We start from the raw sequence: 57,671 nt of genomic DNA, 5'->3' as shown, positions 1-57,671 counted from the left end.
ATTGAGCAATTCAATAAATTGGTAATAACAGAATCCTTCAATCGTGCAGTAATTAAAGATTTAGTTCAAAGATTAGATCCTGAGGGCGATGAAAAAACATTAATTTTTGCTGTTCGTGATAGCCATGCTGATTTAATTGTACAATTGCTTTTTGAAGAATTTGAAGCTATCGGAGTAGAAGTCCCTCAGGACGCCATACAAAAGCTTACAGGCAAAGTATACGACGTAGAAAACTTAACCAAACGTTTTAAAAACGAAAAGTTCCCAAACATAGTCGTTACTGTAGATTTACTAACTACAGGTATTGACGTGCCTCAAATAGTCAATTTAGTATTTATACGTAGAGTACGCTCGCGTATTTTATTTGAACAAATGTTAGGCAGAGCTACGAGATTATGCCCTGAAATAGACAAACAATTCTTTAAAATTTATGATGCTGTCAGAGTTTACGAAGCTTTGGAAAATTACACTCAGATGAAAACAGTTTCAAATCCTTCTATTTCTTTTCAAAAATTGATTGAAGAATTAGAATATATTGATACACCTGAACGTGCTAAAAAGCAATTGGAACAAATTGTAGCTAAGCTACAGCGCAAAAAGAAACAAATTAATCAAGGTCAACTTGAACAGTTCATGTATTTGGCAAAAGGCGATTCTCCTGAAGAATTTATTGAAAATCTATTAGAAATTGAAGATGATAATATCAAAAAGGTATTAGCCAATTATGTCAGCCTTTGGGATTTTCTGGATAAGAAAATATACCAGCCAAAGATGCAATTAGTGTCAGAGCATTTAGATGAAGTTACCGGAATAGAACGGGGTTATGGAAAAGCTGAAAAACCAGAAGATTACATACAAGGATTTAAAAAATTCATTGAAGAAAATCGCAATCAAATAGTAGCTTTAAAAACCATTTGTACAAAACCAGCTGAACTGGATCGCAAATCACTAAAAGAACTAAAACTACTGTTAGATCAAAAAGGTTACAACGAAATTACCTTGACCACAGCCTGGAAAACGGTTAAAAATGAAGATCTGGCAGCCGATATTATTTCTTTTATTAGAACGCTGGCATTAGATACCAATTTGATAAGTCATGAAGATCGTATTAAAAACGCTGTAAATAAAGTAAAAAATAGTCGTTCCTGGAATGTTACTCAAATCAAATGGCTTGATCGTTTTGAAAAACAATTGTTGGTAGAAACAGTACTTACAAAAGCAGATTTAGATACCAAACCTTTTAGTGATGAAGGTGGATTTACCCGTTTAAATAAAATATTTGAAAATGACTTAGAAAACATATTAGTTGTTTTAAATGAAAATTTATATACTGCATAAAATTATTCTCTGTCTAAAAGAAAAACAAAAACAATAATACCATAATAAATAATTTGAGGAATCTCCTCGCAATAAATAAACAATGAGCGCACAAGAAATAGCCAACAAACTCTGGAATCTTTGTAATGTATTACGTGATGATGGTGTAACCTATCACGAATACTTAAATGAGTTGACCTATATTCTTTTTTTAAAATTAAGTGAAGTAAAAGGTTTTGATGACAAAATTCCAGAAGAATATAAATGGCAATATTTTGTAAAAGAACATGATAACAACGAAGCTTTTGCACGTTACCGTGAATTTTTAGCTACTGTAAGTACAAAAACCGAAAGCAACAGCATAAAAGAAATATACAGCAACGCCTCAACAAGTTTACGTAAACCTGTAAATTTTCGTTCACTAATTACTGCTATCGATAAGTTAGATTGGTACGAAGAAGACGATCGTGATGTCATGGGAGACATTTACGAAAGTCTTTTAGAAAAAAATGCAGGTGAAAAGAAAAGCGGCGCCGGACAATACTTCACTCCTCGCCCATTAATTAATATAATGGTAGACTTAATGGCACCTAAATTAGGTGAACGCTGGACAGATCCTGCAGCTGGAACTTTTGGTTTTATGATTTCTGCCGATCACTATTTACGAAGTAAAACAGATAGTTATTTTCATTTGTCTGAAAAAGACAGACATTTCCAGACAACTCAGGCTTTTTCAGGTGTGGAGTTAGTTCCTGATGCGCATAGATTAGCATTAATGAATGCTCGTTTGCATGGAATGGAAAGTACCATTTATCTAAACGACACCTTAACTGAATTTGGTAAAAATTTAAAAGATTTTGATGGGGTTCTAGCAAACCCTCCATTCGGTACAAAGCAAGGAGGTGAACGACCTACCCGTGACGATTTTACATTCCCCACTAGTAATAAACAACTCAACTTTTTACAACACATTTACCGTAGCCTAAAAAAAGATGGAAAAGCTAGAGCCGCTGTTGTATTACCGGATAATGTTTTATTTGAAGATGGCGATGGGCAAAAGATACGTCGTGACTTAATGGATAAATGTAATTTGCATACCATTTTACGTCTACCAACGGGAATTTTTTATGCAGCGGGCGTAAAAACAAATGTTTTATTTTTTACCAGAGAAAAAACAGAAACCAACAATACCCAAAATGTTTGGTTTTATGACATGCGTACCAATGCTCCCAATTATGGTAAACGTACCCCATTTACCGAAAAAGCTTTTGAAGATTTTGTTTTCGCATATACTGGCGGAATACCATTTAATAAAGTAGAAAAAGAATATGATGGTTTAGTCTCTGATGAAAAAAGAAAAACCATAAAAGACGAAAGATGGCAAAGTATTTCTCGTGCCGAAATCGAAAAAAAGAAGTATAGCTTAGATTTAGGTTTAATTGCTGACAGTTCTTTGACTAATTCTGATGAGTTAGGCGAACCTATTGATATTGTTAGAGAAGCTTTATTAGAATTACAAAGCATTACAGAGCAATTGAATGCCATGATAAAAGAATTGCAGTAATGGCAAGTAGAGGAGATATAAACATAGATGAAGTACAGCCAAAATTATTTGATGGCTGGAAAAAACTGCGCATTGAAGAAACATTGGAAAAATCAGGATCATTTACAAAATTAAAATCGAAAGATTATTTTGATGAAGGTCAATTTCCAGTAGTTGATCAAGGAGACAAATTTATTTCAGGATTTGTAAATGATGAAAACTTACTTTACAAAGGAGAATTGCCAATAATTATTTTTGGTGATCACACTCGTAATGTTAAATATATTGATTTTCCTTTTGCTACTGGAGCTGATGGAACAAAGATTTTAAAACCAAAAGCATTTTACAATTCTAAATTTTACCATTATTATTTTAAAAGTTTAAAAGTTCCAAATCTTGGATATAGTAGACATTTTTCAATATTAAAAGAAATAGAGTTTCCACTCCCACAACTTGCAGAACAAAATCGCATTGTAGTAAAGTTAGATAGACTTTTTGCCCAACTGGAAGCTATAAAAACCAGTCTGAAAACTATTCCTTTATTGCTTAAGGATTTTCGTCAAAAAGTGCTTACGGAGGCGGTTACTGGGAAATTGACTGAAGAATGGAGGAAAGCGAAAAAGTTGGACGAATGGAAAAATGAATTTTTAAATAATATTTGCAATTCGATAACAGATGGTGACCATCAAGCCCCTCCACAAGTTAGTGAAGGAGTGCCTTTTTTAGTAATATCAAATGTTAGTAAGGGATACTTTGAATTTGAAAAAGTATCAAGATTTGTTCCTAAAGAATATTTTAATTCTTTGAAAGACAGTAGAAAACCTAAAACTGGCGACATATTATATACTGTAACAGGATCTTACGGAATTCCTTTACTTGTAGATTTTGAAAAAGAATTTTGTTTTCAAAGACATATCGCAATATTAAGACCTGATAATAATAAAATTTTATCAAGTTTTCTGAAATTTTCACTTCAATCAGATTTGATGTTAAGTCAAGCACATAACGTAGCAACTGGTACTGCACAATTAACAGTTCCATTAGGTGGAATTAAAAGATTTGAAATTAATTTGCCTTCATTAGCAGAACAACAAGAAATAGTTCGTCGAGTAGAAAGTGTATTTACTAAAGCCGACACTATTGAAGAACAATACAAAAGTTTAAAAGCTCAAATAGATACTTTGCCACAGTCAATCTTGCACAAAGCGTTCAAAGGCGAGCTTACGGAGCAATTAGATAGTGACGGTGATGCAAGGGAGTTGTTAGAAGAAATTAAAACACTAAAATCAGAAATTAAAAAGAAATCAAAATGAAGATTAAAAAGCTTTGGGTTTCAAAATACAAAAACATAGATAATCAATTATTCTTGTTTGAAGATAGTCCTCTCATAACTCTTCTTGTTGGTCAAAATGGACTTGGAAAATCTAATCTACTAGAAGTAATAACTTGTATTATGAGAGAGTTGGATTTAGCCAATAATGAAGAACAACTTACCACTAAAACAGATAAATTTTTCTTTGATTTCGAGATAATATATACAAGTAATGATAATGAAGTAGAAATAATAGCTAGAGATCAATCTTTAAATATTTATGTTAAAGAACCTGGTGGTGAAAAATTAGAAATCTCATTTAGTTTATTTAAGAAAAATAAAGGATATTTTCCTGAAAACATAATAGCTTATTATTCTGGAGAAAATAAACGAATAAAGGAGCTTTTTGAAGTTCACAAAGAAAAAAGAGAAAATACTTTAAAAAGAAAAGCAACTTCAACTGAGGTGCCTATTTTAGGAAAGCTCTTTTATGTCGAAGAAAACTACGGACAAATCCTTTTTCTAGTATTATGGATTATAAAAGAACTGGCAGATTATAAAGTTTATGTCGACCAGCTTTTTGCTGAATTTTCAGGAATAGAAAGAGAAAGCTTAGTCCAAGTAACTCTTTGCAATCCTATTTTTTATACTTATGGAAAACAGAAAGGAGTCGAAGATTTAGAAACAAATGGCTATACTTATGAAACCATATGGAATTTAAATGGAGAAGTAGAGCAATTAGTTAAAATACTCTATAATAATCAAATGGGAAAAGCTGCCCCTACCATGTATAGAGATTCAGAAGAAATAACGGAAAAAAAAATAGATGAATTTATTATACTTGACAAACTTAATTTTGACGAATTAGCTATCTCCTTATTAGAATATTTTGGATCGGTTCTAAAAATATTTGATGTTTTAGAAGCAGCATATAGAATAGGTATTATTTATAAAATTGGTTCGTCACTAAATAAAAATGGAGCCTCTATCCAACATGATTTCTCAGAATTAAGTGAAGGTGAACAACAGCTGCTTACTATTATGGGGCTATTACTTATTACGGGAAAATCAAATACTCTTTATCTCTTAGACGAACCAGATACTCACTTAAATCCTCAATGGCAAAGAGATTATACTTATTTATTAAAAAAATTTGATATTCAAAATGCTAACAGTCAAATAATAGTTTCAACTCATAGTCCTCTTATTGTTCAATCTGCTGAAGAGGCAGATTTGTTTCTATTTAAAAAACAAGGTAATTCAGTTGTGATTGATAAGAACCTACATAAAATACATAACTGGAGAATTGACCAAGTTTTGCAAAGTGAATATTTTAATTTACCCAATGCTCGTCCCAAATACTTAGATGAATTTATGTTTAAGCGTTTAGAGATAATTGAAAAAAGAGAAGTCACCGAAGAGGATAAAGTTGAATTAAAGAAATATGAAAATGCTTTTAATGTATTACCAACAGGAGAAACATTAACTGATATAAAAACTTTAATAGCTATAAATAAAATTACTGATCGATTTGAAATATGATACAGTTAAAAAGATTTAGAAAAATTCCACGAGTAGAAGATAGATATGGTGTTTGTAAAATTACAGAGGCTAATTTTGAACTAAGTAAGCTTTACAATCTATTTCCAAAATTATATGATCTAGGACTAATCAAGTTCGAATTCGATAGAGATATCTACTCTCATGAAAACATAAAAGATCAATTAATAAAGCAGCAGCATGGAAAGTGTGCATTCTGCGAACAGCATATACTTTCATTAGATTATGGTGATGTTGAACATTTCAGACCAAAAGGAGGATATGTGCAAAAAAATGAAAGTATTAAATACCCTGGTTATTTCAGACTAGCCTATGATTTTAAAAATCTGATGTTGTGCTGTAAAATTTGTAATCAAAGGAATAAGAAAAATTATTTCCCAATCAAGAATATAACAGAAAGAGCCAATATAAATAGCAGTAAACTTCCTAAGGAAAAACCATTTTATATTAATCCTTATCAAGAAAACCCAACAAATCTTATTTGGTTTGATAAAAATGTTGCAACAGGAAAAGACCGAAATGGAAGAGGAAAAAAAACTATAGATTCTATTGGACTAAATAGAAAATCAGATGGAACTTTTAGTGATTTATTTGAAAAGAGATTAGAAAAATTAAAACCAATTGAATCAGTATATAAAATTGCAAATCTTCCTTTAAATAACGGAATAATTAGTAATGAAGAGATTTTAGAAAATGTTGAACTTTTAAAGGAACACAAAATGAAAGAAAAAGAATTTTCCGCAATGATTAATGATAATTTTCCTTTATAAAAGATGATTTTATGACTGAATTTAAAAATGTAAATTTATATGATTGGGTTGATTTTTTTAAATCAATAACCGTAGCTATTGACTTAATCGGTCAAAACAAAAAAAATAGAAACACTAATTTAAAAGAAATGGCAAAAAATGTGTTTGGTGAAACACATGCTATTTACACATACCCTGAAATAGATCCTTTTTCATTTATTTATACGCTAGCTCAAAGAAACACTACCAATCAAAAAAATAGTGTTTTCCAATTATGTATTGACGTTTTTGAGCTAAAAATTAAACTACCGACGGATTGGTACTTTCCGACACCTACACCGCAAACAAAAAGTCTATTTTATAACAAAGGAAAATACGCTGATAATAATGGAAATGCTTTTTCCGTTGATATTCTTTGGGATTTATTTTCAGATATTGTAAATGATAAAAATCTTAACGAAAATAATTTTAAAGATATTTTGTCGATAGTAAATGTAGGAGTGGTAAAATTTACTCAAACACTTTTTCTTATAAATGCTAAAAAGTTTCTACCCATTGACGAGAGAACTACAGCAATATTACCAAACTCAAGTAATCCAACAAAAGAAATAAATAAATTAGGTCTCGCTAAATATCAAGAATTTCTTATGTTCTACAATAAAACATTTCCGGAATGTTACCCATATGAAATTAATCTGTTCTTAAGTCAATTTACAGGAAATGGAAAACAAATTGCTCTGAAAAAAAACTTCTGTCAGGTAAGCACTATGGTAGATGGTCAGAATAAAAGGGATTATTACGATGATTTTATTCGAAATAATGCAGTTCGCGCAGGTAGTTCAGGGGAACATAAAACAAGAGGTGGTGAATATCCCTTAGAAAAAGTTTTTGATGGTGACATAGTTTTAGTTAGAAGAGGAACTAAAAATATGGCTGGTATAGGAGTTATTATAGATAATGAATACTTAGAAAATGGCTATGACGATGATAAAGCAATTAAAATTGTTTGGATTAATAAGTCGCAAAGAAAATTAAATAATGCGCTAGGTGACTGGACAGGATTTAATATTGCTACACCAAATACAATTCAAAAAGTTAAAGAAGTTTATAGTGATACTTTTGAGCTAATAGATTCATTAACAAAATCAAATAGTAATACAATATCAGATAAAAACACTCCAAATAATATGGCCAACGATAATTTAAATCAGATTTTATACGGTCCTCCAGGCACTGGAAAAACACATAAACTTCAAAATGAGTTTTTTGAAAAATTTACTCTTAAAGCTTCATCATTATCCAGAGATCAATTTCTTGAAAATTTAGTTTCAGAATTAAGCTGGTGGCAAGTTATAAGTATTGCTTTGTTTGATTTAGAAACTGCAAAAGTTAATGAGATCTATGATCATGAATTAATCAGAATTAAAGAAAAATTATCTGCTTCAAAGACAGTAAGACCTACAATATGGGGACAATTACAAAGACATACCATTTTAGATTGCCCGTATGTTAATGTAAAAGACAGATCAGAGCCACTATATTTTAGTAAAGACAAAGATTCAAATTGGACTATAGATACTGAATTATTAAACCAATATTATCCAGAAGCACTAGACATTTTAGAATCTATTCAAAACTTTACAGGAAATGAAGGAATAATTGTAAAAAACTATGACTTTGTTACGTTTCATCAATCATTTAGCTATGAAGATTTTATAGAAGGAATTAAGCCTAAGTTAGAAGATGGAGAAACTGAATTAAACTTTGAAATTAAAGATGGGATATTCAAAAAACTATGCTTAAAAGCAGAAGCTGATCCAGATAGTAATTATGCCATTTTTATTGATGAAATCAATAGAGGGAATGTTTCTGCAATTTTTGGTGAATTGATTACCTTAATTGAGGATGATAAAAGACTTGGAGCAAAAAATGAACTCAAAATAAAATTACCTTATTCCAAGAGAGAATTTGGAGTTCCTTCTAATCTTTATATAGTAGGAACGATGAACACCGCAGACAGAAGTGTAGAAGCCTTAGATACCGCTCTAAGAAGACGTTTTTGTTTTATTGAAATGATGCCTGATCCAGAAGTTGTCTCAAGGAAAAATTTTACTGATTATGATAGAGTTCAAATAATGAAAAAAATTAATCAGCGAATAGAATTATTGTTGGATCGTAATTACACTTTAGGGCATTCTTATTTTATTAAAGAAGATTTTGAAAATTCTTTTAAAAATGAGATTATCCCGCTACTCCAAGAGTATTTCTATAATGATTGCGGCAAAATAGGTTTGGTCTTGGGAAAAGGATTTGTGAGAGAAAAAGAAATTTCAAAAAACAAGGATAAATCGATATTTGCAGATTTTGATACTAAAAATGATATTGATCTAATTAAATCATATGAATTAATTCCTTTTAACGAGATTGATTTTAAAAATGCAATAGAAACATTATTAGCTTAAAAATGCTAAAAGAAAATACCATACAAGTTTTTGAACACAGTTTTCTTCCTGTAAAAGGAAAGTTCGAACAACGTCATTTTGTGGCTCTTTCAAATCTAAATGCATTGCATAATTATCAGTATTTTGATCTAAAACACAATGGTGTAGTATTTAAACAATTTGTGGGTGTTATTCAGGTTGATGGCCTAACAATCGAGATCCTCCCTAAAATAGACAACCACAATGAAGATGAAGCCATATGGCAAAAAGCTTTAATAGAAATGCTTCGTGTTACAAAAAAACTGAAAGTACAAAAAGTCGATCAGGCAAATGTCAACAGACAAAACATTCATTTGCTAGACCTTTATTTTGAATGGTTTTTGAATGAAGTTCAAACCTTAATTCATCAGGGATTAATCAAGCAATATTATAAAGAAACCAGTAACGTAAAAGCATTAAAAGGCAAACTGGAGTTTTCGGGACATCTAAGTAAAAATTTAGTTCATAAGGAACGTTTTTATACCACACATCAGGTTTACAATAAAGATCATCTGGTACATCAAATTCTGTTTAAAGCATTAGCTATTGTAGAAAAATGCACCAAAGGCAATTATTTATATTCCAAATGCAAAACCGTTCAACTGGATTTTCCGGAGGTAAAAAATATTTCGGTTACTGAAGCCACTTTTTCTAAAATTCCTAAAACCAGAAAAACGGCTCCTTATGAAACTGCGTTAGCAATTTCAAAATTCATTATCTTAAATTTTGCACCCAATATTTCAAGTGGTTCAGAAAATATGCTGGCTTTATTATTCGATATGAATAATTTGTGGGAAGAATATATTTTGGCCAGACTAAAACAATCTGATAGAGATGTAAACGTTTACGGTCAGCTATCAAATCCTTTTTGGAATGGTATTTCAATACGACCTGATATTGTTATCGAACATCAATCAGAAAAATTCATCATCGATACAAAATGGAAAAACATTTCTTATAGCAAACCTTCAACACATGACTTACGCCAAATGTATGTATATAATGATTATTGGAAGTCTACAAAAGCAATGTTACTCTATCCGGCAAAAAAAAGTCATTTTGATGGTTTTGTAAAATTTCAGGATCACCATATTCACGAATATGTCATGCATAACGAAGAAAAAATCAAGCAACATGAATGTGGCCTGGGAAAAATTTCTATTTTCAAAGAAAACACAACTGATTTAAATGACAAAATTGGAAATGAAATTATTAAGTGGTTTACAGCGGAAAAGTAAAACGCTCATGATTTCAACTAAACTTGTATGAAAAATTGTACTTTTGTTTCAAGAACAGAAAAGTGAAGCACATCACTAAATGATGTATTTTACCAAAACTATATTTTTTTTATTCGTAATTATTATCTTTGAGCTATGAGCACACAAACAAAACCAAATCACATCGGGCGAAAAATAAGCCGTATTCGCGAACTAAAAGACATGAAACAGGAAGCATTGGCGCAGGCTATGGGAACCAATCAGCAGGCGGTTTCGATTATAGAAAACAGCGAGACGATTGACGAAGAAAAGTTAATTGAAGTAGCAAAAGCTTTGGGTGTGACTGTGGAGGCCATTAAGAACTTTTCGGAAGAGGCAGTTTTAAATATTATTGGCAATACGTATCACGACAATGGTATCGTTAATGCCGGAACTAATTATAATTGCACTTTCAATCCCTTAGATAAATTAATGGAATCAGTAGCCGAAATCAAAAGCCTGTACGAACGTTTATTACAAGCCGAAAAAGATAAAATCGAATATCTGGAAAAATTATTAAAAGGAAAATAAACTTTTACAAGCTACAATAATAACAAAAAGAGAGACCCTTGAGTCTCTCTTTTTGTTATTATTATATATTTAGCATCTTTAGCTTCTTCTCTGTTCCAATTATTTTTTCTCAAAATAAAGATAACTCGTCCCACTACCCACATTACGTAATCGTACCAACGAATTGTTGAACTCAAACAATTTCCAGTTCGTATTCAATTTGGAAAGTTCTGTCGAACTAAACGTCAACTGTACTTCCCGCAAGCCATATTGTACGGTGCTTTGCCACTGCCCTGTTTCGGTCGCTGCTCCTTTCGTAGCGACTACCGAATAGTCATTTTTAAAGACAAACGAATACCCGCTATAAGAGGCTGTTTTATCGGAATCGGCAAAATAATACGGAATTTCCCAGGAACCACTGGTCAGGGTTGCGGTGAAATCGAGTGGTGTAATGTTGTTTTCGGGGCAGTAATCGATCGCGTATTTGATCGCGTTTTCGAAGTCGGAATTGTTCGTAATCGCTTTTGTCTGATTCTTGTAATCGGTAACCGAGATCGGATATTGCAGGGCGATGTACTGACTGGCGTTCAGGTTTTTGATAAAATTGAAAAAGGCCTGATCGCTCGCAATCGACACCGAACCGGCGATCTGATTCGCGCTGTTATAGGTGTTGATTGTAATCGGATAATTGATGTTGAGTCCGTTGATTTTAGACAACAGGTCCGGGTACATGTTCCAGTAATCGATTAGGTCTTTAAATTCCGTTTCGTTCGGAATCACTTTCTGAATGTAGTTGTAGTACACCATCGTGACCGGAAAAGTGATTTTGACAATATCATCATCGTAGTTGTTCGCGTTGATATTGTCGACTACTTTTTGATAATCGGCCGTGGTGTTAACCGCAATGGTAGCACTATTGACCGTCACGGTATACGGGAGTTTTATGGTACAGTACGTAGAGCCGTCGATGACATTGTCCTGCACGGTGGGTACCATGGCCACCCTTTGCAGATAGGTTGTAAGCGGAGACGTATTGGTAACGGTTCCCTGTACATAATCGTTCTGCTCTTCTGAATCGCTCTGACAGCCAGACAAGAACAGTACAAGGATAATGGATAGATATTTTTGGAAAGGCAACATAGTGATATTTTTACAAATGTAATAAAATTTAAGAAACTGTTTTTTAATAAATTCGTCCTCAAAGGTTTCTGTCCCCTGGTATGTACTAATTTATCAAAAGGGAATAGTATTTATACTCCTATAGAACAATCTTATTTGCTTTTACCCTACTTATACTAAAAACAAATACTTTTGCAGCATACCAATTGAAAATTGAAATGCCAGATCAAAACCAATCCAACACTTGTGATGAAATCGTTTTTTCGACTTTTTTTAAAAGTCACGTCAAAGCGCTTCGGAATTTTCTTTTTTATAAATTTGGCAATAGCGACCAGGCCGAAGATGTCGCCCAGGAAGCTTTTGTAAAGCTCTGGCAAAACTGTGCCTCGGTACCTCTCGAAAAGGCGAAGTCGTATCTGTACACCATTGCCAACAACAGCAGCCTGAATGCCATTGCCCATCAGAAAGTGGTTTTGAAATATGAAAAAGACTTTACCGGCCTCGATAAAACCAATGAAAACCCCGAATACCTGCTGGAGGAAAAACAGTTTCAGGCCAAACTCCTGAAAGCGATTGAAAACCTGAACGAAAAACAGCGCGTTGCTTTTCTGATGCACCGGATTGACGGAAAAAAATACAGTGAAATTGCCCTGGAGCTCGACATCAGCGTCAAGGCCGTAGAAAAACGCATTCATCTGGCTTTGTTAAGCCTGCGTAAAGAAATAGATTTATAAAAGTAGGGTAAATGGAATCCCGATTGTTTTACTAACATAATACGAGTACAATGAAAGAAAATCGCTTATTGGCAAAATGGCTCAGCAATGATTTGACTGAAGAAGAGCTGGCCGAATTTAAGGCAAGTCCCGATTTTGAAAGATACGAGAAGATAAAAAGGTATACCGAGCATCTGGAGGTGGGTGAACTGGACGAAAATGCGATGTTGTCGAACATTTTGAGTCAGAAAAAAGCAACACCAAAAGTGGTTCCACTCTATAAAAAATGGGCGTTTCGTGCCGCAGCGATCTTTGTACTGGCGCTTGGGATTACCCTGGTGATGCAATTTGTACTGCCACAGACGCAAACGGCTGGTTTGGGAGAAAAAACCACCTTTTCGTTACCGGATCACTCGGAAGTAGTCCTGAATTCCGGTTCCGAAATACACTATAAAAAATGGAACTGGGACCACCACAGGCACCTCGAACTACAGGGCGAAGCGTATTTCAGGGTAGCGAAAGGCCGCCGTTTTGAAGTGCAGACCAATCTCGGAAAAGTAACGGTACTCGGAACACAGTTTAATGTGAAAGCCCGAAAAAACAGGTTTGATGTGGTGTGTTACGAAGGACGCGTAAAGGTCAATTATGCCAACACCCAAATCCTGCTGACGCACGGACAAAGCGTGAGTTTTGAAAACGGGAAACAAGTCAACAGAAACATTGTTGCCAGTCAGCCGGAATGGATGAACCATCAGATTTGTTTTTATAAGGAAAACATCAAAAGCCTCCTGGAAGAAGTCGAAAGACAATACAACATTAAAATAGAATTGCATACCAAAGATACGACCGCTTTGTTTACCGGAAAATTACCGGCCAATGACCTGACCGTAGCTTTGCAGATTATTAGTACGACGTATTATTTAGAAGCCAGAAAAGGCGCTGACGCTAAAATAATTTTTGACGAAAAATAAATGTTGCTCCCCAAACAAGTTCATTTTTTGTTTCTCCCCTTTTTCCTTGTCCTGAATCTTTTTGCTCAGGACAAAGGAAAAGTCATGCCTTTTCAGAAAATCATCATTGCTATCGAGCAACAGCATCAGGTGAGTTTTAATTATACCGAAGATCTTATTGCCGGACTGCAATGCCTTCCGCCCAAAAAATCACTTTCGTTAGACCAGAAACTACACTATCTGGCGCAAAGAACGCATTTGTCTTTTGAAAATATCGGCAACCGCTTTATTAATATTTATAAAAAAGAAAATGCAGCTCTGTTGCTCTGTGGTTACGTTTTTGACGCTGCGGATCATAAACCGATTGAAAATGCGAATATCAGCTTACCGAATGGTACGCAGATAGCCACGGATGTTAACGGGTATTTTGAGTTTGAACAAGGTGACGTTACTGCTTTTCTGATCAGTCATGTCGGATTTATGACCCAAAAAATAACGGCGGATGATGCCAACGCCGATAATTGTCTTCAAATCGTACTGGAACCTGAAATTACGGAACTCGAAGAAATCAGGGCCAGTGCGGTGTTGGCCTCGGGCATTTCCAAAAATACCGATGGTTCCTTTGAAATCAAACCCAAGAAATTTGGAATCCTGCCGGGGCTTATCGAACCCGATGCCTTGCAGACCATGCAGCAGATTCCGGGCGTCAACAGTCTGGACGAAAGTGTGTCGAGCATCAACGTGCGAGGTGGTACGCACGACCAGAATTTGTTTTTGTGGAACGGCATACGCATGTTTCAAACCGGACATTTTTTTGGTTTAATCTCGGTTTTCAATCCGAATCTGGCACACACCATTTCGATCTATAAAAACGGAAGTTCGGCTTTTTACGGCGAAAGTGTTTCGAGTGTGGTCGCGATTTCCTCCACTCCGGAAACCGCAGAAAAAAATAGTTTCAGCGCCGGAATCAATATGATCAATGCCGATGTATACGGCAAGTACAATCTTTCGAAAAAAAGTTACATCGAAATTTCGGCCCGTAAATCGATTACTGATTTTTTAGAGACACCAACCTACAAGGAATATTTTAATAAAGTATTTCAAAACACTACCATTACCGATTTTGCCCAAAACCACGATGTGGATTATCACAGTGACAAGAAATTCGGTTTTTATGATGCTACGCTGAAATACGCCCAAAAAATAGGCTCCAAAGACCAGATTGTACTGGACTTAATTACGATAAAAGACAATCTGGAAGTTTTTCAGAGTGCCACCTTCTATGCCATCAACCGATCGGAAAACAATGTGCTACGCCAGCAGAACTATGGCGGTAATCTGTCCTGGAAAAGAAACTGGAACCCTTTTAATACGACTAAAATTAATATCTACAACTCGTCGTACGAACTGCTGGGCAACCAGAAAACAACCAATGCCAACCAGACCCTGATTCAGGAAAATACCGTAAACAATAATGGGTTTAATGTAGAAAACAATCATACGCTTACTCCTAAATTTAGTTTTAACAATGGGTATCAGTACAATGAAATAGGCATTACCAACTTAGAACAGGTGACCAATCCGGATTTCTACCGCAGGGTCAAAGACGTCCTGAGAACCCATGCCCTGATCCTGGAAGGAAAATACAACGACACCCTCTCCCGACTCTCCCTGAAGGCCGGAGCGCGGATTAATTATATTGAAAAATTTAAAAAATACAGCGTAGAACCGCGCCTGCAATTGCGCTACGGCATCAGTAAAAGTGTCAGTATGGAACTGCTGGGCGAACTGAAAAGCCAGAATTCACAACAGATTATTGATCTGCAAAAAGATTATTTCGGTATTGAAAAAAGGCGCTGGATCATCTCCAATAATACCACTGTCCCAATTCAGCGAAGCAGGCAGGTCTCGGTAAATGTATGTTACAAAGAAAACGACTGGCTGCTGGATATCGAAAATTTTTATAAAAAGGTCAACGGCATCATTACTTCGAGCCAGGGGTTCCAGAATCAATTGGAGTTTGTGCGTACCACAGGCGATTATGAGGTTTTGGGCACCGAATTCCTGATTCAGAAAAAAATCAACCACTTCCTGACCTGGTTCAGTTATACCTACAATAAAAACAATTACCATTTTCCGGATTATGAATACCCCACTTTTCCGAACAATTTTGAGCTGACGCATACTTTGTCGTGGGCTGCTATTTATGAGAAAAACAATTTTAAGATTGCCCTAGGCACGAAATGGTCTTCCGGCAGGCCCAAAACTTCTGCCGATGTTTCGCAAATAGATCCTTCTGCTCCTGTACTGGTGTACAACAAACCCAACAATACCAACCTGCACATCTTTTCGCAGGTGAACCTTTCCGCTACCTACAAGTGGGAAACTGCGAATGGCATTCAGTACAAAGCAGGCCTCTCGATCCTGAATATCCTGAACCGCAAAAACGAAATCAGCGAATATTACCGCATCAGTTCGCTAACCAATTCCATTGAGGAAGTGGAAACTTTCGCACTGCAAAGAACTCCGAATGTGAGTTTTAGAATTTCTTTATAAAGCTGTATTTCAGTCTTTTGTAAAGCTTTACTTCCCTTTTTTTACTTTTTTTTAATAAAATATCGATTCTTTGGTAGGGTAACCTGCTAGGAGGCTGTTTTATTATCAGTTATGGGTTATGAGTTTTGAGTTAGAAGTGAAAGGTCTATAGTTTATAATCGTGAAAAGTGAGAATAAAGAATATAGAACAAAGATCTGAGACTGAAAACTGAGACTGAGACTGAGACTAAAAACTCATAACTCTTAAAAATCAATTAAAAATTTAAAAACCATGAAATTAAAACAAACTACATTCGCATTCGTTGCTCTTATGGCAACTACCTTTTTTGTAAGCTGCAGCAGTGACAGTGATGGGGACACGCCGCCTCCTGTTACGCCGCCGACAGTTGTTAAAAAAGAAATCTCCCTTTCTACCAGTGCTACTTTAGGTTCTTACCTTTCGGATAAGGATGGAAGATCATTGTACTTTTTTGCCACGGACGCCAACGGACAGGCTTCTTGTACCGGAGGATGTGAAGCGGTATGGCCTCTTTTTAACGTCGATAATCTGACGGCTGATAAATTAGGTGACGGACTAAACTTAGCTGATTTTGGAACGATCACTACGGCTTCTGCCAAAAAACAAGTGACTTATAAAGGCTGGCCATTGTACTACTATGCACCGCTTTCTTCGGGTGACGGGTATGGCGGTGCCGGAACGAATGTACCGGAAGCGGCAGGTAAAACAACCGGTGACGGTGTGGGCGGTGTCTGGTTTATTGCCAAACCCGATTATTCGATCCTGGTGGTAAGAAGCCAGCTGGTGGGCCATGATGGTAAAAACTACAAATCCGATTATACGGTGGGAGATGGTGTAACGACTTATTTTACAGATGCAAAAGGAATCACACTGTATACGTTTAAAAACGATAATTTCAAGAAAAACAATTTTACAAAAGCTGATTTCTCCAACAATGCGGTTTGGCCGATCTATGAAACCGATAAAATTGTAGTGCCTTCCGTTCTGGACAAAACTAAATTTTCTGTGATTACCGTATTTGGTAAATCGCAACTAGTGTACAACGGCTGGCCTTTGTATTATTTCGGACAGGATGCCAACGTAAGAGGCGCCAATAAAGGAATCAGTTTCCCTGCTCCTGGCGTTTGGCCGGTACCGGTGAAAGATTCGCCGCTTGCGATCTAAGCAGTAGCATTTTCTACTGATTAACAGCAACATTCTATCTCAAAGGAGTCCGGTTTTTACCGGGCTCGTTTGAAATAAAAGAGCCTTACTTCTACCTGAAAATTAAAGCATCATTATGAAAAGAAAAAGAATCCTATTTATCATCGCGGCCGTACTGATCGTGGCTTCGGCGGGTATTTATTTTTATTACGGATTTCTGTTTAAGGAAGCCCGCAATATAGCTGCAGAAAGTCCTGATTTTAGTATTACAGCCGGAAAATTACTGGAAGAATACAACGCTGATCCGAAAAAAGCGGATGCCCTGTATCTCAATAAAACCATTGCCATCACGGGTACCGTCACCAAAGAAACGGATTCGGTAATCACGCTCGAAAATACTGTTTTCTGCCTGTTTACCCGAAAAATAAAAGAAAAACAGCTCGATCATAAAGTAACCGTTAAAGGCAAATGTATCGGTTATGATGAACTTTTTCAGGAAGTGAAACTCGACCAGTGTACCCTTAATTAACCCCCACAATTATTGTAATTATGAAGAAATATTTAGTCCCAATCTGCCTTTTTCTGGCTACCATGGCCTATTCGCAGGATGATCTGCTAAAGGATCTCGATTCGACTCAGGTAGAACCTACCTATTCGACAGCCACTTTTAAGGCTTTACAGCTGGTTACTTTGCAAACGACCAAAATGGCGGCAAAAAAAGAATTTTATTTTGTAGTCTCTCACCGTTTTGGTACCGTTAAAGACGGTTTTGACAGTTTTTTTGGTCTTGATAACGCAACCACAAAACTGGGTGGTATTTATGGTGTGACCGACTGGTTATCGGTAAGTCTCTCCAGGCATACCCTTAACAAAATGTACGAAACCGGCGTGAAATACCGAATGGCACGACAAGATGCTAATTTCCCCGTAGATATTGTCGGATACAGTGTGGCCGATATCAATACTTTTTTGGAAAAGGATCAGTATCCGGGACTGGAATTCAAACATCGTATGACGTATGTACAGCAATTGCTGGTTTCCAGAAAAGTAAGTGAAAAACTTTCGTTAGAGTTAGTGCCGTCCTTCATTCATAAAAACCTGTATAATCCGGCCATCGAAAACGACAATCAGTTTTCTTTTGGCGGCGGAGGACGTTATAAAATCACCAAAAGATTATCGGTGAACTTAGAGTACATGCACAACTTTGACACCCCTGACTTTTACAAAAACCCATTGTCAGTTGGTCTGGATGTAGAAACCGGCGGGCATGTCTTTCAGCTGATCTTCACCAATTCACAAGCAATGAGCGAGAGCGGTTACCTGACCAATGCCTCCGGCGACTGGGGCAAAGGGGATTTCTTTTTCGGATTTAACCTGTATAGGGTGTTTTAAGAATTGGATAATTTGATAATTTGATAATGGGATGATTGGATGATTGGAGAATTTGATAATGGGAGAATTTGATAATTGGATAATTGGATAATTGGATGATTGGACGATTGGAGAATTAGATAATTTGATAATGGGAGAATTTGATAATTGGATGATTGGATGATTTGATAATGTTACAATGAGAGATTTTACAAACGCCTAACACTTAAAATCTACCCTCAAACTCATAACTCATAACTCATAACCCTTAACCACAAATAAAAACAACAACTATGAAAAAACTAATAGCCCTTACTCTGCTGCTGGCAGCTTTTACGAGCTGCAGCAGTTCTGATACCTATGAAGATATCGCTACGCCACCCCCAACCGGAACACCTAATCCGGATCCTACAGTTGCTTTTAGCTATAGTAAAAATGCAAAAGCGATTATAGATGCGAATTGTGTCAGCTGTCACCAAAGCGGAAGATCGGCTTCTTTCAGGCCTCTGACTACGTATGCAGAGGTGAAAGCTGCGGTTGAAAATGCCGGTTTGTTAAACCGAATTCAGCTGCAGAATGGCCAGCAGGGCATTATGCCTCAGGGTGGAAGAATGTCTCAGGCCAATATCGATGTGATTGTGAAATGGAATACGGACGGACTTAAAGAAAATTAATCATCATGAAAAAAACAGTTCTTTTTTTCTTCCTTTTACTGGTGATTACTGTTGTACCTGCAACTGCGCTGGCACAAAAGCTGATCACCAAAACAGGAAGTATCAAATTTCAGGCTTCCACGCCTTCCAATGAAGAAGTGGCTGCCGAAAACAAAAGTGTCTCTGCGGTTTTAGAGACTTCTACCGGGGATTTCGCGGCTTTGGTCCTTATCAAAGGGTTTCGTTTTAAGGTGGCCTTAATGGAGGAACATTTCAACGAAAATTACATGGAATCAGAAAAATTTTCAAAAGCTACCTTAAAAGGTAAAATAGAGGATTTTGACCTTTCGAAGGTGACCGGTACTGATAAAAATTTTACGCTAAAAGGAGATCTGACCATTCACGGAAAAACAAAACCGATAGCGGTGACCGTGAAAATTTCGAAAGCCGCCAACGGTGTTATTGCGATGGGTTCTTTTGACGTGAAACCGGAAGATTACGGTATCGAAATACCAAGCCTGGTGCGTAAAAAAATTGCGGACAAAATAAAAGTTTCTTACAATTTTTTATTGGTTAAATAAATATTGCCCTGAGGCCAGTCGTCAGGCTGGCCTCTTTTTTTTTCAACCCCTAAACTACTTTTATATGATCTGTAAAAATTATGTTGTTTCCGGAGAAGATGTCAATGACAGCATGGTCATGGAAAGTACGGCTTACATTTCGTACACGCTCCGTTTACTGGATCATTTTTTGTTTGCCAACGGATTTTCGAAAGAGCGGCTCAAGGCGCTGCAGCTGGGTTTGCAGGAAGGCCATCATCAGCTGGTTCCTTACAAAGACCTGATGTTTACCGAGTCCTTTTTCGTGGAAATGAAACAGTGTTACATCGCCGACAAAATCCTGATGGAAAGCTGCTTTTTCAATTCCAAAAACGAATGCTGTGCAATAGTGACCAAAGAAGTCAGGTGGTTTGACCCTGTCCGCAGTCAGGTGATCGCGGCACCGAAACAAATCCTGCGGCATTTCAATACGGGAAACAGGGCCTAAGACGCAACAAACATTCCTACGCTTTCCGTTTTTTCACTTTTTTTCCTTTAGATTTCTTTCCTTTTTTCCACCAGATGATAAATCCTGTTACCGGAAGGGAGGCACCAATCAGGCTGACCAGGCTCCACAGTATTTTACCCGCCAGTCCGAAGAAACTGCCGGTATGCAGATCATGATTGCTCGCCTCGTATACATCTGCGGCATTGTTGTCTTTGTACAATTTGGTTCGTAATAACGCTCCTGTTTTTCCGTCGAAAAAAATACTGTTCTGCTTTCTGGCACTTGCCCATTGGTTGGGATAGGTCATTCGCACCCGGAGTTCACCCGTTTTCCGAACTGAAAAACTAATGGAAGAGGCTCCCGGATATTGGGCGTTCACCGTTTCATAAATTTTGTTGTATCGGACCGGAATGGTCGTCGAATCTGTTTTTGCCGGAGGTACGGCTGCTGTTCCTTTACTTAGAGTGGTTCGGGTCATGACATTCACCGCTTTTTTGGCCGTCTCAAATTTAAAATAGAGTCCTGAAAACGCAATGAGCAACAACACAACAGCAGCATAAAAGCCCAACACCTGGTGCAGGTCGTAGTTGACCCTTTTAAAGGAGCCGCTCCATTTTATCTGAAGCGACTGCCTGACCAGACGCATTTGATTCGGAAACCATAAAATAAGTCCCGTAATCAGCATGAGAAGGAAAATCACCACCGACCAGCCCTGAATGAATTCCCCCGCCTCGCCTAATAAAAGCGTACGGTGTATTTCCAAAACCGTATTGAGCCAGTCTGCGCCTTTTTCATTGACCAGACTTCCATCGTACGGATTAAAGTAGTAGGTCTTTTTCTTTTTGGTCGAAATCTGAACGGTTGCGTTAGCTTCTTCCTTGTTTACTTTTAAAGCCGTTATTTTCTGTTTGGGCTCCAGACGCTGGTAACTCTTAAGTATAGCGGTAAGCCCTATAAAAGTTTTTTGCTGAACAGGCACGTGAAGGTATTCCTGTTGTGCCACCTCGCGGATTTCTTCTTCAAAAACATACAAAAAACCCGTGATACTAATGATCAAAACAATGAGTCCCGATGCTAAACCGAGCCATAAATGTATTTGCCGAACTGCTTTTTTAAATCCTTTTGTCATACGGTATAGTAAAGTCCAAATATAGCTAATAGCCTTTTAAAATACGCCTTCCGAATGCTTAGAATTTTAAGGTACTAGTGCCTGTATCATTGTCGGATTTTGCGCCACTAAAATGGTCGGCCAGTATTTTTCATTCGCCAGATGATCACCTTTTTGTCCTAATCGCGGATGATGTTGGTACTCTATACCATCAAAAAGGCCTAAATCTTATCCGGAAATTTTATAACATTTAACAATAATACTATAACCCGTCTGCGGTACTAAAATCTAAATTTAGGTTTGGGCAGAAGGATTGATTAAAAATTTTTTTTTTTTATTAAACCTCTTTTTTTTGTGATTCGAAATTGAAAAAAGAGGCTCAGTCTGTCTTATAATAGTAGATTTATATCTAACTTGCTTGTATGGAAATAAACACGGATGTACTTATTATTGGCGGCGGCCTGGCAGGTTTGGCCAGTGCTATTCACTTGTCCGCTCAGGGACTGCAGGTGACGCTTGTCGAAAAATCCGGCTATCCGAGACATAAGGTTTGCGGCGAATATATTTCCAATGAAATCCTCCCTTACCTGCAATGGCTTGGTGCCGATGTTTCGGTTTTACAGCCCACCCGTATTTCTAAATTTGAATTTACCACACAGGACGGAAAAACAGCAACAGCCACACTTCCTCTTGGCGGTTTTGGGGTAAGCCGTTATGCGCTGGATCATTTTCTGTACGAAAAAGCAAAAGCCAACGGCTGCAAAATAATAGAGGAAACTGTTACTGCTATTGCTTTTCAGGATGATATCTTCCGGGTGAGTACCTCAACTCAGGTTTTGTCCGCTGCAATTGTTTTGGGGGCATATGGCAAACGTTCCAATATGGATCAGGTGTTATCCAGGGATTTTATTCATAAAAAATCTTCGTGGCTGGCGGTTAAAGGGCATTATTCGGGTAATTTTCCGGATGATCTTGTCGCTTTGCACAACTTTAGCGGAGGCTATTGCGGCGTTTCCAAAGTAGAAAACAATACTATTAATATTTGTTATCTGGCGGATTATGCCACTTTCAAAAAATATAAAAACATAGAAGACTATCAGCGAAATGTCCTGTATAAAAACTGGCAGCTTAAGGCCGTATTTGAAAACAGCCACCTTCTTTTTGAAAAACCCATCACGATCAGTCAGATATCATTCGACAGGAAACAGCCGGTAGAAAACCATATCCTTATGATTGGGGATACAGCCGGCCTTATTCATCCGTTATGCGGCAACGGAATGGCCATGGCCTTACACAGTGCCAAAATAGCGGCAGAACTCGTACTGGAATTTCATGCCGGAACGATTTCACGCGAACGGCTGGAAAAAACGTATACCCAAAAATGGAACATGAATTTTGGCAGACGTTTGTCGATGGGACGCGTGCTGGCCGGCATTTTACGTCATAAAAAAACAGCCGGTGTCCTTGTTTCGGTCGTAGCTTCCTTTCCGGCACTGCTTCCATCCATTATTAAACAAACGCATGGTAAACCTATAGTAATCAATTAAATGGCCATAAACACCGAATACAGAACACAGGAAACCGAGATCATGGATGATTTTACGCTTACGGGTGAAGAATTACGCGCTGCGCTGGATCAGATTGCCCGGATCAACCGTTTATTGGGCGGCAACAAACTGACCCTGAACGGTACAAAAGCATTACTGAAAAAAAAGAATAGTGCCGAACCCATCATAATTGCTGATGTGGGCTGCGGTAATGGCGATATGCTGCGTATGCTGGCGCAATACGGTGCTGCCAATGCACTTAATTTTAAACTGATTGGTATCGATGCCAATGCTTTTACGATACGCTACGCCCAATCACTATCTGCTGAATTTCCGAATATTGAATATATCTGTATTGATATTTTCAGTGAAGAATTTAAGTCCCTTTCGTACGATATTGTTTTGTGTACGCTCACCCTGCACCACTTTACCAATGAGCAGATCACCCATATCATGCGTATCTTTAATACCAATGCAGCAATGGGCATAGTGGTCAACGACCTGCATCGCAGCAAAATGGCTTACCGGCTTTTTGAACTGATTGGTTTTGTGTTCAGGCTGAACCGCATGTCGCGGGAAGATGGACAGGTATCCATATTAAGAGGTTTTAAGAAAAACGAACTGATAGCATTCTCGAAAAAATTAAATGTAAAAAACTATACCATAAACTGGAAGTGGGCTTTCCGCTACCAATGGATAATTGCTAAAAAATGAGTGTAAAAATAACAACAGTGGCCAAACAGCTGCCCCAATATTCCCGTACCACGGCAGAAATCCTTCCTTTTCTGGATGCCTGGCTCTTTGGACATGAAGAACGTTTTATCAAGAAAGTAAAAAAGATATTTGAAGGTGCGGCGGTGGATAAACGCTACTCGATCATGGAGCCCACCGAGGTCTTTACGGCAACCTCCTTTGAAGAGAAAAACGATATTTACAGCCGTGAAATGATACTGCTGGGCGAAAAGGTGCTTGAAAAAGCCCTTACCCAAGCGAATTGGGATCCGAAAACACTGGACTATATTATTACCGTAAGCTGCACCGGAATCATGATTCCATCGCTGGATGCTTACCTGATCAACAAAATGAACCTGCGACAGGATATTGTACGTCTGCCCGTTACCGAAATGGGCTGTGCCGCGGGAATATCGGGTATTATCTATGCCAAAAACTTTCTCAAGGCCAATCCCGGAAAACGCGCTGCCGTGATAGCGGTAGAATCGCCAACGGCTACTTTCCAGCTGAATGATTTTTCGATGCCCAACATTGTAAGTGCCGCTATCTTCGGTGATGGTGCTGCCTGCTGTCTGCTATCTTCCTATGAAGAAGATGAAGGTCCGGAGATCATCGATGAGGAAATGTATCATTTTTATGAAGCCGAACATATGATGGGTTTTAAAGTGACCAACAGCGGCTTGCAGATGGTACTGGATATTGAAGTCCCCGATACCATTGCTGCCCATTTTGGCGACATTATTCATCCTTTCCTGCAAAAAAACAAGCTGGAGATTAATGATCTGGATCATATGATTTTTCATCCCGGCGGCAAAAAAATTGTCACCACCGTAGAAGCCCTCTTCGCCGGACTGGGCAAAAATATTGACGATACGAAAGCAGTACTGAAAGAATACGGCAATATGTCGAGCGCCACGGTGCTGTATGTTTTAGAACGCATTATGGAGAATAAGCCGCAAGCCGGGGAAAAAGGCATGATGCTCAGTTTTGGGCCCGGATTTTCGGCACAACGTGTTTTACTGCAATGGTAATTACTTTTTAAAAACAAACATGGAACTACAAAATATTATCGCGCAACTGCCTTACAGTAAGCCCTTCTTATTTGTCGATGAACTGCTTCAGGCAGATGAAAACAGCATTACAGGAACCTATACGTACCACGAAGACCTTGATTTCTATAAAGGACACTTTAAAGATAATCCCGTAACCCCGGGTGTGATCCTGACGGAAACGATGGCCCAGATCGGGATGGTTTGCCTGGGTATTTATTTACTGGGAAATGAATTGAAAAAAGATACGGTAGTGGCGTTTACCTCGGCGGATATGCAGTTTCTGAAACCCGTCTATCCCAATGAAAAAGTAACGGTCACTTCTACGAAAATATTTTTCAGATTTGGCAAGCTCAAATGTGAAGCGATTATGAAAAACGAAGCCGGACAGGAAGTCTGCAAAGGTATTATTGCCGGCATGATTACGACAAAATTATGAAAAAACGTGTTGTCATAACAGGTCTTGGCGTGGCAGCCCCAAACGGCGTTGGCATTGCCGCGTTTACGCATGCCCTGAAAAACGGAATTTCAGGCATACGCCATGATGCCCAATTGCAGGAGCTGCAGTTTTCCTGCCAGATCGCCGGCCAGCCACAGATTTCGGAAGAACTTAAAGCGCAGTATTTTACAGAACTGGAACTTCGCGGCTTCAACAGCAGCGGTATTTTATATGGTGTGATAGCCGGTATTGGAGCCTGGCAAAATGCCGGATTGCCCATAGAAAAAAACGAAGAACCCGATTGGGACAACGGAACTGTTTTTGGATCCGGCACTTCGGGAATTGATAAATTTCGCGAAAGTATTTATAAAATAGACGACTTGCAGACGCGCAGGCTGGGCAGCACCGTTGTAGCCCAAACCATGAACAGTGGCGTAAGTGCCTATCTGGGCGGCAAACTCGGACTGGGAAATCAGGTGACTACGAATTCTTCTGCCTGCTCTACCGGTACCGAAGCGATCCTAATGGCGTACGACCGTATACAATCGGGACAGGCAAAACGGATACTGGCCGGAAGTACCGGAGACAGCGGCCCTTACATCTGGGCGGGATTTGATGCTTTGCGTGTCTGCAGTTCCAAATACAATGATACTCCCGAAGACGGTTCGCGCCCCATGAGTGCTTCGGCGGCGGGATTTGTCCCGGGCAGCGGTGCCGGTGCTTTAGTGGTCGAAGAGCTGGACAGTGCCCTGGAGCGCGGTGCCACTATCTATGCCGAAATACTGGGCGGGCATGTCAACTCCGGCGGACAGCGCGGCAACGGCAGTATGACGGCACCCAACAGTACTGCCGTGCAAAGATGTATTACGACTGCCCTCCAAAATGCCGGAATATCAGGAACGGATGTAGATGCCATCAACGGCCATCTTACCGCCACTACCAAGGACAGTCTGGAAATTGAGAACTGGACGAAAGCTTTAGGACGAAACGGTGCCGATTTTCCGTACATCAATTCCTTGAAAAGCCTCACAGGTCACTGCCTTAGCGCAGCAGGAAGTATAGAAAGCGTGGCCACAGTTTTGCAGCTTCACGAAGATTTTATCTTTGGAAATACCAATTGCGATGATCTTCATCCTGAAATTACAGCACTTATCGATGCTTCAAAAATCCCTTTGCAGACACTGGAAAGGACTTCTACTATAATTGCCAAGGCGAGTTTTGGTTTTGGCGATGTGAATGCCTGTATCCTCTTTAAAAAATTTCAAAAATAACACTATGAACAAACAAGAACTTATACTGAAGCTAAAAGCGATTATCAAGCCTTACACGACCAATACGGAAGCTTTTGACAACCTTACGGAAGAGACCGATTTTATCAACGATCTTAGTATCAACTCCGCCAATCTGGTGGATATTGTCCTCGATATTGAAGAGACTTTTGATGTCGTTATCGACAATACCGATATGGAACGCATGCTGGATGTAAAAACCGCAGTAGAAATTATTGAAACCAAACTGGCCGCAAAATGATCGGCAATGATGTGATTGATATCCTGCAATCCCGTCAGGAAAGCAACTGGCAGCGCAAAGGTTTTTTGGAAAAACTTTTTACTGTTGAGGAACAAGCTCTTATAACAAAGGCTTTAAATCCTGAAATCAGGGTCTGGATCCTTTGGAGCATGAAGGAAGCGGCGTATAAAATTTACAACCGACAAACAAAAATCAGGGCGTATATTCCTCAAAAGCTGGTCTGCAGCCTGGTGTCCGAAAGTAATAATTCCATTTCGGGAAAAGTGAGCTGCTTAGGAACGGTTTATTATACTCAAACCTTTATTGATAAGGAGTACCTGCATACCATAGCGGTTAACCATCCGGCGCAGTGGGATACGGTAATTGAAATTGAAAAAAAGAATGTTGCCAAAGATCAACATGGAATTCCATTTTTATCTGCTGACCCCTCTCCTAACCGACAAAATGTTTCGGTTAGTAATCACGGGCGTTTTGAAAAGGTGGTTGGTTTCAAAGCTTAAATGGATTAAATATCCGTTAGTTCCTTATTTCACAAGCAGATTGTTTTGAACAGTGGTATCTTATAACTTTAGGATACGATTATATAACCCTGTTGTCCTGCGATTTAAGTAATTTTAGTAAAACTTTAAAAGGAACTATTATGAAAACGAATAATCAAAATCCGGACAATACTAAGAACAATACTGAGAATCGAACTGACAGAAATGACATGAGAAAACATCAGTATAAAGATCATGATACCGTTTTGACAAACGATGAAAATTATGATGTGGACACACACAAATTTAAAGGGGAAGCACCTGATTTCGATGATGAACTGAATAATGAGGAGAAAAAATAGAGTTTTGGGTGTTGGATAATTTGATAATTAGATAATTGGATAATTGGATAATTGGATGTTGGATATTAGATGTTGGATATTACATGTTGGATATTTGATATTGATATTTGATATTTTACTTGACACTACTAAATTATGAATAGATAGCCTGCTTAAATGGGAGTGCTAACTGAAATCTGCGCGAAGGCTAATGGGGCTTGGCGCAGATTTTTTATTTCAGGTAAACTTTGAAGAGTAAAAAAAATTAGGCTTCTAAATACTGCTCAAAGACAACGATCATACACCTGATTCGGGGTACTGCATATTAAAATGGAATTAAAAGGTAGTACAATGCTCATTTGAAGTGTAGAAATTCGTTTCATTAAAAAGTAATCCGTAGTCATAAGCGATTGCCATACAACTTGCGGGTCTCTATAGAATACATTCACCAGTACCCGATTTTTAATGCTTTCTCATTTTGGACAAATAATCCCTCAATTAGACTAAATCTTATAAGAGACTTCTATTGACCTTTGTTCCTTATTAATTTAAAAGAAAAAAAAATGAAACGGGAATTAGGAAAAAACGGTCCGATGGTTTCTGCCGTTGGTTTGGGCTGTATGGGAATGTCAGGTGCATACGGCCAAAGTGATGATGCGCGGTCTGTTGCCACAATACAAAGAGCCCTTGAACTGGGACATAATTTTTTAGACACTGCCGATTATTATCTCGCAGGGCATAATGAACAGCTGATCGCACAAGCTATAAAAGGGAAAAGGGAAACCGCTTTTCTATCGGTAAAAACCGGTCAGTTCGTTTCTCCCTCGGGTCCCGGACCGGTAAGCGGACATCCTGACTACATTCGAAACGCTGTTATGCACAGTCTGCAGCGCCTGAAAACGGATTATATTGATTTATATACGCTGGGACGAATAGACCCCAACGTTCCTGTTGAAGAAACTATTGGTGCCTTATCTGAACTTGTGACCAAAGGAATAGTCCGTTATATTGGCCTCTCTGAGGCATCTGTTACGTCTATTAAAAAAGCGGCTGAAGTACATCCTATTACCGCCCTGCAAATAGAATATTCGCTTTGGACACGGGATATTGAAGCAGAAGTTCTCCCTGCAATTCGTGAACTTGGCATCGGTCTGGTTGCGTATGCTCCTCTAAGCCGTGGGTTTTTAAGTGGCGAATTTAAAACTCCCGATGACCTGAAAGACAATCGTATGCATATGCCCCGTTATCAGGGCGAAAACTTTTATAAAAATCTGCAGCTGGTAGAAAAGATCAGCACTTTGGCCACTGAAAAAAACTGCACCCCCTCCCAGTTAGCGATTGCATGGGTACTCGCACAGGGTGAAGATATCATTACGATCCCCGGGACCAAACGCATCAAATATTTAGAAGAAAACATTGCCTCTGAAAAAGTACAGCTTACTAAAGAAGATCTGGAAACGATAGAGGCCATTATGCCTGCAGGAATTGTATCGGGCACTCGTTACCCTGAGCGGTTCATGAATGCTTTAAACCGGTAAGCATTCCTTTTTGGTTACTGCCAGACCTGAAAGATGAAGTATTGAATACGTTAAAAAAAATAGTTACATTAACCAGATGAAAAAGGACGAAAATATTCCGCATAAATTTGAATCGCTGTCTGAGCTGCATAGGGTACTTGGATTGCCAAAGCCATTACATCCTTTAATCAGTTTGCTTGAGATTAAAGGTGATGGAATAGATTCAGGGAAATTACCCGGCTCTTTTATCTATAATTTTTATAAAATATCCTACAAAAAGAAGCTGACCGGAAAATTAAAATACGGTCAGGGCTATTATGATTTTGATGACGGGGGTTTATTTTTTAAAGCCCCCAATCAGGTAAGTGCCAATGACAGCAACAATGAAGACCATTCCGGTTTTACATTAGTCTTTCATCCTGATTTTTTGGCCGGGTATCCTTTAGCAAAAAAAATAAAGCAATATGGCTTTTTTTCTTACGCTGTTAATGAAGCACTGCATCTTTCAGATAAGGAGAAGGTCAATATTATTTCTGTTTTCAAAATCATTGAAGAAGAATTACAAAACAGAATTGATGATTTTAGCCAGGATGTCATTATTTCACAAATTGAAACCCTGCTGAACTACAGCAACCGTTTTTATAAAAGACAGTTCATTACCCGGAAATCCCAAAACAGTGATTTACTGCAAAAAATGGAAGAATTTCTGGATGCTTATTTTAGTCATGAAAAATACAGGATATCCGGCATCCCGACAGTTCAGCTTCTGGCAGAGACCTTAAAAATTTCACCCGGTTACTTAAGCGACATGCTGCGCAGCCTTACGGGTCAGAATGCACAGCAGCACATTCACGCAAAATTAATTGAAAAAGCAAAAGAAAAAATATCGACGACCCGGCTGACCATTGGTGAAATTGCCTATGAATTAGGGTTTGAGCATCAATCTTCTTTCAATAAATTATTCAAGTTAAAAACAAACCTTTCCCCGCTGGAATACCGACAATCTTTCAATTAAAAAAGAGTGAAAAAATTATTCTTTAATTACAAACAGCAAAGTCTACCAGTAATACATCCGCTGATTTCAGTTTTACTTTTCCCTGCATATCCCGAAAAGAACCCTCTTCCCCGGAACAGTCCTTAACGGATTTGATTTTGATCTCATCGCCTGTAATGGCCGTTACCGTAAAAGCCAATCCTTTACTTTTCGGATTTGGTTTGCCTTGTGCATCTGTAAGCAAATTACAATCCTTCAGTTGTACTGTTTGTTTTTTAATGTAATCTTCCCAGGTTGAAAAGGTAAACTTAAGACCGGTCTTTTTTACTTTTCTCTTTTCTTTGTTCACATAAATAAAAAGATACTCTTTATCGGTATTTACATTTTCGGAATCAAACTCAAAAGCGGCAAAATCAGCATTAGGCACCACTTTTCGCGCCACCACCTTTTTAGGCATCGTCAGTGTAAAATAAGTCATGTCTTCATTCAGTACCATTTCCCCAAAAGTGGTATTGTCCTCATTTAAGATCGTCAGCCTGTCGTTTATATCCAGAGTAAAAGAGACAATACCTTTGCCTCTCATTTTGTCTTCCGTATAGGATGCAAAGGTTTCTCCTTCAAACACCAAATACTCGCCCTGTTTACAATCGGCTATGGAAGCTGGCGGAACTTCTTCTGAAGAAGAATTGGGAATCGTACTTTCGTTTAGTACTGATTCTTCTCTTTTGGTAACTTTGTCGGAGGCATTTTCTTTGCACGAAGCAAATAAAAATGGTATTGCAATATAGATAAATATAGTATTTTTCATTATTCCTGTATTACTGTAATTAATAGACGATAAACCACACATTCAGATGGGGTTGCTGTTATTTATTTTTATAAAAACCGGTGAATTTTTCTTTTTGCTTATCCCTATGAACTGTATTGCTAAAAAACAGGCTTGATGGCTGTAAAGGAGTACCTCCGACCGTATCACTTTCTTTGAGAGGCCGGTATAAACCACTAATGTACCCTTCCTTTTTAGTAATTACAATCTCATTTAAGGGTTCGCCTTTTATTTTGCCATGAAGGTTATCAAATGCAACACTATAGAAAAAACTGTTTTTGTAAGACACATAAATTACATAACGCAATACATTCTGATTATCAAATTCGTAGCTCACGCCATTGCAATAAACAGTTGAAATCGTTTTGCCCTTGTCTCTGATGACTTCAACATTTACTTTGATTTCTTTGGTAAGCGAAGGATCTCCTTTTATTGTAAAGGCCGGTTCCCTGCCGGTACAATTTACAGTTAAAAACAATAACAGCAGTAAACCCGTTTTGGTTTTGATGCTGAAAAAAGATCTGGCAGATCGGGTTATTTTTATTTCCATATTATAGTGCCGTTTATTATGTTAGTCCCCTCCTGTTATTCGAACTACCATTGTGGTTCGCTTTCCTTTTTTATATCTAATGGCATAAAAACATAGTATTCCTTATAGAAGCCCGTAAAATATCGATCGTCAAATTTTCCTTTGCCTTCCGTTGTTGCCTGAACGAGTATCAGATTGTCCTGCTCCAGATAGCCGTATTTATATTCAAATTGTTTTCGGGGCACCACTATGCTTTGTATGATAATTCTATTGTTTTCCAGCCTATAGTATCCTTCAAAAAGTGTATTCTTTTTTAGTGTGAAATCCTTACTGACGGCTTCGCTGTAGTCTGTTTTGGTTTTGATTACACCGGAAGGATCCAGGGTTAAATTACATTGTCCGGTACTGTAAAATTTATAGAAACGATGTTCTTTTGGCTGTCTGACTGTACCTCCGTTCTCCTCTGTCCGGATATGGTCTAAAACGTAAACCCCGTCCGTTCGCAATCCCGATGAAGCATCAAGTATGAAAGTCTGGTCATAAAAAGTATAATCGTTTTTTTGATAAACCTTTGGTGTACACGAAGCGCATAAGCCAATAAATAAAAGCATGAACCAGCAGTTATAGTGCCTTAATCCAAATTTAAAATAATCAGTTCCATTTTTCATGATAATTTCTCCTTTATAAATGAAAACCTAAATATACATAAAATAGTAATCTGCATCAATTGGTTAACTTAAAGTATATAACGATTTTTAATTCAGCACTTTCAGGACAAAAAAAGCTGTGAAATAGTTTCCACAGCTTCTTTTTAATTTTAAAATAAATGTATCCACAATTTGTATGCAGGTCTTCAAAGTTTACGGAACAGCTCCGAAATTATTTTCTGTCCAAACAACAAAATGTGCTTATGGTATTTGAAAGTATTCCTTTAATTTTGAAACTCCTGCAACGGACGTGTCATCATGGTTTCCTTCCGGTACACTAAATAACTGCACTTTTTTTGATACTAAAAATTTTATCTCTTCCGCAGTGAAATTCCCCACTTTTTCATCTTTAGTACCGTAATAATACATTATTTTATCCAGTCCGTTGACGTTCTCCCATAATGTCGTAAATCTTTTGCAGCCTAAAGCAGCGGCCAGCCTTCCTAAATTTCGGTCTTTGGCTGTTTTATTTTCTATAAATGTACAGGTAACTTTTCCATCTGCTCCATACACATATTCGCCATCATATCCTTCGCTGAATTTTTCCCAAAATTCATTTTCCATTTCTAATCTTCCGGCAACAATTAAGGCCTTACTAATTTTTGAAGTACCATATCGGGCAATGTAATCCTGTGCTACAAAAGCACCATAAGAAACTCCTACCAGACAAACGGTCTTTCCTCTACTTTTATAATAACTTACCACTTTATCTACATTTTCTGCATTAGTACTGGCCTTTGTTTTTGCTTCAGCAAATGATATATCCTTATTAAACCAGTCCGGATTTAAGGTTTGTATTTGCTGAACATCTACCCACAATGCATTTTTGGCGTCTGCAAAATCAATCATTTGTGCTGTATCGTTTAATTCATATGACAGTCCTCCCTGCATATTTACCACTACAATGTTGCTGCTTTGATTGCCTGTAATTCTTGCTATTGCCTGTACTTCTGATAAGGTATAATTTTTTTCTCTATCCTTATCATCATCCTTGTTACAACTTACAAGGAAAAGAGAAATACTGATCATCATTAATTTTAAAATATTAGTTCTCATCACTTCCTGTTTTAATTTTTAGTATTTGAATTACAATGGTCCCGTTATAATTTGTATTTACCCATAAAATCAATCACGGACCTGGCAAACAAATCAGGTTCATGAAACATCATATAATGTCCTGAAGCATTAAAATCAACATTGGTCACGTCTTTCGATCCTATATTTTTCAGGAACTCTTTCTGATACGTTCTGGAGACAGCAAAATCATATTTCCCCCAAAGCACCAGACAGGGCATTTTTATGTCTGCCAAAAATGGATTATTGTCTCTTTTCACTATTTCTTTGAACAAAGGCGGATTACTTGAATCTGCACGACTGGTAAATTTAAAATCTGCATTGTTTACTTTTATGACAACTTCGGGGATTTCGGATGTTACAAGATACGCCAGGCTATTAACCTTTTCCGGTTGTTCTTTCACGGCTTCCTTTATCTCTTTCCAGGTTTCAGCATCTTTTCCGGCTGCTATACGTGCATCAGCCTCTGCATTAATATCATCCGTTGTCGTTTGAAGCAGGGTCGTTCCGTTATGCGCTCCGGCAGCATCAATCCAGCCGGCAATTTTATTTCTGCGTTTCTCGTCTTTTAGATACGAAGCCGAAAGCATGCCTCCCCAACTGTGCGCAAACAATACGATCTTTTTTTCCGGATAGTTTTTTCTAAGCTGATCAACTACCTTATCAGCATCATCTACATACTGATCTATTGTATAATATTTTGAATTATCAGAACCTTTCGATTGTCCGGATGCACGCTGCTGCCAATACGCGACCTGATAATCGACTTCTATTTTCTTAAATGCCAGACCATCCTGATACATCCTGAAATCGAGAACATCCGATCCCGGTCCGCCGTGCATCACTAAAATGATTGACTTCGACTCCTTATTTCCATGTACCCAGACAGGCATATTTTCCTCCGCGTTGTTTACCACAAATGTGGCATTTGGAGTGAAGTCCGAAACTTTAACAACATTCCGCTGCTCTTTGGGGTCATCTTTTCTACAGGAAGTTATTCCGGTAACTAAAAGGCAGGCCGTTATTACACAACAAACTGACCTGAAATTAATTTGATTTTTTAAAACTGTTTTCATAATATGAGCGATTTAATAATACTTTCTAAATGATAAAATAAAAACCCAGCTCTTTCTGGTAAGAAAATTTTTACCTTATAGAAACAAAAGTAATTTTACACTCCCTTAAAAACAGCTTACTTTAAATAACTGACAGCATCAATGTAATAATTGGTTATTCTTTTACGTATTACAACAACTTAACTTTAATAAAGCTTAAAAAGGATTGGGAAGATGGATAAACTTTTAAAAGCTTCACCATATTTTAAGAACAAAAAAATGCCCCCAAAAAGTGAGACACTATTTGGAGGCAGTTCTATCTGCATTTACGCATTTTTTATGGGGCGTGTATTTCGATACACTTGCAAAAGCTGCGGTTTATTTATTCCGCTGCCTGTCCCACCTGGATATTGGCAATCAGTTTGATATCTTCACTTAATCCCAAACCTCCTGAATCGGTAATTTTATTCCAGGTCATCCCAAACTCTTTTCGGTTCACGATTCCCGTCACTTCAAAGCCATGTTTTACATTGCCCTGCCCATCCTTTTCAGAGCCACCGTATTCTACACTAAGTTCAATGGGTTTTGTGACCCCTTTCAAAGTCAGATCACCGGTCATTTTATAAGCACTTCCTTCGGTGTTTACAAGTGATGTGGATTGAAAAGTGATTTGCGGATAGGCATCAGCATCAAAAAAATCACCGTTTTGTAAATGCTCGTCGCGTTGCGGCTGATTGGTATCGATACTTTTTACGTCAATCACAATGGACACTTTTGCGTTGTTAAAATCCGATCCTTCGGTAATAATGTTCCCTTCAAATTTTTTGAACGAACCGGTTACTGTAGAAATCACTAAGTGCCTGATTTTAAAAAAAACTTCGGAGTGCAATGGGTCTATTACCCAGGTTGTTGTATTGCTCATATTTTATTTTTTAATTGTTATTATTATAACAAAATTACCTAAGTTTGCTATACAATATATAGTAGTTACCCTTGAGTAAGTAGTTACCTTCAGGTGAGTACACTTTAAATCAAATACTTATGAGCCAAAAAGAGGACGTTTGCCAATATAGGTTAATGATTGCGAGAGATACGCTGGAAGTTATCCAGGGGAAATGGCGTTTGCCCATCATTATTTCTTTAACGCACGGCAACAAACGCTTTGGCGAAATACAAAGGGATATTTCAGATATCTCACCAAAGATGCTGTCTCAGGAATTAAAGGCCTTAGAAACCAATAAAATAATTACCCGTACCCTTCATGACAGCATGCCGGTAACGGTCGAATATTCGCTTACACCGCTTGGAATGACTATGAAAAAATTACTGGACGAAATTTTGGACTGGGGGGTGCTGTTTAGAAAAGAAATCCTGGAAAAATAGTCTGTACCTGATTATTTTTTTGAATTTGGCACCTTAAAACTTTCACATAAAAAACTAAGGAACTGATAATTACATAACTATTGTCGAAAATTATATAACTATTTGAGCCCCTTGTATTTCTAATTTAGCCAAAGTTTAAAAAAGTTTAAAACTGTACAGCTACTATCAATTACTCATTCTCTAAAAATTGAAATCATGAACACTGCAAACCCAACAAACCCGGAAAACTACATGGAACTACAAGGTGAACGTCTTTATTGTGCCTACAGAACAATACGTGAACAATTATTAAATTGGGGCGAAGATCCAAAATATACAGACAGTGAATCCTCAAATGATTTTAGCAGCTATGATAATGTTGCAAAAGAGAATTCCGATGACGTCAGTTCGCTGTAAAGATTTTTAAAAATCTTAGCAACAAAATATTTAAAACAAACAATCCGTTATATAGGCATTTTAAAATGCTCCTTGCAAAAAACCATTAGTGAGAACTAATGGTTTTTTTATTTCCCAGCATTGCTGTATTCCCCTTTATTGAAGTAATGATTATATAAAACATACGGATGATCCTGTAATATTTTTGATACGCAGAGTTTTTAATTTTAAAATAAGAATACATTAAAGTATAAGGATACCTGTTTTTTTTGAAAATATCATTTTCGGGGTAACAGGTAACCTTACGTATTTAGCTTTAAACAATAATTATGGAAGAATTTTTGCGCGACATTTTCAAACACGTTGAAGGCTACTACTACGGCCTTGTCGATATCACACCCAAAATTTTATTAGCCATACTGGTGGTCCTGATCTCGTGGTTCATTGCTGCCCGTGTCAAAGTATTTGCAGACCGCCGGTTAAAAACAAAAATGCACGATCCGCTGCTGGCTACTTTTATTGCCAATCTGATAAAAGCCCTGCTTATTGTTATAGGTTTTTTGTTTATGTTTCGTGTAATTGGCCTTACCGGAGTAGCCCAGAGTGTACTGGCGGGTGCAGGGATATCGGCATTTGTAATTGGTTTTGCGCTGAAGGATATTGGTGAAAATTTCCTGGCCGGAATACTGCTGGCTTTCAAAAGACCTTTTTCCGTAGGGGACATTATCGAAAGCAATGGCGTGAAAGGCAAAGTGGTCGCCCTTAACCTTCGTGATACGCAGATAAAAAGCGACAGCAAGAACATTTATATCCCCAATGCCCTTTTAATTAAAAACACACTGGTCAATTTCAACAGCGAGGGATTCCTGCTGCAGGACTTTACGATAGGCCTGGAATATGGTTCGGATTACAGAAAGGCAATTGAAATTATTACCAACGTCATGAAAACAGATACTGCCGTGGTAGACAAAGGCTATTCTAATTCTGCGGTTGTATCCGGCATTACAGGCAGTACCATCCAAATCATTATCCGTTACTGGGTCCAGACCGACCGGACCGTTACAGATGGCAAACACAGATCGGAAGTAGTTATTAAAGTTGCTGAAGCCTTAAAAGAGAATGGGTTCAATATCAAATAGTTCAATGTTATCCGGGTTAATGGTATAGCTTCCTACCTGCTTTCCTATATTTTAAAACCTAATAAACTGATAATAATACAATTACCAACACGCAATTTTATAATACCAACGCCTCGTTAATCTTTACATTTGTAGTACAGTAATTTTAAAAATGTACTTATGACTACTTCAAATCATAAAAATAATGTTTCAAGTGCGAGAACTTCAGATAAAAAAACGGAAGTAAAGTCGACCGCTTCACGACATAACGATAAAGTTACTGTTGAAGTAAAAAAATCAATAATGACGAGGAATAATTCTTAAAATTGTAAAATCTTATTTAATTTTACAAACAATATTTTAACCTCTGCTTCTAAAAATAATTAATTTGAAACTTCAATTTGACTACTATTTAAACCGGGACGTCATTTTCCTGGCGCAGGATCTTTTGGGAAAAGTGTTGTATACACAGGTTGAAGGAGAAATTACGGCAGGGATAATTGTAGAAACTGAAGCTTATTTCGGTGAACAGGACAAAGCCTCTCATGCCTATGGCGGACGCCGTACCAACCGGACAGAAACACTTTATGGCCAGGGAGGTCTTTCGTATGTTTACCTTTGTTATGGAATCCACCATCTTTTTAATGTAGTCAGTTCTGTTGAAGGCGAACCGCATGCGGTACTGATTCGAGCCGTAGAACCGCTGATCGGTAAAGAAATAATGGAACGCAGACGCAGTATGCCTGTTACGAATGCTGCTATCACTTCCGGGCCCGGCAGTGCTGCCAAAGCTTTGGGAATCAATCGTTCTTTTAATGAAAAAGATTTAACAGGCGAGGAAATCTGGATTGAAGATCATCAGATACAATACACCACCGATCAGATTGCTGCTGTACCGCGTGTTGGTGTTGCCTATGCGAAAGAAGATGCCTTTTTGCCCTGGCGTTTTTTTATTAAAAGCAATAAATATGTAAGTAAACCCAATACTTTCTGATCTTAGAAACGCACTACGTTATCAACATACTATTCAAAATAAAAAATGTGTAAAGCCTTATAAATATGAATGCAACTGCTGCGGAACAGGACAAGGAAACTACCAAAAAAATATTACCGGTAATTCTGGCTACCGCTATTTTTATGCAGATGCTGGACTCCACCATTCTGAATACATCGATCACTTCAATTGCCAGAGATCTGAACGAATCTCCACTGGAAATGCAGAATGCCATTATCAGTTATGTTTTGACGCTGGCACTTTTTATGCCTGTCAGTGGCTTTTTATCGGATAAATTCGGGACCCGAAAAATATTTATTTTTGCTTTATTTTTATTTAGCCTTGGGTCATTGTTTTGCGCACTTTCGCAAAATCTGACTCATCTGGTTTTTGCCCGTGTGTTGCAGGGAATCGGCGGAAGTTTGATGACTCCTGTTGGAAAACTGGCGCTCATCAGGACATTTCCGAAAAAAGAATTGCTGCAAGCGATGAATTTTGCCATTATTCCGGCATTGATCGGTCCGGTATTAGGTCCTTTGGTTGGTGGTTATATGGTCGATTATTTATCCTGGCACTGGATCTTTCTTATTAATATCCCTTTTGGAATTATTGGCGTCATCCTAAGCCTGAAATATATGCCGGATTACAAATCTCCGTTAATTGATTTCGATTTAAAAGGTTTTCTCATTTTTGCTGCAGCCTCACTCCTTTTGTCTGTTGCGCTTGAATTATTTGGCAACACGGTTCAGGTTTCCCCGGTGCTGGCCTTATTTATGGCTGGCTTTATGATGCTGTACTGGTATTATCGTCATGCCGTGACGGACAATAATCCTCTTTTTCCTTTGAATTTATTTCAGGTAAGAACCTTTCGGGTAGGCATTATTGGAAATCTGGCCACCCGTCTGGGTTTTAGTTCAATTCCCTTACTACTGCCCATGATGATTCAGATTGCGTACAGAGAGTCGGCAGTTACCTCGGGATGGATTGTAGCTCCGATGGCCCTAACGGCTATGTTTGGGAAATCGGCTGTCATTAAAATTCTGAATACTTTTGGATACCGGAAAACCTTAATGGTCAATACATTTATTATTGGTGCCCTGATTTGCGCCCTGGCCCTTCCGTCTATACATACATCAATTTACTGGTATGTTCCGATTATCGCCGTATTGGGTTTCTTTAACTCGATACAGTTTACTTCCATGAATTCCATTTCTATTGCCGACTTGCGCGTATATCACACCAGCAGCGGGAACTCACTGGTTTCGGTAAATCAGCAGTTGGCTATCGGTTTTGGTATTGCTTTCGGGTTATTGGTTCTTAAAATTTTTCAGGGCGATGTAAAACTCATTCACAATGAAATTCACAATGCTTTTCGCTATACCTTTCTGGTAGTTGGCTTTTTAACCATCTTATCCGGTTTTGTTTTCAGAAGACTGCACTTTAAAGATGGTGATAATCTGAAGTCTTCTGTCTAAAAATGATAAACAGAACGCACTAAAAAAGTGTAGTTCCTATACCTAATAAGTACTGTAAAAAAAAACTAAACTCTTCAGTTTAGCTTTTTTACTAATTATCGGAATTACAATCCAAAATTTTCATCATAAAATGTTACCTCGCCGGTTGTAATATCATGCGTACCTCCCACAATTCCAATTTCTCCTTTCTCAATCATTTCTTTTAGGATTGGACTGCGTTCCAATATTGATTTTACGGTACGCTTCACATTAATTTTGGATACATTCTCCACAAAAACAGGATTGCCTGAATTACGGTTTTCTTTGGTTTCAGTCTCATCGTCTACCGCCGGGCGTATTTTTGTCAGCAGTGCTGTTAAGTTCCCCATTTCAACATGATCGCAGGCCCCTTTTACAGCTCCGCATTTGGTGTGCCCTAATACTACGATAATTTTGGAACCAGCTACTTTACAGCCAAATTCCATACTGCCTAAAATGTCCTCATTGATAATATTTCCGGCAATACGCACACTAAAAACATCTCCAAGTCCCTGATCAAATATCAATTCTGCAGAAGTCCTGCTGTCGATACAACTCAGGATTACAGCAAAAGGATGCTGCCCGTCTGACGTTTCATTGGCCTGCTGCAGCAGATTACGATTTATTTTCAGGTTGCTTACAAACCTTTGGTTTCCTTCTTTTAATAGTTCCAAAGCTTTTGCTGGTGTAATAGCAGCCTGCATTTCTTTTGTTAATGTTTTCATTTTGTATTGGTTTTAAAAGTTTATGATAAATAAAAATTTTCCGGCTGAAGTGGTTTTGGAACTTCTGTTTCTTTTAATAACTGTTTGATATTTATTTCAATAGTTCTTGCAATTGCGGTTACCGGAGTATCTGTCGGACGGTTTCTAAAAGGATCCTGCATATGTGTTGCCGATTTTTCCAGAAGAAAAAACATTGTTGAAATCGTTAGCAGCAGTGGAATTTCAAAATAACTTTCTATATCTCGCAGGGCAATCGAAAGCGTAACGATAAAAATGTAAATGAAGATATGTAAAAAAATACGATAGGTAATGGGGAAAATGGTGCCTTTAATACGCTCTGCCATTCCCATAGCATTTGAAAAATTAACCAACGTATTGTTTAATTGAATTTGTGAAAAAATACTCATGGCCCTTTTTTCTTTTAAGGCCAATATCTGAAGTGTATTCAGCTGTAAAAGGGCTAATGGCTTGTTGCTTTGTTTTTCTATTTCTCCTATGTCTTCTTTAGAAATAAAGTACTCCAGATTCTCAACAGGATTAAGGTCACGTAAACTTTGCCCCAGGCTATAACACCAGGCAATATGCCTGAAAGCAATTTCCCTGATTTCATTCTGATTTTCTGCTGCTACAAAGGATTGCAATTGCAGTACAAAACTACGGCTGTCATTTACGATACTGCCCCAGATTTTACGGGCTTCCCACCAACGATCATAGGACTGATTGAGTTTGAAAGAAAGCAACACAGAAATGGCCGTTCCGATAAAGGCCGGTATGGTGATTGGCATTTCGGGAATGAGATTTTCAAACTGCGTGGTGATATAATGCACTAACACCGCAATAATTAATACGAAGATAACTTCATACTTCACTTTATTGAAAAGATAGGAAATCGGAATTTTAGTATTGATTAACATCTGCTCTTAATTTTAATTTGAGCATAAAAGTAATAAAACTATTTTTAATGATAGTAATACTATTATAAATAAATTTTAATAATAGTATTACTATCAAACAATAAATCTTTATTACATTTGCTGAAACAGTTATCCCTATGGAATTTCAATTAAAATTTGATATAAACGAAAAGATATTCCTGCGAAATCCTGAAAGCAGCGAAGTAGGTAAATTAATGGTCAAAAAATCCATCGACCTTATTTATGCCTTAGGCTTTGAACAATTTACTTTTAAGAAACTGGCCCTGGAAATAAACAGCACGGAAGCAACCATTTACCGTTATTTTGAAAATAAGCACAGGCTTTTGCTCTATATTCTCAATTGGTATTGGTGTTATATGGAATTTTTAGTGACGTTTAAACTTGAAAACGTAGTAGACAAAAAAGAAAGATTAAAAATAATTGTGCATTTACTGACGCACGAATTTGCAGAAAGCACCAGTCAGTTTGATTATAATAAAAAATTACTGAATCAGATTGTTATTGCAGAAAGCAGTAAGGTGTATTTAGTGAAGGAAGTTACAGAAATCAATAAAAATGAGGTTTTTAAGCCATATAAGGATTTGTGTGGAAAAATAGCAGAAGTCATAACTGCCTACAATTCAAAATATAAATATCCCCGTTCCTTAAGTACGACGCTGATTGAGACTTCCCATCATCAACAGTACTTTAGTGTCAATTTGCCCAAACTAACCGATGTCTCCTCAAAGAACAACTCAGAGTTTACCAATCAGTTTATTGAAGATTTTTTGTTTAAAATTCTGGATTAGTTATTGGAGTGATGTTGATATAATTTCAAATACAGCTTCTTTCTGATTGCCTTCAAGGCTGATATTCATAGAAATAAATAGTAATTAACGCGTTGGGTGTAATGTACTGAAACGCTGATTTGATCATAAACATTATAAATTTGAATAAAATATTTTTATTCTTATAGAAATGAATGTCACCCTGAGCGGAGTCGAAGGCTTTTTTGCATGAAAAGGGCTTCGACTCCGCTCAGCCTGACACCAGTTTTGAATTACACCCAACGGGTAATAATTACTAATAACAATACTAAACCGTACCTATTTATCCTAAAAGTTCTTAGCATACGATTTCGTCCATGATTTATTTCTTTCCAAAATAACTGGCCGTACCCTCGATCCAGTCTTTACGGGGCGGGGCAAAAAAATCAATATCCAGTGTTCCGTCTTCAAGGCATTCAAACTGGTGTGGTATATTACCCGGTATTATAAGTACTTCTCCGGCTTTCACAATATAATCTTTGCCCTGCATGTGTACTTTTACACTGCCTTTTGTAATATAGGAAGTCTGCTCATTCGGATGCTGGTGCAAAGGGACTTTAGCTCCTTTATCCATCTTAAACAGCGCCAGCATTCCCTGTTCTCCGTATACATATTTGCGTTGCAGTTTATCTCCCAACTGCTCCCATCCGAGATTTTCAAATTTTATATGCTGTATTTCTTTACTATTTTGTGCTATTGCGCTACTGGTCAGCAGGGCAGTTACAGCGACTGTCGCTATAGATAATTTTAAATTTTTCATTTTATGTGTTCAATTTACTTAACCTGATGTATATTATGGTTCTTTAGTACGAACTCCTCGCATGCTGTTGCGGCCAGGGTTTATCGAAAGTTGTACTGTTTTTTGGCAGCATAATCTCGTAGCCTGATTTTTCGTCAATACTGATTTTTATTTTTGCAGCAGATAAAACTCCCGAAATCAAATGTCCTCCAAATGTTTTATCAGCGGAAATAAAATGAAAATGAAAAGGGGATAAATCAATCGCCGAAAAAGAAGGCGGCGTATAGAATCCCACCATCGTTCCTGAAATATGCTCTTTTTTGTACAAAGGCCTTGTTTTCATCAATTCTGCCAAACCTGTGGTATCTTTTTCCTGCACTTTTTCTGCGCCACCTACTAGGATGGAATCAAAAGAGCATTCAATACGCAGGGCATACGGTTTATTGGAAGAAGGAAGTCTCTTTTGTACTTCGTTTTGAAGTGCCTCAATAGTCTTAATACCGCTAATTTCATATTCCTGGTCTGAACTAAATACCGCTAAACAGGTAAATGGAACTTCTCTTTCCGTTTCTGCTTTTGTCACCTTTCCAGTAGAGGGTATCCGATAAAATATCCCGTCCAAAACGATCATTTCACCATCAAGGAAGTTATAAGTACCTATACCAAAATCTCCTTTGCTTTTAAGTGTTTTTACCGTAATATCTCCTTTATAAACACCATTTCGCAAAGCATCCATTACTGAATAATGGAAAATTAATCCCTCTTTCTGAACCTGTCCGTGTCCGGATAAAAAACCTGCAATAGTAACAAGCAAGGTTAGTACTGTGTGTGTTGTTCTCATTTTATCTTTTTTATGATTGCTTATTTTTAATGCAAATGTTCAATACAGTTTTTTTCCTTTTTTAATAAACATTCCCCGTCTTCAATTAAAATGGAAATCCAAGGTATAAGAAAACCGGGAAATTCTGTATGGGTATTAAACTGTGTGTCGAATAAGGGAATATCCTGCCACATTGAAGTAATATGTGGAAACAAGGAATGATTGTACCGACAATCCAACAATTAGTTTCAGCGCTCTATTGCTTGCAACAGACTGAAAATTAAACAACTATTCGCTGAAATTGTGTAAAAATTTAAAATGTTGTCTTTCTAAATTTGATTTGAGTTTTAGTACTATACGTTTTTTAATAAATCTTTTATTATAAAAATTGAAGACCAAAGAAAACAGTAGTCCTTAAAAACTTCTCATTAAATAAACTAAGAAACAAAATCAGATTATTTCTAAAAAATATAAATCTTAAGACATTGCAACATGAAAACAGCTAATTACGCAAACAACGAGCAACAGGTAAAAATATCGAAAGATTCCCCAATGTATATGGAAGCTTACGAACGCAATCATATTGAACAGGTGTATCAGTCTAAAAAGGATCAGCTTTCATGCTGGGGGGAAGCATCCAACTATATGGACAGCGAATTCTTTACTGCGCTTGAAGGAAAAGATCAGGGAAGTTATTTGTACTAGAAAAAATAGCTACCCTCATATTACATTTTTAAAGAATTCAAAATTTAAGTATTATGGAGATCCAAAATAAAATAACCCGTCGCTCTGCCCTTACCGGTATGGGAGCGGTATTTGCAACAGCAGCATTTAATCCGATTATGGCCAATGGTTTTGTCATAGATGAATTTCCGATGTCGAATGGACCTGAAGATCCTTCTACAAAATATCCGAGACCTCCCTTTAAAGAACAATCACAACCCTGGCCGGGTCTTGTGAGTAAAATGGATCCGAGGCCGGATCATGGCGAGAAAAGCTATAAAGGCACAGGCCGGTTAAAAGGCCGTAAAGCATTGATTACGGGAGGAGATTCCGGAATGGGCAGGGCTGCAGCCATAGCGTATGCAAGGGAAGGTGCTGACGTCGCTATAAATTACTATCCGACCGAAGAGGAAGATGCAAGAGAAGTAATTGAACTTATAAAAGCTGAAGGCCGCAAGGCAATCGCAATTCCGGGAGATTTACGTAACGAGGAATTCTGCAAATCGTTGGTCGAGCAGGCTGCAAAGGCACTTGGCGGACTTGATATTGTAGTTAATAATGCTGCCAGACAGCAGACACATGCCTCTATTTTGGATATTTCAACAGAGGAATTCGACTGGACCATGAAAACCAATATTTATGCACCTTTCTGGATTATCAAGGCGGCTCTTCCCTATCTGAAACCCGGTGCCTCTATAATAGGAACCAGTTCTGTACAGGCGTATGCCCCTACCGAAGATTTATATGACTACGCCCAGACCAAAGCGGCTACAACAAATTATATTAAATCACTGGCCAAACAGCTTGCTCCCAAAGGAATCAGGGTAAATGGTGTGGCTCCGGGTCCTATCTGGACGCCGTTACAGGTAAGCGGAGGCGCTACAATGGAAAAACTTAAAGCATTTGGATCACAAACGCCCATGGGAAGACCCGGACAGCCGGTTGAATTGGCATCTATTTACGTACAGCTTGCTGCTAATGATGCCAGCTACGCTACAGGACAGATTTACGGTGCCAGCGGCGGGGAAGGCAATCCTTAAAATACGAAATCACCCTATTGCTTCTTAAAGAACATTATAAATTTTAAGATTATGACAAATACAACCAACGAAAATTTCGATCCGGAAGATCGTGATTTTTACTCAGAAGGACAGCGCATAAGTTCAGATAGTACCGAAAAAACAGATCCTCTTAATCGCGATCAAAACAAGGATAACGATAGTGGTGAAAAATATAGTAGTTCGTCCGTACAGTCCGCACAAGATGAAGATAGCCCGGAGCGCTACAATCAGGGCAATAGCCTGCAGAATGATTTTTATCGTGATCCGGAAGACGGTGATTCAGACAATAATCCAAACAGGAGAACTCTGGACGAACATAGTGCCAATAAAAACGAACCGAATGAAGATACAGGCCTTGAAAACGATGCTGTAAACAGTGATCGTACAAATAATGACAACAAAGACCCACTGGATTATGAAACCGATGATGATTATGAAATCGATGACCTGGATGATGTAGAAGATGAAGATCTGAAAAACGCCAATCTACGGGACGCTTTTAATGACGATAGTATCAATGAAAAAGGACAGTCGGATTTCGAAAATAAAGATTTCGATACAGAAAATAAGATCCGCTATTCAGATCCGGAAATAGAAAAACAGAATCCGAATATCAATGATCCGGATCCTTTTCAGCCTAAGAGATTTTAGCTTTTAACCTAAAAAACCGTCAGACTTATGTTTAACGGTTTTTTTTTATTTCATTGTTTACTTCACACAAGGCGGTAACTGAAGAACATTGGCTCCCAGGGGATATTCTACTTTTCGCTCCAGTTTCTCCGTATTCAGTGTTATGTAAACTTCCATAGATCCGGTTCCTACTTTTAAATCCAGAATATGCCCACCGTAAGCAGTAAATTTATCATCTGTGGCCACTCCGTGCATATGAAGGGAGGGCTTTGCCCCACTCCAGGCGATTGAGCCTGTTAAGCTTCCCATCTCTACTTTGTTAAATGTTTTGGGATGAAATTTCTTTTCGTTAAAATCATAGAAACCAAAAGTAACTTCCTGTGCAAAACCAATTCCTGTAAAATTTGCTGATGGAATCTGTTTTTCTCTGACCAGATCTTCAATCGAAGCAAGGACATCATCACCTTCCCGCAGCACCATCAGATATCCGCCGGCTGTTTTGACATATTTGCAATTCACCTTGTTTTCTTTCTGTTGTGCCGGCATTACATTTGCCGAACAGCAACATAGTACTGCCAATATCATTTTTTTAGTAAAATCCATGCGTTTCCGTTTAATAATTGTTCAGGAATAATTAAAGAATAGAAATCTTCCTGGTTCACTTAAAAAAACCAAGAAGATCAGTTAAATAAAATTTATAGTTTTCCGATTGAAGTAATTTAGTCGGCTTTGTATTTGTTATTCCAGTACAACATTAACATTAATGTCACAATAACACAGGATGCCGTTCCTTCAAAAAACAAACAAAGTACATACGTAGAAACGGAAGGATCACCTCCGAACATAAAAGCTTCCGATAATGATTTTACATACGCATCACCGCCTTTTGCGTGACTGTAAATAAGCAATGCTATGATACTGAATACAACTCCGGAAAAGGAAGTTATTGTGGCAGATATTGCGTTCGGTACAAAGCTGTTTTTGCCTTCTTCGAGATTCATTTTTAAGGTCCTGTTTACACCATAAAAAATAAAAAGTACATTTAATAACCGGAGATAAAAGAGATGAGAAAGGCCTAAAACTTCCATTAATAAAAAGAATACAGCGATTCCCAAAAATATATAAAACCCGTTGCGTATTTCTTTAGGTATTTTCATAGCAGTTTTTTTAATTAATAAATAATTTACCTGTTCAAGTTAAAGAAAAAGGGAAACAAAAAAGTTGTACTATTTCGCTGTAAGATTATAAAATACCCATTTTAAATTTAGGGAATTCCGAATTTATTATACCATGATATGAACTTATAAGTAAGAATCCTCACGATAGATTCCGATTTACTTTAAACTATTTTTTTTTATTTTGATGCTTCTGATGCATAAGTGTGCCTTATTATTAAATAACTGGATGATTCATGAAACCATTATCACTATCAAATATTATATACAACTAGTATACAGGCAATTGAAAAATATACACTTTTCATTTAGTATTTATTTTCTTATATTTGGTCACTAACAAAAAATACCTCATTGCTTCTGAATTCATCTTTATGTATTCAACCTACTATTTCCTAAGTTAAAAAAGTAAAGCCATGAAAAAAAAATTACTACTCCCCTTATTACTATTCCCTTTTATTGCCTTTAGTCAGCTTGGTATAGGCACTGTTTTGCCCAATACTTCGTCTCAGCTCGACGTTGTTGCTACCGACAAAGGAATATTGGTTCCAAGGGTTTCTTTAAAAGGGACCACCGACAAAACCACAATAGCGAATGGAAATGTAAACAGTTTGCTGGTGTTTAACACTGCAATCAGCACTGATATCGTTCCGGGTTACTATTACTGGTTTAATAACAAATGGAACAAACTAAAGGCTCCCGAAACGGGTACCGGAGCGCCAACTTCAAGTGGATTACCCGGCGATCTCTATGTGGAATTGAATACGGGTAAAGTATATGTCTACAACGGAACTGCCTGGGTTACTAGTATTTTACAAAATGAAACCCTGACTTCTGTTTCCTTAGACCCTTTGAGTGGCATTTTGACGTACACGGATGAAAAAGGAACAGCCAATACACTTAATCTGGCGGCAATCGTTCCGAATTTTGAAACCCTGACCAGCATTTCGCAGGACGTTACAGCCGGGACAATCACTTATGTCGACGAAAAAGGAATTTCAACTGTATTAAACCTTAAAACCTTAATTGCACAAAACGAGACCTTAACTTCAGTAACCTTTGATCCTGCAACAGGAATGCTGGTTTATAAAGATGAAAAAGGAACTACTAACTCCGTCAATGTCGCTGCGATGATTCCGAATTTTGAAACGTTGACCAGCATTTCGCAGGACGCTACAGCGGGAACGATTACCTATGTAGACGAAAAAGGAGTTTCAACTGTATTAAACCTTAAAACCTTAATTGCACAAAACGAGACCTTAACTTCAGTAACCTTTGATCCTGCAACGGGAATGCTGGTTTATAAAGATGAAAAAGGAACTACTAACTCCGTCAATGTCGCTGCGATGATTCCGAATTTTGAAACGTTGACCAGTATTTCGCAGGACGCTACAGCGGGAACGATTACTTATGTAGACGAAAAAGGAGTTTCGAATGTCTTAAACATCAAAAACTTAATCACCCAAAATGAAACCCTGACGACCGCCACATTCGATCCGGCAACAGGAATTTTGGTTTATAAAGATGAAAAAGGAAGCAACAACTCCATCAATCTCGCTGCGATGATTCCGAATTTTGAAACCCTGACCAGTATTTCCCAGGACGCTACAGCCGGAACGATTACCTATGTCGACGAAAAAGGAGTTTCGAATGTATTAAACATCAAAAACTTAATCACCCAAAATGAAACCCTGACGACCGCCACATTCGATCCGGCAACGGGAATTTTGGTTTATAAAGATGAAAAAGGAAGCAACAATTCCATCAATCTGGCCGCCATGATTCCGAATTTTGAAACCCTGACCAGTATTTCCCAGGACGTTACAGCCGGAACAATTACTTATGTAGACGAAAAAGGAGTTTCGAATGTATTAAACATTAAAAACTTAATCACCCAAAACGAAACCCTGACGACCGCCACATTCGATCCGGCAACGGGAATTCTGATTTATAAAGATGAAAAGGGAATTAACAATTCCATCAATCTCGCGGCTATGATTCCGAATTTTGAAACTTTGACCAATATTTCGCAGGACGCCACAGCCGGAACGATTACCTATGTAGACGAAAAAGGAGTTTCGAATGTCTTAAATATAAAATCCTTAATCACCCAAAACGAAACCCTGACGGCCGCCACATTCGATCCGGCAACGGGAATTCTGATTTATAAAGATGAAAAAGGGATCGACAATTCCATCAATCTCGCTGCTATGATTCCGAATTTTGAAACCCTGACCAGTATTTCGCAGGATGCCACAGCCGGAACGATTACCTATGTAGACGAAAAAGGAGTTTCGAATGTTTTGAATATCAAATCCTTAATCACCCAAAACGAAACCCTGACGACCGCCACATTCGATCCGGCAACGGGAATTTTGGTGTATAAAGATGAAAAAGCAGTGGATAACGCCATTAATCTTTCCCCAATGGTGCCTAATTTTGAAACGCTGACCAGTATCTCGCAGGATGCGACTCTTGGAACCATCACCTATACTCCTGAAAGAGGTACATCAACAGTGCTGGATATTGCGCAGCAGGTTAAAAATCACCAAACAGAGACGACGCTTGAAAACGACTCCGCTACGCCTGGACAATATGTGTACACCAATGAAAAAGCGGTGGCAACCACCCTAAACATTACACAAACCGGTAACGGAAGTCCATTGACAGGCCCTAAACCAGGTATTGCAGGAGATTTATATGTAGATACCGCGACCGCCAATCTGTTCAGCCATAATGGTACGACCTGGATTCCGCAGTCCTTACTCGACTGGAATTTAAGCGGTAACGCCGGTACCACTCCCGCCTCTAATTTTATAGGAACTACCGATGCACAGGATTTTGTTATTAAAGCCAATAATACAGAGCTGGGCCGGTTTTATGGCACTAAGACCAATAGTGTCTCCCTGGCTGGTGGAACAATCTCAAGCAACAACCAGATTTCGATTGGTTTTGAAGCTGGTTTAAATGGCTTGGCCGATGCTTCAGAGGGCAGTATTTATATGGGACAAACCGCGGGTTTAGAAAGCAATTGCGTGGGGTGCGTTGCTATAGGCTATGAGGTACTGGCCATTAGTTCAGGGGGAAATGGTAATGTTGCGCTGGGGATTTCCGCCGGATCACTTTCAAATAACGTTGTTGATACTGTCATGATTGGGTATACTTCCGGAGGTTCGGCTCAGGGAACCTCTAATGTATTTATTGGAAGTCTCGCAGGATTTGATTCCAATGGAAATGAGAACATCTTTTTAGGAGATCATGCAGGATTTCACAATAAGGGAAATTCAAATATTGCCATTGGCAGTTCAGCCAGTCCCGGTACGTTCAGCAATAGTATTGCATTGGGTAATGGTACCTGGAATACTGCCGATAACCAATTTAAAATTGGCGGTGGTTTGGGTGGGGGTAGTTTTACTTTGTATGACCTGGTAATGCCAAAATACCCCAATTCCCGTAACGATACAGCAATCACACCACAATTAAATACGATCTATACAGATCAGGACGGTAAGTTTTTATCAGCACCTTATACGCCACCTGCCAATGACTGGCACGCCACAGGGAATGCCGGTACCACTCCTGCCTCTAATTTTATAGGAACTACCGATGCCCAGGATTTTGTTATTAAAGCCAATAATACAGAGTTGGGCCGGTTTTCCGGCACTAAGACCAATAGTATCTCCCTGGCCGGTGGAACAATCTCGAGCAACAACCAGATTTCGATTGGTTCTGAAGCTGGTTTAAATGGCGTGGCCGATGCTTCAGAGGGCACTATTTATATGGGACTAACCGCGGGTTTGGAAAGCAATTGCTGGTTGTGCGTTGGTATAGGATATGAGGCACTGGCCGGTAGTTCAGGAGGAACTAGTAATGTTGCGTTAGGGCTTTCTGCAGGTGCAGTTTCCAATAACGTTGTTGGTAGTGTGATGATTGGAGAAAATTCCGGATCTTATTCTCAGGGAAATAATAATGTATTAGTTGGAGGTTACGCAGGATCCGATTCCAATGGAAATGAGAACATCTTTTTAGGGTATAATGCAGGACTTCATAATAAGGGAAATTCAAATATTGCCATTGGCAGTTCAGCCAGTCCCCGTACGTTCAGCAATAGTATTGCATTGGGTAATGGTACCCACAATACGGCAGATAATGAATTTAAAATTGGCGGTGGTGTGGGTAGTTTTGCTTTGTATGACCTGGTAATAGCAAAATATCCCAATTCCCGGAACGATACAGCAATCACACCACAATTAAATACGATCTATACAGATGTAAACGGAAAATTTTTATCAGCTCCTTATTTTGAAGGAAGCATTTTGACCTATACTCCTACGGCCACACCTTCAGTAGTATCGACAGCCGAGGTAGCTGCCAATGGCATTATTCTGATCAACGGTGTTTTTCCAACGGAAGTTCCTTTACCGTCGGCGGCTGCAAGCAAAGGCAGAAAATATACCGTTAAAAAAATTTCGGGACCTTCAGATATTACGATTTCTGCTGTTTCAGGTGCAATAGACGGAGCACCAACTCAGACTTTGTCTGCTCTTAACGCAGGAGTTACGCTGGTCAGCAACGGAACTGACTGGTTTATCATATCCCGCTTTTAATTAATTTGTACAGCGATGAAAAAAGTAAAAACTTTATTCTTTTGGACGATCTGTCCCATAATAGCCAGTGCACAGACCTATAATGAAGGTACCCTTGTCATAAGCCCGCAAACAGAGATCAGTACCGTGGGTGTATTTACAAATGCCTTAAACGGAACGGTCTTAAATGACGGGACATTGTATGTATACGATCATTTCAACAATGAGGGGCTGGTTACTTTTACACCCAATAGTACCACCGGAATAACAGTATTGAAAGGCAGTAAGGGAATCCAGAACATTGGGGGAACAAGTCCAATGGACTGGAACCACGTTCAGTTTGACAATAGTAGTGTTCAGCCCGCTTTTCAGCTATCCAATGAAGTGACAGTTTTTGGTCAGGTTGATTTTTTAAAAGGCATATTGAATTCTAATGCTGGCCAAATTATCTTTGAAAATACAGCAACTGCGATCCATGCCAGTGATGAAAGCCATATTGACGGAACGGTTAAAAAAATTGGAGCCAGTTCGTTCGAATATCCTATTGGTAATTCCGGATATTACCGTTATGCTGCCCTCTCCGCTCCTGACGTTATCACCGATTCTTTTACAAGCCAGTATTTTTTTGAAAATCCAGGTATTTTATACCCGGGCACCAAAAAAGAGTCTACAATAGAATTGGTTGATCATGCTGAATACTGGCAAATTGAAAGAACAAATGGCGACAGCAATGTGCTGCTCACCCTTTCCTGGAATGAAGCTACAACACCCCCTGCTATTATTGCCACCCCTTACGAAGATATTCATATTGTCCGGTGGGATCCTGTATCAGAGCAGTGGACCGATGTTGGCGGTGTAGCCGATTTTTCCTCAAAAGAAGTCACCACTCTCATGAAACCGGTTACCAGTTATGGAATTTTTACACTGGCTCGTGTTAAAGCTTCCAATACCACCGTTTTAAACTGCGCCGGGGTACCCGTAGAAATAATGAATTTAATGTCTCCTAACAACGATGGTTTAAACGATTACTTTAAAATTCTCGGGCTGAATTTATGTCCCAATAATAAACTTGAAATCTATAATCGTTGGGGGGTAAAAGTTTTTGAAACCCGTTCCTATGATACAAAAGGCAATATATTTGAAGGTTTTTCGGATGCTCGCCTGACGATCAATAAAGAAAAATTATTACCTCCGGGAACTTATTTCTATGTATTAACTTTTAGGGATGAAAATAGTGCAATGAAACAGAAAGATAAGATTGGGTATTTATTTATGACGTATTGAGCGGCAGTCGGAGTTTTGGGTCGCAGTCGCAGTCGCAGTGTTCAGTCTTGGTTTATTATAATGGCGCAATTTAACAAACAAACTTTAAGGTATTACAACATTCATAGCAATACTCAGCCCGTAAACACTGATTGAGACTGAGACTGAGACTGAGACTGAGACTGAGACTGAAAACTGAGACTGAAACTAACGCTTGATCAGGTAAATATCCAGATAGGATTGATTTTTAATATACCACTTTGTTCCGTCTGAAAAGACAACTTCGTAGGGACGCGCGGCAATTACCCTTTTTGCATCACTTGAAAATTCTTCAAAAATTACAGAAGAAGTTTTACCCGGTTTCAGCAGATCTGCTGTATAAAGACCGGAGCTTTCACCGCGATTAAAAAAAGACCTCAGATTAGAAGGTTCGGCCAGTGCATTTTCCGTATACCATTGAAATTTAATGGCATGAATGTTTTTCCTGCTCACATTTTTAAAGGTCAGCCTGATGTTTTTAAAGGTTGAATACTGATTTTTAAATAATTTTGTAGATATAATCTTCACCGGATAATCACTCAAAGAATCATTTTTCAGATATTTAGTCTTAACCATTTCATACGAAGACTGAGGAGAATAGACATTCATCGCCGTATCAGTAAGTGTTGCACGTACATAACCGGAGCTTTTTTCCTTCTTTTTTTGGCAGGAAAGTACTATCACTATCAGTACAACAATAATTCTTTTCATAATTCTTTTTCAATTTTTTTTTTAACCTTTATTTCTTCTCAATCTAAAAAACTTTGAACTTTTAATTGCTGAATGAAAAACAGCCCTTTTCCTAAAAAGCGAAGCCGGGAAAACAATTTGTCACCAATAAAAGAAGTCTTTCTGTTTTTTTAGTCATTATCTTCAAAATGCTTTTTATATGATCACGTAAAACCGCTGAAAATTCCTTTTCTTTCCAGTAGTCTAAAGCAAATACAGCAAATGAATATAGTAAGGAAGATAGCCAAAATTCCAAAAACCCACGATATTCCATTGAAGGTCAGCCTTCCCAGTAATTCGTCGTCTCTTTTTGATAAAATACGACAAACAACATTCAAAATTTTATAGATAACAATACCGGAGAGGTCTACTATTAAAAAGAACACTGCCATAATAATGGTCATAACTTCAAACATAAAATCGGTATTGTTTACAAAAACATCCGCAATCAAAATAAAGCTTAACAGTAAAAAAGCAGCTAAAGCACAAGTAACTGATATTTTAAAAAATCTCAACATTGTTCGGTCTTTAAGTAAACGTTTCAATTTTTATGTTTTAATTCCTTAAGAATAGAATCGATTAATACTATGTTTTGGGTATAAACAGTATCACAGTTCAATCCGGCTTGTCTTGCTATATCAAACATTACTTTTGATCGCGGTGCCAGAAACATTTCTTTCTTATTTCGGGTGTTTGTAGCATAATCGGAAAGTATTTCAATTTTATGGTTATAACTATTTTCCGCTTCAATAGTTAACGGAATTCTTCCTTCATAAAACAGCAGTATTTGTTTTTTTAATTTTCTGTTTTTAATAAAACCAATTTTACCGCTAGACTTAAACCCTTCGTAGTTACCCCTGTTAAATTTATGGATCAGCAAATCCAGATGAATTACAATATCATGCTTGTTTTTATCTAAACTGTCAATATATTTTTCATCCATATGCAATAGATTCACAAACATTTCAGTTGCATTTTGTACCTCTTTAGTATAATGCTGCTGATTGACTTTTTCTTCTGTCAAATCCTCCTTCAGATCAGCCAGAAATTCCGCTACTTCTTGTTGCTGATGCCTTTCCTCACTCCAGCTGTGCAATGAAATGGACAGTGTCACCGCAAATACAATGATTATGATTTCCGATACAAAATGTTTTACTTTCTCCAACAGACTCTTTTTCTGATACTTTTCAGCTGCGGTGACATTGTGCAGGTGTTTTCTTAATTCCTCTTCCATGCTTAATTTATTTAATCCGTTTGTTTGTATCGTTAAAAAAAACGGGTTGGCGAACAGGAACAATCTTTAATGATCCGTACCGGTAAGTCAAATCGTAAAAAAAGTTCGTGAGAGCCTGAATTATAATTTCCTAAATTCATTGTATCCGCATCGTATGTATAACCGGCAAAAAGTTTTTTAGATATTTGAAATCCTGCCAAACCACTTACTGCCGCAGTCCACCTGTAAGATGCGCCTAAAGTGAATTTGTCAAAAAACAAAAAATTCGCAGATAGGTTCGTATTTAATGGATTTCCTTTCACAAAATCAACTAACAGAGCGGGCTTGAATTTAATGGCATCCGATACCTCAAAAATATGTCCCGCCATTAGGTAATAATGAGTGCGTCGCTGCACGAGAATCTCTTTATGGGGCGTAAAATCTTTCGTATCCAGCAATAGGGGTGCTGAAATTCCAACATAAGTATCTTTTGACATCAGATAGATTCCCGCTCCTACATTAGGTGAAAAGTCATTTGAAATACTGTTTTGGAAAACAGGATCGTTAGGGTTATACTGCTTTAATTTTGTATAATCAACGTTCAATAATGCGCCATTTGCTTTTAATCCAAAAAAGAGCCAGTACTTATAATTCAGCCTGATATTATAAGAGAAATCACCCGAAAGCAACGTTTCGTTTGAAGGGCCTGCCTGATTATGGATAAAAGACAGACCCAAACCTACTTTTTCTGATACAGGACTGCTTACGGAAAATGTTATTGTTTTAGGCGCGCCTTCAATCCCGACCCATTGCATTCTGCTTAAACCTGTAATACTTAAAGCTTCCCTGCTCCCCACATAAGCTGGATTCAGGATGGCTGTATTATACATATATTGTGTATATTGGGCATCCTGTTGCGCAAATACGCATAATCCGCTTAACCATAATCCTATTGTCAAAAAATTTATTTTTCTTCTCATCTGAACAATAATTCCCTGATTTCAATTATCAGTTACTAACATACAAGTACCCGGCTTTTTCCATCATTGTCCCCTCAGCTTCATAGCGAAGGATGTAATAATAAGTTCCCGTTGGTACCCCTGTTTTTTTATTAATGGTAGCCCTGCCCTCAGATATGCCACGGAAGACATTATTATTACTTCCATAGTTATTGGTATTGAAAATCTGAACACCACCCGCATTAAAAATTTCTACTGTATTGTTGGGATACTGATCCAGTCCCTCTATCCTGAAATAATCATTTATGCCATCTTCATTCGTTGAAAGAGCGTTATATACAACGACATCCTTAGTTCTAACCGAAGCCTGAGCCCTGTTATTCGTTTCATTGAGATCTTCAGGGTTTGAAGCCTTTAGATACGCTATGTTTAGATAGTCACCTCTCCCCTTTACTTTTACTATAACCTTTAAGGTTTGACTTTCTCCCGCTTTCAGTAACGGCATACTCCAAAGTCGATTTGTGTGATCGTAATTTCCTTTCGAAACATTCGAATCCACATATTGATATCCTGATGGAAGCATGTTCTCGATCACCACCTCTTTAGAATTACTTATCCCTAAATTTTCTGCGGTAAGCGTAAAGACTACTTGCTGACCAATACCTGGTGTCGCATTGTCTACCATCATTTTTAGACCAATATCAGAACATGAATCCACAGTCACAGGAAAATTCACAGATACAATAGGGTCACATTTCGAAATATCAATATAATCTACCTTTATTACTGCTTTTCCAACACTATTCCACACTACGGTAACATAGTCGTCTGTTGGCTGTCCTCCTGCAATTATATCACCTTCACTGGTAATCAGCCAATTGTAATCTGACATCCCACTAACCGTTTTATACGTTATTTCGTCAAAAACACAGGCTTTGGCACTCCAGTCCGGAGCCGGTGTCGCATCATTACTTTTGATAACTACCTGTACCGCTAATCGTATCGGACTTTCGCAAGCTCCTACTTTTAGCGAACCATAATACGTCTTATTGTTTTCAAGTAATGCCGTAGAAGCAAGTGCCTTTATTCCTGTCGCTGAATCATACCACGTCACGCCTGCTTCGGTAGTTTTCAAATCAGCCACTGTATTGTTATCTGCTTTACAGAACTCCTGTGTAGTATGAGCAGTTGTTGGCGTTTTCGGATCACTTAACGTTACCGTTACCGCCAAACGTGCTGGGCTTTCACAAGTTCCCACTTTTAAAGAACCGTAATACACTTTATTGTTTTCTAAAACAGCCGTTAACGGAACTACTGTTGTCCCATCAGCAGAATCATACCACGTCACACCTGATTCAGTCGTTACCAAATCAGCTACGGTTTTATTATCTACTCTACAGAATTCCTGTGTGGTTGCTCCTGTTGGCGTTTGCGGATCACTTAAGATAACCTTTACGGCCAGTCTTGTTGGGCTGTCGCAAATACCCACTTTTAGGGAACCGTAATATGTTGTTCCATCGGTTAAAACTGTGGTTGGCGCAACTACGTTTCCTCCTTTTTCAGCATCATACCACGTCACGCCTGTTTCCGTAGTTTCCAAATCAGCCACAGTTTTATTATCCACTTTACAGAATTCCTGTGTGGTATGTGTAGTCGTTGGTGTTTTTGGATCACTCAAAG

The 57,671-nt window shown here is 38.0% G+C and carries 58 protein-coding genes (1 of these 58 running past the window's edge); 39 read left to right on the top strand and 19 right to left on the bottom strand.

All coding sequences use genetic code 11. The features are described from left to right. The 8 genes from hsdR to LPB89_RS17520 all read left to right on the top strand — a co-directional run. Positions 1-1,338, top strand: the final stretch of a protein-coding gene (gene hsdR / locus LPB89_RS17555; RefSeq protein WP_255667770.1) for a type I restriction-modification system endonuclease. The gene continues 1,881 nt to the left of window position 1, outside the view; 1,338 of the gene's 3,219 nt are visible here — the last part of the coding sequence; its start codon lies beyond the left edge, outside the window; it ends in the stop codon at positions 1,336-1,338. Positions 1,339-1,420: 82 nt separating this feature from the next. Then, on the top strand, positions 1,421-2,881 hold the full coding sequence (locus LPB89_RS17550; protein ID WP_230702988.1) for an N-6 DNA methylase: 1,461 nt from the start codon (positions 1,421-1,423) through the stop codon (positions 2,879-2,881). Continuing rightward, on the top strand, positions 2,881-4,173 hold the full coding sequence (locus tag LPB89_RS17545) for a restriction endonuclease subunit S (protein ID WP_230702987.1): 1,293 nt from the start codon (positions 2,881-2,883) through the stop codon (positions 4,171-4,173). Before LPB89_RS17550 ends, LPB89_RS17545 begins: the two co-directional genes overlap by 1 nt. Beyond that, positions 4,170-5,714: an AAA family ATPase gene (locus LPB89_RS17540; protein WP_230702986.1), complete on the top strand. Its 1,545-nt coding sequence runs from the start codon at positions 4,170-4,172 to the stop codon at positions 5,712-5,714. Before LPB89_RS17545 ends, LPB89_RS17540 begins: the two co-directional genes overlap by 4 nt. Then, positions 5,711-6,502, top strand: a complete 792-nt coding sequence (locus LPB89_RS17535; protein ID WP_230702985.1) for a hypothetical protein — start codon at positions 5,711-5,713, stop codon at positions 6,500-6,502. Before LPB89_RS17540 ends, LPB89_RS17535 begins: the two co-directional genes overlap by 4 nt. Positions 6,503-6,513: 11 nt before the next feature. Further along, positions 6,514-8,943, top strand: a complete 2,430-nt coding sequence (locus tag LPB89_RS17530) for an McrB family protein (protein WP_230702984.1) — start codon at positions 6,514-6,516, stop codon at positions 8,941-8,943. Between the two features lie 2 nt (positions 8,944-8,945). After that, on the top strand, positions 8,946-10,199 hold the full coding sequence (locus tag LPB89_RS17525; RefSeq protein ID WP_230702983.1) for an McrC family protein: 1,254 nt from the start codon (positions 8,946-8,948) through the stop codon (positions 10,197-10,199). Between the two features lie 135 nt (positions 10,200-10,334). Further along, entirely contained in the window at positions 10,335-10,748 is a 414-nt protein-coding gene (locus LPB89_RS17520; RefSeq protein WP_230702982.1) for a helix-turn-helix domain-containing protein, read from the top strand. A gap of 99 nt (positions 10,749-10,847) precedes the next feature. Here LPB89_RS17520 and LPB89_RS17515 read toward each other — a convergent pair whose 3' ends face one another. Further along, a complete protein-coding gene (locus LPB89_RS17515) occupies positions 10,848-11,867 on the bottom strand; it encodes a hypothetical protein (protein ID WP_230702981.1) in 1,020 nt (339 codons plus the stop codon). Positions 11,868-12,064: 197 nt separating this feature from the next. Here LPB89_RS17515 and LPB89_RS17510 point away from each other — a divergent pair, with 197 nt between their 5' ends. The 9 genes from LPB89_RS17510 (at position 12,065) to LPB89_RS17470 (ending at position 20,298) form a co-directional block, all read left to right on the top strand. Then, positions 12,065-12,580 carry an RNA polymerase sigma factor gene (locus LPB89_RS17510; protein ID WP_230702980.1) on the top strand — a complete coding sequence of 172 codons (516 nt, stop codon included), beginning with the start codon at positions 12,065-12,067 and terminating at the stop codon, positions 12,578-12,580. Positions 12,581-12,630: 50 nt separating this feature from the next. Beyond that, positions 12,631-13,530 (top strand): FecR family protein, encoded by a 900-nt coding sequence (locus tag LPB89_RS17505; protein ID WP_230702979.1) that lies wholly within the window; start codon positions 12,631-12,633, stop codon positions 13,528-13,530. A gap of 27 nt (positions 13,531-13,557) precedes the next feature. Next, the gene (locus LPB89_RS17500) at positions 13,558-16,065 is read left to right on the top strand and encodes a TonB-dependent receptor (protein WP_230702978.1); all 2,508 of its coding nucleotides are present in this window, start codon (positions 13,558-13,560) and stop codon (positions 16,063-16,065) included. A 271-nt stretch (positions 16,066-16,336) separates the two neighbouring features. Next, a complete protein-coding gene (locus LPB89_RS17495; RefSeq protein WP_230702977.1) occupies positions 16,337-17,248 on the top strand; it encodes a hypothetical protein in 912 nt (303 codons plus the stop codon). Positions 17,249-17,363: 115 nt separating this feature from the next. Next, positions 17,364-17,756, top strand: coding sequence for an OB-fold putative lipoprotein (locus LPB89_RS17490; protein WP_230702976.1), 393 nt, complete (start codon positions 17,364-17,366; stop codon positions 17,754-17,756). Positions 17,757-17,776: 20 nt separating this feature from the next. Next, on the top strand, positions 17,777-18,619 hold the full coding sequence (locus LPB89_RS17485) for a DUF5777 family beta-barrel protein (RefSeq protein WP_230702975.1): 843 nt from the start codon (positions 17,777-17,779) through the stop codon (positions 18,617-18,619). A 272-nt stretch (positions 18,620-18,891) separates the two neighbouring features. Continuing rightward, positions 18,892-19,272, top strand: a complete 381-nt coding sequence (locus LPB89_RS17480; protein ID WP_230702974.1) for a cytochrome c — start codon at positions 18,892-18,894, stop codon at positions 19,270-19,272. 5 nt (positions 19,273-19,277) lie between these two features. Then, positions 19,278-19,832, top strand: a complete 555-nt coding sequence (locus LPB89_RS17475) for a YceI family protein (protein WP_230702973.1) — start codon at positions 19,278-19,280, stop codon at positions 19,830-19,832. Positions 19,833-19,896: 64 nt separating this feature from the next. After that, positions 19,897-20,298 (top strand): hypothetical protein, encoded by a 402-nt coding sequence (locus LPB89_RS17470; protein ID WP_230702972.1) that lies wholly within the window; start codon positions 19,897-19,899, stop codon positions 20,296-20,298. Positions 20,299-20,314: 16 nt separating this feature from the next. On the opposite strand, the gene LPB89_RS17465 is transcribed toward LPB89_RS17470, so the two are convergent. Beyond that, complete coding sequence (locus tag LPB89_RS17465) at positions 20,315-21,427, bottom strand: PepSY domain-containing protein (protein WP_230702971.1); 1,113 nt, start codon at positions 21,425-21,427, stop codon at positions 20,315-20,317. A 401-nt stretch (positions 21,428-21,828) separates the two neighbouring features. On the opposite strand from LPB89_RS17465, the gene LPB89_RS17460 reads away from it, so the two are divergent. From LPB89_RS17460 to LPB89_RS17415, 10 genes are all read left to right on the top strand, one after another. Continuing rightward, a complete protein-coding gene (locus LPB89_RS17460) occupies positions 21,829-22,953 on the top strand; it encodes an NAD(P)/FAD-dependent oxidoreductase (protein ID WP_230702970.1) in 1,125 nt (374 codons plus the stop codon). Further along, positions 22,954-23,667 carry a methyltransferase domain-containing protein gene (locus tag LPB89_RS17455; RefSeq protein ID WP_230702969.1) on the top strand — a complete coding sequence of 238 codons (714 nt, stop codon included), beginning with the start codon at positions 22,954-22,956 and terminating at the stop codon, positions 23,665-23,667. Next, positions 23,664-24,716 (top strand): type III polyketide synthase, encoded by a 1,053-nt coding sequence (locus LPB89_RS17450; protein WP_230702968.1) that lies wholly within the window; start codon positions 23,664-23,666, stop codon positions 24,714-24,716. Before LPB89_RS17455 ends, LPB89_RS17450 begins: the two co-directional genes overlap by 4 nt. Before the next feature lie 19 nt (positions 24,717-24,735). After that, positions 24,736-25,173 carry a 3-hydroxyacyl-ACP dehydratase FabZ family protein gene (locus tag LPB89_RS17445; RefSeq protein WP_127336476.1) on the top strand — a complete coding sequence of 146 codons (438 nt, stop codon included), beginning with the start codon at positions 24,736-24,738 and terminating at the stop codon, positions 25,171-25,173. After that, positions 25,170-26,444, top strand: coding sequence for a beta-ketoacyl synthase (locus LPB89_RS17440; RefSeq protein ID WP_230702967.1), 1,275 nt, complete (start codon positions 25,170-25,172; stop codon positions 26,442-26,444). Before LPB89_RS17445 ends, LPB89_RS17440 begins: the two co-directional genes overlap by 4 nt. 4 nt (positions 26,445-26,448) lie before the next feature. Then, positions 26,449-26,703 (top strand): acyl carrier protein, encoded by a 255-nt coding sequence (locus LPB89_RS17435; protein WP_230702966.1) that lies wholly within the window; start codon positions 26,449-26,451, stop codon positions 26,701-26,703. Next, complete coding sequence (locus tag LPB89_RS17430) at positions 26,700-27,203, top strand: 4'-phosphopantetheinyl transferase superfamily protein (protein WP_230702965.1); 504 nt, start codon at positions 26,700-26,702, stop codon at positions 27,201-27,203. Before LPB89_RS17435 ends, LPB89_RS17430 begins: the two co-directional genes overlap by 4 nt. 140 nt (positions 27,204-27,343) lie before the next feature. Continuing rightward, positions 27,344-27,544: a hypothetical protein gene (locus LPB89_RS17425; protein ID WP_127336480.1), complete on the top strand. Its 201-nt coding sequence runs from the start codon at positions 27,344-27,346 to the stop codon at positions 27,542-27,544. A gap of 542 nt (positions 27,545-28,086) precedes the next feature. Continuing rightward, positions 28,087-29,061, top strand: a complete 975-nt coding sequence (locus LPB89_RS17420) for an aldo/keto reductase (protein ID WP_230702964.1) — start codon at positions 28,087-28,089, stop codon at positions 29,059-29,061. Positions 29,062-29,137: 76 nt separating this feature from the next. Further along, the gene (locus LPB89_RS17415) at positions 29,138-30,055 is read left to right on the top strand and encodes an AraC family transcriptional regulator (RefSeq protein ID WP_230702963.1); all 918 of its coding nucleotides are present in this window, start codon (positions 29,138-29,140) and stop codon (positions 30,053-30,055) included. 22 nt (positions 30,056-30,077) lie between these two features. Here the strand turns inward: LPB89_RS17415 and LPB89_RS17410 are convergent, their stop codons facing one another. From LPB89_RS17410 to LPB89_RS17385, 6 genes are all read right to left on the bottom strand, one after another. After that, a complete protein-coding gene (locus LPB89_RS17410) occupies positions 30,078-30,842 on the bottom strand; it encodes a hypothetical protein (RefSeq protein WP_230702962.1) in 765 nt (254 codons plus the stop codon). Between the two features lie 58 nt (positions 30,843-30,900). Then, positions 30,901-31,410, bottom strand: a complete 510-nt coding sequence (locus LPB89_RS17405) for a hypothetical protein (protein WP_230702961.1) — start codon at positions 31,408-31,410, stop codon at positions 30,901-30,903. A 44-nt stretch (positions 31,411-31,454) separates the two neighbouring features. Continuing rightward, positions 31,455-32,057, bottom strand: a complete 603-nt coding sequence (locus LPB89_RS17400) for a hypothetical protein (RefSeq protein WP_230702960.1) — start codon at positions 32,055-32,057, stop codon at positions 31,455-31,457. Between the two features lie 240 nt (positions 32,058-32,297). Continuing rightward, positions 32,298-33,152 (bottom strand): hypothetical protein, encoded by an 855-nt coding sequence (locus LPB89_RS17395; RefSeq protein WP_230702959.1) that lies wholly within the window; start codon positions 33,150-33,152, stop codon positions 32,298-32,300. Between the two features lie 44 nt (positions 33,153-33,196). After that, the gene (locus LPB89_RS17390) at positions 33,197-34,246 is read right to left on the bottom strand and encodes an alpha/beta fold hydrolase (RefSeq protein WP_230702958.1); all 1,050 of its coding nucleotides are present in this window, start codon (positions 34,244-34,246) and stop codon (positions 33,197-33,199) included. A gap of 361 nt (positions 34,247-34,607) precedes the next feature. After that, positions 34,608-35,147 carry a YceI family protein gene (locus tag LPB89_RS17385; protein WP_230702957.1) on the bottom strand — a complete coding sequence of 180 codons (540 nt, stop codon included), beginning with the start codon at positions 35,145-35,147 and terminating at the stop codon, positions 34,608-34,610. 119 nt (positions 35,148-35,266) lie between these two features. On the opposite strand from LPB89_RS17385, the gene LPB89_RS17380 reads away from it, so the two are divergent. The 6 genes from LPB89_RS17380 to LPB89_RS17355 all read left to right on the top strand — a co-directional run bounded on the left by LPB89_RS17380 (position 35,267) and on the right by LPB89_RS17355 (position 39,570). Then, entirely contained in the window at positions 35,267-35,608 is a 342-nt protein-coding gene (locus LPB89_RS17380) for a helix-turn-helix domain-containing protein (protein WP_230702956.1), read from the top strand. 195 nt (positions 35,609-35,803) lie between these two features. After that, positions 35,804-36,004, top strand: coding sequence for a hypothetical protein (locus LPB89_RS17375; RefSeq protein ID WP_230702955.1), 201 nt, complete (start codon positions 35,804-35,806; stop codon positions 36,002-36,004). 308 nt (positions 36,005-36,312) lie between these two features. Beyond that, positions 36,313-37,122, top strand: a complete 810-nt coding sequence (locus LPB89_RS17370; protein ID WP_230702954.1) for a mechanosensitive ion channel family protein — start codon at positions 36,313-36,315, stop codon at positions 37,120-37,122. Positions 37,123-37,281: 159 nt separating this feature from the next. Beyond that, the gene (locus LPB89_RS17365; protein ID WP_230702953.1) at positions 37,282-37,425 is read left to right on the top strand and encodes a hypothetical protein; all 144 of its coding nucleotides are present in this window, start codon (positions 37,282-37,284) and stop codon (positions 37,423-37,425) included. 64 nt (positions 37,426-37,489) lie between these two features. Continuing rightward, positions 37,490-38,095, top strand: coding sequence for a DNA-3-methyladenine glycosylase (locus LPB89_RS17360; RefSeq protein WP_230702952.1), 606 nt, complete (start codon positions 37,490-37,492; stop codon positions 38,093-38,095). A 65-nt stretch (positions 38,096-38,160) separates the two neighbouring features. Continuing rightward, on the top strand, positions 38,161-39,570 hold the full coding sequence (locus LPB89_RS17355) for an MFS transporter (RefSeq protein ID WP_230702951.1): 1,410 nt from the start codon (positions 38,161-38,163) through the stop codon (positions 39,568-39,570). 104 nt (positions 39,571-39,674) lie between these two features. On the opposite strand, the gene LPB89_RS17350 is transcribed toward LPB89_RS17355, so the two are convergent. Then, positions 39,675-40,313 (bottom strand): carbonic anhydrase family protein, encoded by a 639-nt coding sequence (locus tag LPB89_RS17350; RefSeq protein ID WP_230702950.1) that lies wholly within the window; start codon positions 40,311-40,313, stop codon positions 39,675-39,677. Between the two features lie 20 nt (positions 40,314-40,333). Beyond that, positions 40,334-41,227, bottom strand: a complete 894-nt coding sequence (locus tag LPB89_RS17345; RefSeq protein WP_230702949.1) for a bestrophin family protein — start codon at positions 41,225-41,227, stop codon at positions 40,334-40,336. Positions 41,228-41,364: 137 nt separating this feature from the next. Between LPB89_RS17345 and LPB89_RS17340 the strand changes: the two genes are divergently transcribed. After that, positions 41,365-42,036, top strand: a complete 672-nt coding sequence (locus LPB89_RS17340) for a TetR/AcrR family transcriptional regulator (protein ID WP_230702948.1) — start codon at positions 41,365-41,367, stop codon at positions 42,034-42,036. A gap of 340 nt (positions 42,037-42,376) precedes the next feature. On the opposite strand, the gene LPB89_RS17335 is transcribed toward LPB89_RS17340, so the two are convergent. Both LPB89_RS17335 and budA read right to left on the bottom strand, forming a co-directional pair. Continuing rightward, positions 42,377-42,814: a cupin domain-containing protein gene (locus LPB89_RS17335; RefSeq protein ID WP_230702947.1), complete on the bottom strand. Its 438-nt coding sequence runs from the start codon at positions 42,812-42,814 to the stop codon at positions 42,377-42,379. A 43-nt stretch (positions 42,815-42,857) separates the two neighbouring features. Further along, a complete protein-coding gene (gene budA / locus LPB89_RS17330; RefSeq protein WP_230702946.1) occupies positions 42,858-43,634 on the bottom strand; it encodes an acetolactate decarboxylase in 777 nt (258 codons plus the stop codon). A 471-nt stretch (positions 43,635-44,105) separates the two neighbouring features. Here budA and LPB89_RS17325 point away from each other — a divergent pair, with 471 nt between their 5' ends. The 3 genes from LPB89_RS17325 to LPB89_RS17315 are packed head-to-tail and all read left to right on the top strand — an operon-like array spanning position 44,106 to position 46,048. Next, the gene (locus LPB89_RS17325; protein ID WP_230702945.1) at positions 44,106-44,318 is read left to right on the top strand and encodes a hypothetical protein; all 213 of its coding nucleotides are present in this window, start codon (positions 44,106-44,108) and stop codon (positions 44,316-44,318) included. A 53-nt stretch (positions 44,319-44,371) separates the two neighbouring features. Then, positions 44,372-45,376 (top strand): SDR family oxidoreductase, encoded by a 1,005-nt coding sequence (locus tag LPB89_RS17320; RefSeq protein WP_305070304.1) that lies wholly within the window; start codon positions 44,372-44,374, stop codon positions 45,374-45,376. Positions 45,377-45,427: 51 nt separating this feature from the next. Beyond that, positions 45,428-46,048, top strand: a complete 621-nt coding sequence (locus LPB89_RS17315; RefSeq protein WP_230702944.1) for a hypothetical protein — start codon at positions 45,428-45,430, stop codon at positions 46,046-46,048. 57 nt (positions 46,049-46,105) lie between these two features. On the opposite strand, the gene LPB89_RS17310 is transcribed toward LPB89_RS17315, so the two are convergent. Together LPB89_RS17310 and LPB89_RS17305 are read right to left on the bottom strand one after the other, a co-directional pair. After that, on the bottom strand, positions 46,106-46,630 hold the full coding sequence (locus tag LPB89_RS17310) for a PPC domain-containing DNA-binding protein (protein ID WP_230702943.1): 525 nt from the start codon (positions 46,628-46,630) through the stop codon (positions 46,106-46,108). Between the two features lie 116 nt (positions 46,631-46,746). Further along, the gene (locus LPB89_RS17305; protein ID WP_230702942.1) at positions 46,747-47,184 is read right to left on the bottom strand and encodes a hypothetical protein; all 438 of its coding nucleotides are present in this window, start codon (positions 47,182-47,184) and stop codon (positions 46,747-46,749) included. A gap of 434 nt (positions 47,185-47,618) precedes the next feature. On the opposite strand from LPB89_RS17305, the gene LPB89_RS17300 reads away from it, so the two are divergent. Continuing rightward, a complete protein-coding gene (locus LPB89_RS17300; RefSeq protein ID WP_230702941.1) occupies positions 47,619-51,809 on the top strand; it encodes a hypothetical protein in 4,191 nt (1,396 codons plus the stop codon). 15 nt (positions 51,810-51,824) lie between these two features. Further along, the gene (locus LPB89_RS17295) at positions 51,825-53,072 is read left to right on the top strand and encodes a gliding motility-associated C-terminal domain-containing protein (protein ID WP_230702940.1); all 1,248 of its coding nucleotides are present in this window, start codon (positions 51,825-51,827) and stop codon (positions 53,070-53,072) included. A 186-nt stretch (positions 53,073-53,258) separates the two neighbouring features. Here the strand turns inward: LPB89_RS17295 and LPB89_RS17290 are convergent, their stop codons facing one another. The 5 genes from LPB89_RS17290 to LPB89_RS17270 all read right to left on the bottom strand — a co-directional run. After that, the gene (locus LPB89_RS17290) at positions 53,259-53,801 is read right to left on the bottom strand and encodes a hypothetical protein (protein ID WP_230702939.1); all 543 of its coding nucleotides are present in this window, start codon (positions 53,799-53,801) and stop codon (positions 53,259-53,261) included. A 182-nt stretch (positions 53,802-53,983) separates the two neighbouring features. Then, a complete protein-coding gene (locus LPB89_RS17285) occupies positions 53,984-54,364 on the bottom strand; it encodes a hypothetical protein (protein WP_230702938.1) in 381 nt (126 codons plus the stop codon). Continuing rightward, complete coding sequence (locus tag LPB89_RS17280) at positions 54,361-55,053, bottom strand: DUF6090 family protein (RefSeq protein WP_230702937.1); 693 nt, start codon at positions 55,051-55,053, stop codon at positions 54,361-54,363. Before LPB89_RS17280 ends, LPB89_RS17285 begins: the two co-directional genes overlap by 4 nt. Positions 55,054-55,085: 32 nt before the next feature. Continuing rightward, positions 55,086-56,012 (bottom strand): type IX secretion system membrane protein PorP/SprF, encoded by a 927-nt coding sequence (locus tag LPB89_RS17275; RefSeq protein WP_370635562.1) that lies wholly within the window; start codon positions 56,010-56,012, stop codon positions 55,086-55,088. A 28-nt stretch (positions 56,013-56,040) separates the two neighbouring features. Further along, on the bottom strand, positions 56,041-57,671 hold a 1,631-nt coding region (locus LPB89_RS17270; protein ID WP_230702935.1), incomplete at its 5' end, for a gliding motility-associated C-terminal domain-containing protein.

The organism is Flavobacterium sp. ENC (assembly GCF_020991415.1).
In the GTDB taxonomy this organism is placed as follows: domain Bacteria; phylum Bacteroidota; class Bacteroidia; order Flavobacteriales; family Flavobacteriaceae; genus Flavobacterium.
The sequence above is the reverse complement of the archived record's forward strand: the minus strand, read 5'-3'. Positions and strand labels throughout refer to the sequence as shown.

What these genes read in the sequence shown, in the direction of transcription:
- LPB89_RS17550 (WP_230702988.1), top strand. Translation starts at nt 1,421, where the DNA reads ATGAGCGCACAAGAAATAGCCAACAAACTCTGGAATCTTTGTAATGTA.
- LPB89_RS17545 (WP_230702987.1), top strand. Translation starts at nt 2,881, where the DNA reads ATGGCAAGTAGAGGAGATATAAACATAGATGAAGTACAGCCAAAATTA.
- LPB89_RS17540 (WP_230702986.1), top strand. Translation starts at nt 4,170, where the DNA reads ATGAAGATTAAAAAGCTTTGGGTTTCAAAATACAAAAACATAGATAAT.
- LPB89_RS17535 (WP_230702985.1), top strand. Translation starts at nt 5,711, where the DNA reads ATGATACAGTTAAAAAGATTTAGAAAAATTCCACGAGTAGAAGATAGA.
- LPB89_RS17530 (WP_230702984.1), top strand. Translation starts at nt 6,514, where the DNA reads ATGACTGAATTTAAAAATGTAAATTTATATGATTGGGTTGATTTTTTT.
- LPB89_RS17525 (WP_230702983.1), top strand. Translation starts at nt 8,946, where the DNA reads ATGCTAAAAGAAAATACCATACAAGTTTTTGAACACAGTTTTCTTCCT.
- LPB89_RS17520 (WP_230702982.1), top strand. Translation starts at nt 10,335, where the DNA reads ATGAGCACACAAACAAAACCAAATCACATCGGGCGAAAAATAAGCCGT.
- LPB89_RS17515 (WP_230702981.1), bottom strand. Translation starts at nt 11,867, where the DNA reads ATGTTGCCTTTCCAAAAATATCTATCCATTATCCTTGTACTGTTCTTG.
- LPB89_RS17510 (WP_230702980.1), top strand. Translation starts at nt 12,065, where the DNA reads ATGCCAGATCAAAACCAATCCAACACTTGTGATGAAATCGTTTTTTCG.
- LPB89_RS17505 (WP_230702979.1), top strand. Translation starts at nt 12,631, where the DNA reads ATGAAAGAAAATCGCTTATTGGCAAAATGGCTCAGCAATGATTTGACT.
- LPB89_RS17495 (WP_230702977.1), top strand. Translation starts at nt 16,337, where the DNA reads ATGAAATTAAAACAAACTACATTCGCATTCGTTGCTCTTATGGCAACT.
- LPB89_RS17490 (WP_230702976.1), top strand. Translation starts at nt 17,364, where the DNA reads ATGAAAAGAAAAAGAATCCTATTTATCATCGCGGCCGTACTGATCGTG.
- LPB89_RS17485 (WP_230702975.1), top strand. Translation starts at nt 17,777, where the DNA reads ATGAAGAAATATTTAGTCCCAATCTGCCTTTTTCTGGCTACCATGGCC.
- LPB89_RS17480 (WP_230702974.1), top strand. Translation starts at nt 18,892, where the DNA reads ATGAAAAAACTAATAGCCCTTACTCTGCTGCTGGCAGCTTTTACGAGC.
- LPB89_RS17475 (WP_230702973.1), top strand. Translation starts at nt 19,278, where the DNA reads ATGAAAAAAACAGTTCTTTTTTTCTTCCTTTTACTGGTGATTACTGTT.
- LPB89_RS17470 (WP_230702972.1), top strand. Translation starts at nt 19,897, where the DNA reads ATGATCTGTAAAAATTATGTTGTTTCCGGAGAAGATGTCAATGACAGC.
- LPB89_RS17465 (WP_230702971.1), bottom strand. Translation starts at nt 21,427, where the DNA reads ATGACAAAAGGATTTAAAAAAGCAGTTCGGCAAATACATTTATGGCTC.
- LPB89_RS17460 (WP_230702970.1), top strand. Translation starts at nt 21,829, where the DNA reads ATGGAAATAAACACGGATGTACTTATTATTGGCGGCGGCCTGGCAGGT.
- LPB89_RS17455 (WP_230702969.1), top strand. Translation starts at nt 22,954, where the DNA reads ATGGCCATAAACACCGAATACAGAACACAGGAAACCGAGATCATGGAT.
- LPB89_RS17450 (WP_230702968.1), top strand. Translation starts at nt 23,664, where the DNA reads ATGAGTGTAAAAATAACAACAGTGGCCAAACAGCTGCCCCAATATTCC.
- LPB89_RS17445 (WP_127336476.1), top strand. Translation starts at nt 24,736, where the DNA reads ATGGAACTACAAAATATTATCGCGCAACTGCCTTACAGTAAGCCCTTC.
- LPB89_RS17440 (WP_230702967.1), top strand. Translation starts at nt 25,170, where the DNA reads ATGAAAAAACGTGTTGTCATAACAGGTCTTGGCGTGGCAGCCCCAAAC.
- LPB89_RS17435 (WP_230702966.1), top strand. Translation starts at nt 26,449, where the DNA reads ATGAACAAACAAGAACTTATACTGAAGCTAAAAGCGATTATCAAGCCT.
- LPB89_RS17430 (WP_230702965.1), top strand. Translation starts at nt 26,700, where the DNA reads ATGATCGGCAATGATGTGATTGATATCCTGCAATCCCGTCAGGAAAGC.
- LPB89_RS17425 (WP_127336480.1), top strand. Translation starts at nt 27,344, where the DNA reads ATGAAAACGAATAATCAAAATCCGGACAATACTAAGAACAATACTGAG.
- LPB89_RS17420 (WP_230702964.1), top strand. Translation starts at nt 28,087, where the DNA reads ATGAAACGGGAATTAGGAAAAAACGGTCCGATGGTTTCTGCCGTTGGT.
- LPB89_RS17415 (WP_230702963.1), top strand. Translation starts at nt 29,138, where the DNA reads ATGAAAAAGGACGAAAATATTCCGCATAAATTTGAATCGCTGTCTGAG.
- LPB89_RS17410 (WP_230702962.1), bottom strand. Translation starts at nt 30,842, where the DNA reads ATGAAAAATACTATATTTATCTATATTGCAATACCATTTTTATTTGCT.
- LPB89_RS17405 (WP_230702961.1), bottom strand. Translation starts at nt 31,410, where the DNA reads ATGGAAATAAAAATAACCCGATCTGCCAGATCTTTTTTCAGCATCAAA.
- LPB89_RS17400 (WP_230702960.1), bottom strand. Translation starts at nt 32,057, where the DNA reads ATGAAAAATGGAACTGATTATTTTAAATTTGGATTAAGGCACTATAAC.
- LPB89_RS17395 (WP_230702959.1), bottom strand. Translation starts at nt 33,152, where the DNA reads ATGAGAACTAATATTTTAAAATTAATGATGATCAGTATTTCTCTTTTC.
- LPB89_RS17390 (WP_230702958.1), bottom strand. Translation starts at nt 34,246, where the DNA reads ATGAAAACAGTTTTAAAAAATCAAATTAATTTCAGGTCAGTTTGTTGT.
- LPB89_RS17385 (WP_230702957.1), bottom strand. Translation starts at nt 35,147, where the DNA reads ATGAGCAATACAACAACCTGGGTAATAGACCCATTGCACTCCGAAGTT.
- LPB89_RS17380 (WP_230702956.1), top strand. Translation starts at nt 35,267, where the DNA reads ATGAGCCAAAAAGAGGACGTTTGCCAATATAGGTTAATGATTGCGAGA.
- LPB89_RS17375 (WP_230702955.1), top strand. Translation starts at nt 35,804, where the DNA reads ATGAACACTGCAAACCCAACAAACCCGGAAAACTACATGGAACTACAA.
- LPB89_RS17370 (WP_230702954.1), top strand. Translation starts at nt 36,313, where the DNA reads ATGGAAGAATTTTTGCGCGACATTTTCAAACACGTTGAAGGCTACTAC.
- LPB89_RS17365 (WP_230702953.1), top strand. Translation starts at nt 37,282, where the DNA reads ATGACTACTTCAAATCATAAAAATAATGTTTCAAGTGCGAGAACTTCA.
- LPB89_RS17355 (WP_230702951.1), top strand. Translation starts at nt 38,161, where the DNA reads ATGAATGCAACTGCTGCGGAACAGGACAAGGAAACTACCAAAAAAATA.
- LPB89_RS17350 (WP_230702950.1), bottom strand. Translation starts at nt 40,313, where the DNA reads ATGAAAACATTAACAAAAGAAATGCAGGCTGCTATTACACCAGCAAAA.
- LPB89_RS17345 (WP_230702949.1), bottom strand. Translation starts at nt 41,227, where the DNA reads ATGTTAATCAATACTAAAATTCCGATTTCCTATCTTTTCAATAAAGTG.
- LPB89_RS17340 (WP_230702948.1), top strand. Translation starts at nt 41,365, where the DNA reads ATGGAATTTCAATTAAAATTTGATATAAACGAAAAGATATTCCTGCGA.
- LPB89_RS17335 (WP_230702947.1), bottom strand. Translation starts at nt 42,814, where the DNA reads ATGAAAAATTTAAAATTATCTATAGCGACAGTCGCTGTAACTGCCCTG.
- budA (WP_230702946.1), bottom strand. Translation starts at nt 43,634, where the DNA reads ATGAGAACAACACACACAGTACTAACCTTGCTTGTTACTATTGCAGGT.
- LPB89_RS17325 (WP_230702945.1), top strand. Translation starts at nt 44,106, where the DNA reads ATGAAAACAGCTAATTACGCAAACAACGAGCAACAGGTAAAAATATCG.
- LPB89_RS17320 (WP_305070304.1), top strand. Translation starts at nt 44,372, where the DNA reads ATGGAGATCCAAAATAAAATAACCCGTCGCTCTGCCCTTACCGGTATG.
- LPB89_RS17315 (WP_230702944.1), top strand. Translation starts at nt 45,428, where the DNA reads ATGACAAATACAACCAACGAAAATTTCGATCCGGAAGATCGTGATTTT.
- LPB89_RS17310 (WP_230702943.1), bottom strand. Translation starts at nt 46,630, where the DNA reads ATGGATTTTACTAAAAAAATGATATTGGCAGTACTATGTTGCTGTTCG.
- LPB89_RS17305 (WP_230702942.1), bottom strand. Translation starts at nt 47,184, where the DNA reads ATGAAAATACCTAAAGAAATACGCAACGGGTTTTATATATTTTTGGGA.
- LPB89_RS17300 (WP_230702941.1), top strand. Translation starts at nt 47,619, where the DNA reads ATGAAAAAAAAATTACTACTCCCCTTATTACTATTCCCTTTTATTGCC.
- LPB89_RS17295 (WP_230702940.1), top strand. Translation starts at nt 51,825, where the DNA reads ATGAAAAAAGTAAAAACTTTATTCTTTTGGACGATCTGTCCCATAATA.
- LPB89_RS17290 (WP_230702939.1), bottom strand. Translation starts at nt 53,801, where the DNA reads ATGAAAAGAATTATTGTTGTACTGATAGTGATAGTACTTTCCTGCCAA.
- LPB89_RS17280 (WP_230702937.1), bottom strand. Translation starts at nt 55,053, where the DNA reads ATGGAAGAGGAATTAAGAAAACACCTGCACAATGTCACCGCAGCTGAA.
- LPB89_RS17275 (WP_370635562.1), bottom strand. Translation starts at nt 56,012, where the DNA reads ATGAGAAGAAAAATAAATTTTTTGACAATAGGATTATGGTTAAGCGGA.